We start from the raw sequence: 43,025 nt of genomic DNA, 5'->3' as shown, positions 1-43,025 counted from the left end.
GGCTGCAGATCAGCTATGCACAGCGCACCATCGAAGCCCTGCCGCGCAGCAAGGACGACCAGGCGCATCTGGATCTCGATGGGCAAAGCCATGTGATCGTGGTGAGTAACCAGACGTTTTTGCAGGACGGGAGGCAGTTCGAGTACACCGAGTCGCGGCATACGCTGGATAAGTTTTACTTTTCGGATATTGCGCGGCGGTGAATTCTACGCGCGGGCTTGGGGTTAGCAGCTGGAGAACCGCTCCCCTTAGTCGATGGCATAGCCCCGTCGCTGATCAAACTCGAGAGATTTTCGGGTGATCGCAGGATCATCTGAGCGCCCCTCGACAGTGTCCGTCGTCACCAAGCCATTCAGGCCCCGGACGCAATGAATAGCGGCTTCCCATGCGTCGGGCTCCACGGGCGGCTCAATAAAGTCTTTTAAGTACGCATCCAGAATGCCCTTATCAGGCGTCTCGATTTCTTGACTCAAGGCAGACAGATAGGCCGACTTATCCGTGCGGCCCCAATTAATCGAGAACCCTGCGCGATGACAGAGGACTGAATGAACCACCAGCATTGTTCTTCCATTGCCATCAAGGAATGGATGCCCGTAAGCGAAAAAACCCATCACCAGGCCGGGTGACTTTTAAGCACAACCTTGTTCTGCCCCAAACGAAGCCCTTCTTCAACGGCTCTTTTGGCTTCGTACGGAAGACAAAAACAGGTGCCCGCTTTGGAGATCGCCAAGTCTGGAGAAGTCGCCATCCTGTCACTGCCTGCCCACGGATAAAGATCACCAAACAGAAGCGCGTGGACCTTTAAAAAATCGCGGTACGTGATCGTGCTTTTCTTCGCCAAATAGGCCATCGCGTCAGCAAGGTTCGCCGTAAACAGGTCATGTTCAAGCTGCTTGACGATGTTCAGGTCTTTTTCACCGACAACGTTTCTGAGATAGCCCTTCGCGTCAAAGTCCTTGAATGGGTCAAACACGCTGCTTTTCCCTCAAGTAGTTGGTAAGCAGATGAACCGCTTCCAGACCAGTGACTTTTCTCTCTTTCTTCAGCGCGATGACCAAGTTCTCTATGACGTCAGTCTGAACATCGTCTCCCGCCAACCGAGAAACATTTTCTGCCCACTCATCGGCGTAAGTCCGGATGTAAGCGACCTGACATGCGTCCGCCAGATCCATCACGTAACGCCGTAGTCCAGACTCAGGAATGATCAACGCACCCGTTTTCGGATGACGCCGGACCGAACTTTTCGGTTTACGGGGAGAGGCGAGTTCATTGACATAAACCACTGACCGTCCACCAAGCGATAACTTGCGTCGAATTCGGCGGCTACCCTTTATGCAAATCCTTGCATCCTTTGACACGACCAAACGCCCGGCGCCGGACTTGGCGACCTGCACAGAAGCACTAACGCCAAGCCGCTGAAATACCTCAACGGCGAGCGCTTCAAGGTCAGCCACAGGAGTCACAATGCCAGTATCAGGGCGACGAGAAGCTTTGGCGTAGATGCCAATGCCCATGCGCACAATCACGCCTTTGCGCATTAACTCGTCCAATGCGACAGAAACCTGTGAATGCCCGCCAAGCGCAGCAACATCCATGCGCAGGATCACGTTTCCCAGCACGCCCTCAATGGCAGTCTGCATACGCTCTTCCAGCTTCAAGTTCAGACCTCCGGCAATAGCTTCTCAGAATCACTTCAAAGGGGTGCCAATCGATGCAGTTCGATTATGGGCAAGCGTAGGCTATTCTCCAACCCCCTTTTCAGGACACACTAAAAACACAAACCCCGGCCATCAGGCCGGGGTTTTGTTATTCAGCACTCACCTGCTATTGCAGGATCATTCCCACTCTATTGTCAATAGGGTCGAAAACCGCTTATAAACCTGGAAAGCAACGATATCCTTATTAAAAATACCATGAAAAATACCAATACAAGAACAGCCTTAGCGATTCGTACGAACCTAGTGCCACCATTCAGCTTCGGTCATCCGAGGAGCTTCTGAAACGCTCAACTTCAGGTGTGGGTGGACCACGCCAACATCAGCAGCACCCGCCCTATAATCGACGGCGCTGCCAGTCGGGCAAGAGGCCGAGTTCGGTTTGACTATGCGAGCACGTATCGGATGTTTGAATTGTCTAAGGTGTAGCGGAGCGGCTTGGAAAGGGGTGATACGGGCTCTCTGTAAGGATTTGACACGAGGCGGCATGATTCTAAAAAAGTCGATGGGAGGTTCTTTGCGAAGCCTGTAATCAGTGCTGCCGCAGGGCTCACGGAAAACGGCAATTCATTTGTCTCTGAATTAGAACTACCACCAAGCGTTACTCTCGCGCAGATAAAAAAACTCAAATTAAACGAGATCACATTTCAACTCCAAGCAAACTAACCATATAAAAAATCACACAGACACTAAAAATTACCACAAACCGCCGGATAAATTTCTACCAGACTTAGAGACTCCGATTGGAAATCCGGAACTCACTCTTACAACGAAAATCAAAATACCTCATAACCATATAGCTCAATCACAACAACATCTATTTTTTGAAGCTATTAATTCACCTCACGGCAGAAAAAAATTCAGCAAAAGTCTAGCTCTCGCACCATTAACTTGCAAAAAAAACACAACCATGATAAAAGCATGCGAGTCAGTTAATATCAAAAGGAATTGCCGTGATAACAAATTTTTCAGGAAGCAACTACAAAGCCTTCAAAGAGTTCGAGCTGGAACTTCGCCCAATCACAATACTACTTGGTGCAAACAGTAGCGGCAAAAGTGCTCTAATCAACTCACTGCTGATGCTATCCCAGTCTGCTGACTCATCCATAATTTCAGAGTCGCCGCTTAGACTTAACGGCAGCAAAACTGGAATGGGAGAAACTTTAAACATAATAAAAGATAAAAACCCCTCCAACAGACTAACTTTTTCTTTTACCTTTTCTCAAAAAGATAATCTTCGAAAGAAAATATCTGATGCAAAATCGGCGATACTTCAGAATCACGACTCCGTCATTAGATTTATGGGGCATTTCGCGAACGCAGCTTCGTCGTCTAAGCCAACCCAATCCAAAACATCAGCGCTAACAGCATTCAACAAACTCGTACCGAAACTCGAAAATATAACTTTCAGATCCAAGGAAGCGTCAATCAGTGTAGCAAAAATAAAGCAATTTAAAACAATCTATATAAAACTAATAAAGAATTATAGAAAAATAATGGCTGGAGTTAGTGTAAACCCTCACTTCCCAGAAGAGTTTTATACGGTGAGCCAGCATGCATCACTGAGGAAAATCGAGGACTGCTTCTCTGACTACTTAGAACTCCCCTCTAGCAAAATAACCCCTACAAAAGTTTCGTACTCTTTTGCGTACAACAAAAGACTTGAATGCCTCCAGATAGTTGAGTACGTGCAATACAACAAGTCTAACAACGTTGTATTCGGATTCAAAAGAGACGGTAACAACTCCAAGATCTATTCTGACGTTATCGGGGATGCCGCACTAAGCCGATCAAGAGCTGAATTACTTAAACTTATTTCGCCAGATTCACTCGTATTTATGAAGCACCAAGAGGAGCTCAGCTTACAGTTCGGCAGCTTTGCGTCTTTCAAAGGTAGTTCCAGCCCTTTTGCAGCAATATTATCACGCGTTATAAATATCACCTCAAAACATCTCCTTTCCAATCTGACAGGACTTCAGATCAATCACGTTAGCCCTCTTAGAGCTTTCCCACAGCGGTACTACCTACTCGACAAATCAGTCCACCATCGCAAACTGAATGCTCTTGATGGCACAGAACTCGCCGAAGTACTGAAAAACAACCCAACCATTAAAGACAGCATTAACATACTATTTGCGCCTTTTAATATCGGCATAGACATCGAAAAGGTTAACGACATAATCTATAAAATCGTCGTTAATCAAGACGATGTCAACCTGGAGTTGACCGACGTAGGTTTCGGCATATCTCAAGTATTACCTATTTTAGTGCAGGCATACCTATCTCCACCTGGCTCCCTGACAATCATTGAGCAACCTGAGATTCACCTGCATCCAAATATGCAAGCATGGCTGACTGACGCAATCATCACGATTGCATTGAAAGAACGAAAGCGTTTTTTGATTGAGACTCACAGTGATGCTCTGATACGGCGCGTGCGCCTTAGAATAGTTGATGACAGCTCTCAACTCGTCGAGGACGACGTAAAAATTTATCACTTGCACAGAGACAAAATCAATAGACACACCCTGCTTGACGACATCCAAATCAATGACAACGGCGATATAAAATGGCCAAAAGACTTTATGGATGTCGAGATTAGAGACACGATTCAAATTCAGCAACTTAAGTTTGAAAGACTTAACAAGGAAAGCGAGGTAAAAGCACAATGAGAAACTCTCACTGCATTTGCCCCACCTTCCTTTCAAAAAATATTGGCAACGATACTATCTTCTTAAATTTTTTCTTAGGAAGTCTACTTAAGTCTAATGATCAAATAGTTTTCGACAAAGAAGAAAGACTAAATACTTCTTATGTCTTATCACTTCAAGAAGATGTTAACGGCTTTACAAACTATAAAATGTGGCAGCGACTTCTCGACAACTGTGAATCGGGGAAAACCCTTATATCTTCGTCTTCCGGGGCATCTTCCTCTGGCGAAGTCGTATACAACACGATATCAAGAGCGGTTACTAGCTTTTGCAAGTCAATAGTTACCGATGACAATAACCATTACGCTAAATTTATTGCAGAAATAAACAGACAGAGAATAAACTTGTTAAACCTTCAAAATTTTAGCGAGATAAATGCAGAGGGTAGATTTAAGCCTATGCCGACATATATGGAACTTGAAGCCGATATCGAATGGGTTCTTCAACGCCTCGGGCGAAGATCAAAAAAATCGGACTCCGAGGATTACAACAATGATTACCTTCGTGACATGATAATGTCCAAAGGATATGAGGTGAAAGATCAGACTCGCGAAGGTCAATCAACCTCCGGGGTAAGCTCTGGTGAGCTTGATATAATTATCGAGCACCAAATGGACCTTTTTGCGATTGTAGAGGCCATGAAGCTTGAGTCTGTAGATAGCGCTTATATCAACGGGCATTATACCAAACTGATATCCAATTATAACCCTATAGATATCAAGAGAACTTTTTTAATAACCTATTTTAATGGACAAAATTTCGAGGACTGGTGGTCGCGATATTGCAACCATGTAACTTCGCTAGACATGGCAAAAATAGGTAAAAACCCACATATCACCACAGTAAAGCTAGAGGAAATCTCCACACCATTCGGTGCACTTAAAAAGCTTCACCACCATTTTAGTGCTGGCGGAGAACACTCAATGTGTGTACACCTGGCTATTAAAATAGGCAGCATTTGATCACATGCACTGACAATGAGCACTTCATTTTTTGAAGTGCTCATTATCAAATCTCCTCAACAAACCTCTTCCCTCCTCATCCAAGTTAACCCCCCAACCGACAAACACAAACACTGTCAGCTCCCCCACTAACAAATCAGAAAACTAAATAAGCCTGTTTAGCCAACTTAATCACCACAACAAACTCAAAATATTACATTGCTCTCTTTAAATCCTGGAGTAAACACCTATAGTTAATACTTCAGAAAAACCCATCAACCCTCCAATAAACAGATCAACAGTCAAAATATGAAATGCATAGAACTCTTTACATTACCGATCCCATTGTGAACTCCTGCCCCCTCAATCTACATCGAAACCTGGTAGCTGAAACGAGCGCCCACAGCCTTGGTTATGAGCAACTCCAAAGTTTCTTTCGCTATTAAGTCGCGGAAGTGACGGTGGGCCTCGCAGAGCAAAATCACCCATTGAGCCGAGGGCGAATAAGGGTAGGTGGTGGGGAGTAACAAGCGGAGCTTGTGGGCCCACAACACACATCTTGCCGTCCCGCTGTAAGCGATTCAATGCGATTCAAAACAAAAAGCCCCTCAATCAAATTAAATTTCTATAAATCGCATACAGTCGCATTGAATTGCTTAGATCCGACTCAAATTTCCTTGAACCGCATATAATCGCGTTATATTTCATTAATTTTCTCTACCTAGTTATTCTGTGTTTTCCTATGCTTTTATCCATGCTAGAACTAACAGCATCAACAGGAGGAAAGCCGATGCAAAACAATAATCTAAAGCCTATAAAAAGAAGAGCTGGCCGCTCTGAGTTCTTCTCCATCAAAAAGGAGTTAGAAACTAAAATACTACTCGGCTACCCTCTTGCATGGATCTATGCGGAATACGTTGATCGATTTAGCTTTGGATATGTGCAGTTCACACGTTACGTCTCTCGTTACTGCAAGCAACCACGTTAATTCATTATGATATATAAGCACTGGATACAAAAAATGATAAAAGGATGGAGATTATTATTAACAGCTTTTACGTTAATTTTCACCGAACAGAACGCCTTTGCTATCTACTGCACAAATTGCTCTACATTCTATCAACAGATGTTCGAGTATGCTGAAGCAGTCAACACGGCGCTGAACACGGCAGAGCAGCTTTCGACGCAAGTCCAGCAATACAACAACATGGTCACGCAGGGCGTTTCGTTGCCGAACAGCATGTTTGGCAGGATCACCCAAGACATGCAGCGCGTGGCCAGCATCTATAACCGGGCTCAGTCATTGGGTCGCAACGTGGCGAATCTAGACTCGCAATTCAACACGCAGTTTCCCGGCTATAAGACGTATTTGCAGAAGTTCATCCAGTCGAGCGGCAAGGCAACGGACGTGATGCCGGATCGCTATGAAAAATGGTCAGCGCAAGGCTTCGATAACGCCAAGACGGCGATGCAAGCAGCGGGCATGAACATCAGCACGTTTGAGACAGAAGATGCGCACCTTGAACAACTGGTGAACCGTTCGCAGTCATCGGCTGGTCGCATGCAGGCCATCCAAGCCGGGAACGAGATTGCAGCTTCAAACGTGCAGCAGCTCCAAAAACTACGTGACTTGGTAGCGACCCAAATAACCCTGCAAGGCAACTACATTGCTCAAGAAACCGAGCGCCAAGCAACAAATAATGCTGCTGTTGAACAATTCCAATCACGCCCAAACACTCGCGGCCCATCTCAGGGGTTCTAAACATGATGATTCAAAAATGGTTTCTGGCTGTACTGATCACTGTATCGGGAATTGGTGGCGCGGCCTTGAACAACATTATTTCTGCCGGGAGTGACTGCGCAACAGTTGCTGAAAAAATTAAACAATCTGATGCAGCCATTCGAAAATTCCAAGAGCGCCCGAATACTCGCGGCCCATCTCAGGGATTCTAAATATGAGACGCACAACTATTTTCACAGTAGTTCTAGCATCACTGTTGCTGCCCTTTGGAAACGCAATGGCTGCGGGTCTTGATTTGGCGCAAAGCAACACGTCAATGACAGGACTTTTAGTATTAATACAAAATGCCTCTAATGACTGGGGGCCTCGTCTTCATGGCTATGCCGTAACTGTATTTTGGAGTTTGGCCCTTATCCAATTTATATGGACGTTTGTCCCATTGGTGTTCAAGCAGGCGGATTTCAGCGAGCTAATCGGCGAATTGATCCGCTTCCTTATGATCATCGGTTTTTTCAATATCCTGCTTGACCACTCAACGGAGTGGGCAGGTGCCATTATTGATAGCTTCAGGCAAGCAGGTGCACACGCAGCGAGCTTGCCAACTTCTGAGCTAATGCCAGGTGACATGTTTGCCATGGCGGTCGAGTTTTCTCGGTCGATTCTGAGCGGAATAAGCATCTTTAACGGGTCACTAAATATCGTTGTTGCGCTCGCCGCCCTCATTGTTTTGCTGTCTTTTTCCTTCATTGCGGCGTTCGTCTTTGTGACTTTGGTTGAGGCTTATGTTGTTATTAATGCCTCTGTTTTTTTTATGGCCTTTGGCGCATCCCAATGGACGCGAGAATACACGCTGGCCGTTATTCGCTACACCGTTTCTGTGGGTGCTAAGTTATTCATAGTGACGCTGATAGTTGGCCTGATTTTGTCTGTAGCTGAGAAGTGGCAAGCTGCTTATACCAATGATGAGGCTTCTCTGATGACTTTGGTTGGATTGTCGTTGATGTGCGCTTACCTAACCAAAACCATCCCTGATTTGATAGCGGGCATGATTAACGGCTCGTCTATGGGTGGTGGCAGCTCTCTCGGTGGTATGGCTGCGGCTGGTGCGGCTGGTGCAGCCGCCGCAGTGGCCACTATTGCGACCGCAGGCGCCGCAGCTCCGGCAGCCGCAGGGGCACTCGGCGCTGCCGGTAGTGGTGCTAGTGCTGCAAGTGCGGCATCCGGTAGTGGTGGCCTTGCCGCATCGATCAATTCCAGCTTTGCCGGTGGTAGTAGTGCGGCCGGTGCAGGTGGTGGCGCAGTCAGCACTGGCGCGGGTAGCGCGGGCGTCGGTTCTGGCACTGGCGGCAGTTCTGCCGCTAAATCGGCTGGTGCCAAGGTCGGGGGGAGCGCCTCTGGTGGCCCTAGCGGTAGCGGCCCAGTTCCGCTGTCAAGCCAAGGCGTACAGCAAGCGGCCAAACAGGCCGGGCAAGCGGCGCAAGGCAACGGGAACGATCCCAATGGCGAGGCCGCCGCGACCCCACAAGGGGTTCAAGGCGGCGGTCGTTCATCAACCCCGCAAGCTTCCCAACAATGCACTGGCGACGCGCAGGAGGGTAGCGGCGGCATTAGCGGACATCAGGTGGCCAACGCGCTAACGCGAGGCGCAGGCATCCTTTTTGCTATCTCTGTGCCCGGCATGGAAGGCGCGGCAAGCATGGGTGGCGGGTTTGGTGGTGTTCAAAGCCAGGTCGATAGTGGTTCTGGTAGCTGTAGTGATAACAGCATTGAAGCAAGCGAGACGTCTAACATCATTCGCCCGGCTCAAGAGCCAGCGGCAGTACCTACTCAATCCCAAAACGACACTAACAAAACGGAGCGTCCCTAATGATCGAATTTATCCTTTTTTGTGTGTTTGCCACTGCTTACGCCTTTGGTATGCAGCTCCTCGGCCGCTGGCTACGCTCGCGTGGCCATGGTGCAAAACTGGAAGCTGTCGGGAAGCATTACTATGCATTGCAGTCCCGGATCAGCCCGCTGGCCCTGCCTGTGGCAGTTGGTCTGTTAGGCGCGGCTCAATCCTACAACCGGTTGCCTCTATTCGGCAGTAAACGACAAGCTGCACAGCTCGATCAAGTGCGTGCTGATACGTCGAACAACAGAAAGTAGCCTCAACTCTAACTCTCTTAAACCCAAGCCCTGCACATGCAGGGCTTTTTTGTGGACACCAAAAGGAGAGCAGTGGTCGGCCCCGTCTATTACACACTCAGACGCCCTGAAGGGTCGCGCACTGGACGATAAGCCAAAAGGCCACCCTTTATGTCAACCTCCTGGAAGTGGCTGCACCACGCGGCAAAGACCGGATTTGCGGCTGCTTTACCTGCCGCATGGGGTCGATTGCCCCTACCCTTTCTTTTTTGTTGTAAATCTGAACGCACTGACGACACGATTTTTCAGGTGCGCTGATGGTGTGTATTCGACGGACAGTCTCACTGCTCGCAACGAGGCCAATGCAGAGACCCGGCAAGTGCCCTTCCCTTTTGGTGTTCAACGGCCGTAGGCCGACCAAGAGCAGCAAGCTATGCGCTGCGCCTTCAAGGCGCGGCGCGAAGCGCGCATGTTGGAGATTCTTAGAGAATCTTGGATGGAATTCGCAAACTGCCCGCAAAGACCTACCGCTGCTGGGTTTTCAGAAACTGGCCGGGTGCCGTTAACGTGGGGTTTGGGTACTGAAAACGTGGGAGCCGGGTACTGTTAACGTGGGGCGGGGGCCGTTATCGTGGCCCTTGGGACGCCCGATTTCCCATTTAGCCTTGGCATATTCGTCCAGCTTCCAACCCACAGCGACCAACTCGACCAACGCCTTACGTGCGGTTTTACGGCGCTTTTTGATAGTATTTGGTTTCGTCGTCTCGTCTGGCCAAACATAGCCACAAAGTGTGTCCAGCTCGACCCGCCGCGACTTGCCGAGGTCAATAAAGCCACATAGACGTTGATGGATCAGACGGGCGGGATCGGTCTGCAGCCCCCTCACTTCATCCATGTTTATGCGGATGTGTTGCCCGCCCATGATCGCGCGAGCAATCAGAGGGTTCAATGCCACGTATAGTTTGCCGTCCTGCTCGTCGCTGGCGTACTCGGACAACAGGCGAAAGCCCTGCCGTTTACTTCCGTTTTGAGCAATGATGGAGACTTTCCAGAGCCTCTCGATGCAATCGCGTACTCGTTCGGTATCGTTTTTATTGGCATAGCCCACTTCGCTGGCCAACGACCCATAACTGCCTTTGACCACCATCGCATTCTGCTGGACTGCTTCCCACTTTGGCTCAAGGAATAGCCGTAGCTGCCGACCGGCTTCTGTCTGTGGGTCGGGGGACAGTACAAGGCCATAAGGCCCGGCCATGGCCACAAGTCCTTGCAAAATACGGAGATCGTCGACCCCCAGCGGTTCCGGTCCACTGAACTCGATACGCTTACCATTGCCGTAGTCATATACCACGTCTAGCTTGCTGCGCTTACGCTCTCGTTCTCCTTTTTTGAGGCTACGGAACAGGCCCGGTGCCAGACAATGCACGGGGTCGTGGCGGGCGTGTGTCAAGTCATGCTTGCTCACGGTGCCGCCCCTTTCCACCATCCTGTTTAGCTACCAGCAGGTCCACTGGCAACAACACGCCACTGCCGTGCCTCAAATACCAACGATCAAGCTGCGTAGCAGCGTAGTTCTGTTTGGACACACCGAAGCGTACAAAGCACCCTCGCCGGTCATCCCCGATGGGGTGCCTGTCATAAGCCCGATCACTTAAGCCCTCAGCCTCGTCTTTTGTCATCTTTGCCACGAAACCGCACCAACGGGCATTGTCGATAAGCGCGGACGCACCACGCGCTGCTTGCTGCTGATCGGTCTGGCCTTCGCGGGCGCTTCCCTTGCTGACGTGGTGCAGATATAGGACTGAAGCCCCCGTGCAGGCCGCGACGAGCTCAAGAGTGGCGACAAGTCGCGCCATGTCTCCGTTACTGTTTTCGTCCCGGTCGTGAATCCGACTCAGGGTATCCAGCACAATCAGCCGGGCACCATCGCAGAATTTGATTACGTCAGCACGTTGCTGGTCATCCATCACGTTCATGAGCTTGCCCATGATGGGCTTGATAGTTAGATTCTCCGCGATGGCCTCGCGAGCCTGCTGATTCAGGTGTTGACCTATGGCATGAACGCGGCACACCAACGCGACTTCCGGGTCTTCTCCGGCGAAATAGACCACACGTCCAGTGCGCTTAGGGCCAAGCCCTACAAGGTCGCCACCGGCAACAGAGCACGCAATGGACATTGCGGCTTCCAACGCCCAAAAGCTCTTTCCGGTGGCTCCGGGAGCCACAAGCGCTCCGACCGTTCCCGCGAGAAAACCGGACCATATAAAGTCCAGTACAGGCGGTTCATTCTCGAACGCCGCCCGTAAATCAATAGCCATGATTCAAGCCCCTGTTCCGGGACGAACCGCGTGAATGCCCGACGATTTACGTGCGTCAATCCATTCTTCGATTTCAGTCAGATCCCACGCAACATTCCGACTGGTTAGCGCGATACGGCGCGGGAACTCGCCCCGCTGCTCCATGTTGTAGATCGTGCGCTCAGCAAGCGGGATCATCGCGTGCAATTTCTTGCGGTTGATGAGTGTCTTGCTCTTTGCTTTGTTCTCCATGAGGTCACTTTCCTTCAGAGTTGTCAGATGCTTGACAATGCCCTCTAGCGCCAGAAATAGGGCGCAGAAAAGTTAGAATTTGGTTGTCATTCAGCGCTATCATCAGACGATGAAAAAAAACGAAAAAGCGTCGAGCACCTACGACCCGCTTCTGCAAATGCTGGTTAGAGAAAGCGATACGTCGTCTGATCGCATCCGGTCGAAGTTGAGCAGTCAGTACGATTGGGGCTTCTGCGAACTGTGCTGGCGGTCTACCGAATATGCGATCAGCATGGCGGCGCCAAAAGTGTTCAAGCGTCTGGAGCGCGGAAATCTCAAAGCAGTGCCGCTAACAAACTCTATGCGTATAGATGCTCAGGAAAAAACCGCTAACTTGGTCGCTCGCTACGAACGGGCATTGGAGGGAGAGTTCGGCAAATACGAAGCCTCTCGTATGCTGGGGAGATACTGCGACTGGCAGGAATTACGTGGAGACTTTTCGGTAGAAGCATTCCGTGAGCACGTCGAGCGTCGAATGCTCGTTTCTACCTGGACGTGCCAGGGCGAGTTAATGTGGCCTGCGGCTTTACCGAGCCATTCCGAAGGCGCATCGAGACCGAGCAAACTTTACTGTGAGGCTCATAACCCGCGACGTAGCAATGAAGCTCGGCGCGCTTATCAGCGCGACCGGAGGTATGCATTAGAGTATGAGGATTTAATTGCAAAAATCTGGTCCCAAGGAGCTGCTGTTCTCCCGAGGTGGGATATAGAGACATGGGCTGAGGTCAGGAAAACGGCCTATAGCCAGCTCCAGATACTCAAGTCACCAACAAGCTCGGTGGATGACTTGCTGAATCAAGGCATTACCAATCAGGCTGAAATTGCCCGGCAACTTGGCGTATCACGCCAAGCAGTATCTGCGGCCATCAGACGACGAACTCGAAAGCAGCCATCATCATAAGATCGAAAATTCTAACTTCATTCTTTGCCGACGTTGCTTCGACGTGGCCGGTTAAGCGTCCACTCGTCAATCATATCCGCCCAATCCTGCAACATCGCCCGACGCTGATCGCGGTATTCGGCCTTGTTATAGACGGCCCGTACGCCCTTCTGCTCGTGCGCAAGGCACTTCTCAATCCAGTCTGAGTTATAACCCGCTTCATGCAGCAGCGTGCTCGATGTCCGCCTCAAATCATGCGGTCCGAACTTGCTCAACGGCTTCCCCTCTTTCTGCGCGAGCCGATAGGTCAGCGTCAGCACCTGATTGATCGTCGCGGTGCTCATTGGCAAATCGGAATCGTACCGAGAGGGAAAGACGTAATCCGAACCACCGGCAAACGTCTTCAGAGCAATGAAAAAATCCAGCGCCTGCTGAGATAAGAACACCAAATGGGGATTGCGCCGCTTCATCCGCTCTTTCGGAATAGTCCACAGGGCTTCGCTGAAATTGATTTCGTTCCAGGTAGCGTTGGTCAATTCACTTTTGCGAACCATGGTCAGCAACAGCAGCTTAGCGGCGACTCTCACGGATGAGGCAGTGCCGATGCGGCCCAGGTACTGATACATCAACGCGATTTCGTCAGGCCCTAGAGCGCGATCACGTGGCTCGAATTTAGCGATGCTTGCAGGACGCACCAGATCAGCCGGATTCTCAACCTTCTGGCCACGCTCTATCGCCCATCGGAACACCTGCATCACAATCTCGCGGGAGTGCACGGCCGTGGCTGGAGCTCCACGCTCCACAATTGCATCTGTCAGCGTTCGCAGATCCTCATGATTGATTTCCACCAGTTTCTGATTACCGAAGTGCGGCTTTAGCTCGCGCTCGTAAACCGATCGGCGCATGTCCCGGGTTGAGTCAGCCATCTGATACCCACGTAGCCATTTCTCAGCCCAAGCATCAAACGTCTCTGCCCCTTTAGTGCGTGCCTTGGCACGGGCTTTCTCTTTGGCAGGTGACTTACCCGCCGAAACCATCTTTTTAGCCTCGCCCAGGCGCTCTCTGGCTTCCGCAAGTGTGATGCCACCCACGCCATAACGACCGAACGTGATGGTCTCCTGACGGCCATTGATTGAGTAGTTGTAACGAAATGAGATGGAACCGGCAGCAGTGACGGCCACGTACAGCCCGTCGCGGTCGTTCACCTTGTAGAGTTTTTCTTGCGGTTTGAGGTTACGCAGCTTGGTATCGGTCAGCATGGCAGTTACGGATTCCATGGAAAAAATACCATGCTCAGAAAAGCACTCATACACCGCGATAAAACCCAATAAAACCGGGCTGATGATGAGATTTGATACCATGCCCTTCCCTACTAGGGCGACATGGTATCGAGCACCGAACATGGCATTTGGCTCAGTCAATGCCCCGTACCATGCCATACAAACACGGTGCTTGGCGATGCACAAAGCTGCCAGAATTTGCCAGACCAAAAAAGCCAAAAGCCCGCAATTACGCGGGCTCCAGGGCATTTCTTGCTAGATCGTGCCGGACAATGCCGGACGTCCGATCATTCCCACTCAATCGTCGCCGGCGGCTTGCTCGACACGTCATACGTCACGCGCGAAATGCCTTCGATTTCATTGATGATACGGCCGCTGACAGTTTCCAGCAGTTCGTACGGCAGGTGTGCCCAACGCGCTGTCATGAAGTCGATCGTCTCTACGGCACGCAACGCAACAACCCATGCGTAACGACGACCATCGCCTACAACGCCAACCGATTTCACCGGCTGGAACACCACGAACGCCTGGCTGACCTTGTGGTACCAGTCGGCCTTGCGCAGTTCTTCAATGAAGATGTGGTCGGCGCGACGCAGCAGGTCGGCGTATTCCTTTTTCACTTCACCGAGGATACGCACGCCCAGGCCCGGGCCTGGGAATGGGTGGCGGTAGACCATGTCGTACGGCAGGCCCAGTTCCAGGCCCAGACGGCGGACTTCGTCCTTGAACAGCTCGCGCAGCGGTTCTACCAGCTTGAGGTTCATTTCCTCAGGCAGGCCACCCACGTTGTGGTGGGACTTGATCACGTGGGCCTTGCCGCTCTTGGCGCCGGCCGACTCGATCACGTCTGGGTAGATGGTGCCCTGGGCGAGGTACTTGATGTTGTCCAGTTTGTTGGACTGGGCATCGAAGACGTCGATGAAGGTACGACCGATGATCTTGCGCTTCTTCTCCGGGTCGGACTCGCCGGCCAAGTTGTTGAGGAACTGTTCCTCGGCGTTGGCGCGGATCACCTTGACGCCCATGTTCTCGGCGAACATGGCCATCACTTGCTCGCCTTCGTGCAGGCGCAGCAGGCCGTTGTCGACGAATACGCAGGTCAGCTGGTCGCCGATGGCCTTGTGCAGCAAGGCAGCAACTACCGAGGAGTCCACGCCGCCGGACAGGCCGAGCAACACGTTGTCGGTACCGACCTGGGCGCGCACCTGAGCGATGGCGTCTTCAGCGATTTTCGACGGGGTCCACAGGGCTTCACACTCGCAGATGTCGAGAATGAAGCGCGACAGGATGCGCCCGCCTTGCTTGGTGTGGGTCACTTCCGGGTGGAACTGCACGCCGTAGTAACGACGCTCGTCGCTGAACATGCCAGCGATCGGGCAGCTCGGGGTGCTGGCCAGGATGTGGAAGTCTTCCGGCATCTTGGTGACCTTGTCACCGTGGCTCATCCAGACGTCGAGGCCGAACAGGCCGTCGGCGTCGATGTGGTCTTCGATGCCGTCCAGCAGGCGGCTCTTGCCGACCACGTCCACACGGGCATAACCGAATTCACGCAGCTCGGAGCCTTCCACCTTGCCGCCCAGTTGTTCGGCCATGGTTTGCATGCCGTAGCAGATACCGAACACCGGTACGCCCAGGTCGAATACCGCTTGCGGGCAACGCGGGCTGTTGGCTTCGTGCACGGACTCGGGGCCACCGGCGAGGATGACGCCTTTAGGGGCGAATTCGCGGATCGCTGCGTCATCCATGTCGAACGGGTGCAGTTCGCAGTACACGCCGATTTCACGCACGCGGCGGGCGATCAGCTGGGTGTACTGGGAACCGAAATCGAGGATCAGGATGCGATGGGCGTGAATGTCGAGGGCCATGAAGTCAGTCTCGTCTAATGAATCAGAAACAACTCGGGGCTGAAAGAACAGCCCCGGTTACTTAACATTTTGCTGGAAGGTTCAACCTACACGGTAGTTTGGCGCTTCCTTGGTGATCTGCACGTCGTGGACATGGGATTCAGCCATGCCTGCGCCGGTGATCCGTACGAACTCTGGCTTGGTGCGCATTTCTTCGATGTCGGCGCTGCCGGTGTAGCCCATCGAGGAACGCAGGCCGCCCATCAGTTGATGGATGATCGCGCTCAGGGTGCCTTTGTACGGCACACGGCCTTCGATACCTTCCGGTACGAGCTTCTCGGCGCCTGCCGAGGAGTCCTGGAAGTAACGATCGGAAGAACCTTGCGCCTGGGACATGGCGCCCAGCGAACCCATGCCACGGTAAGCCTTGTACGAACGGCCCTGGAACAGTTCGATCTCGCCAGGCGCTTCTTCGGTACCGGCGAACATCGAGCCCATCATCACGCAGGAAGCACCGGCCACGATGGCCTTGGACAGGTCACCGGAGAAACGGATGCCGCCGTCGGCGATCAACGGCACGCCTGTGCCTTCAAGGGCGGCGGCGACGTTGGCGATGGCGCTGATCTGCGGCACGCCCACACCGGCGACGATGCGCGTGGTGCAGATCGAGCCAGGGCCGATACCGACCTTGACCGCATCGGCGCCGGCTTCGGCCAGGGCCTTGGCGGCAGCGCCGGTGGCGATGTTGCCGCCGATCACCTGCACTTCAGGGAAGTTCTGCTTGACCCAGCGTACGCGGTCGATCACGCCTTTGGAGTGGCCGTGGGCGGTGTCGACCACCACCACGTCAACACCGGCAGCAACCAGCGCCGAAACGCGGTCGCCAGTGTCTTTACCGGTGCCGACTGCAGCACCGACACGCAGACGACCTTGGTCATCCTTGCTGGCCAGCGGGTAAGCCTTGGCTTTTTCGATATCGTTGACGGTCATCATGCCCTTGAGGGCGAATTTGTCGTCGACAATCAGCACGCGCTCGATGCGGTGCTTGTGCAGCAGTTCGCGCACATCGTTCTTGTCGGCGCCTTCCTTGACAGTAACGAGGCGCTCTTTAGGCGTCATCACTTCACGGACGGTGACTTCAAGGCGGTTCTCGAAACGCACGTCACGGGAAGTGACGATGCCGACCAGGTCGCCATCGTGCAGCACCGGGACGCCGGAGATGTTGTGCATGCGAGTGAGTTCGAACAGGTCACGCACGGTGGCGTCGGCTTCGATGGTGATTGGATCTTTCACCACACCGGCTTCGTAACGCTTGACCTTGCGCACTTCGGCAGCTTGCTGCTCGATAGTCATGTTCTTGTGGATGATGCCGATGCCGCCTTCCTGAGCCATGGCAATGGCCAGACGGGCTTCGGTGACGGTGTCCATGGCAGCGGAAACCAGGGGAATATTCAGCTCGATGCCACGGGTTAGGCGGGTCTTGAGACTGACTTCGTTAGGAAGCACCTCGGAATAACCGGGCACTAGGAGAATGTCGTCGAATGTCAGAGCTTCTTGGCTGATACGCAGCATCGCGGGGGCTCCCGAGCGGGAAAATGGAAGCGCGCCATTATATACATGCACCCTGCCCGGCTCAATGTAAAACTCTGACAAACTTGGTAATACTGATAGAAGGATTAAAGCTCGACTTTGACCCAGCTCATTTTCTGGTCCAACCAATCGGCAAATTCGTCGATAAAGCTCTGCTTGAACCCCGCCTCCGCCCAGTTGTTGAAGATGAACCCCAGGTTGGAAAACCCGCATTCCTGCAGGAACAGAAAGCCGTTGATGTCATCTTCATGCCCACACAGCGGGCAGGTGAAGTTGTCGGTGTGACCAGGCATCCAGTCTTCCAGGCTTTCGAACAGCGCCTCGCCAACTTCCTTCAGGCATTCCGGGCAGCCGGCTTCTTCAAGGAACCCCTTGGCCGGCGTGTAGATGCAACGCTTGTAGATGATCTCCAGGCCATTGACCGGCTCGTTGAACGGCAGCGCTTCAGGGTGCAGCACCACGGCGCGGGCGCCATCGGCCAGGGCGTAGCCCATGCGGTTGCCGGTACGCCCGCAAGTGGTGAGCTCTTCCTTGATGATGTTCTTGCGCACCAGCCAGCGCACAATCGCCCGGGCGCGGGGTTCGTGGACGGGCAAGGTGGAGATTTTCGGGACAAGGATGCTTTGGGAGTTCATGGGAGTCCTGCGGTGTGGCTATTGGCGCCATCGCGGGCAAGCCCGGCTCCCACAGTTGATCGCATTCCAATGTGGGAGCCGGGCTTGCCCGCGATGACGCCCGGGAGGACGGCAGCTTAATCCCTGAAAAAATCAGGTCAAGTACTCACATACCGCCCGATCAACGCAATACCACTGGCCAATACCAACCATGTCACCAACCGCACGAACGCCTCACGGGACAGCCGCATCGTCAGCCTGCGTCCACACCACAGCCCCAGGGCCATCGCCGGCAACAGGCAAACCGCCAACATCAATAACGGCAAATCTGCATACACGCCGGCAATCAGGAACAGACTCAAACGCACGACCGTGCTGCAACTGATCAGCGCGCTTTGCGTGGCCCGCGCCGCGTCCTTGGATAATCGGCTATTGAGATAGATGGCATATAAAAAGCCGCCACTGCCAAACAACGCGCCAAACAGGCCGCCGACGGTGCCCGTAGGGATCGCCCACCCCGCTGCCAGCTGCGTCGGCCGGGCTTTCACCGCCAGGCTATAAAGGGCATAGGCGCTGATAAACAACCCCATCAACAACAGCAACAGGTCCGAATGCAGGTTGAGCAAAAACACTACGCCCAGGCTGCAGCCGACGGCCATGCACGGCAGCAGTCGCAGCAATTCTGGTTTGTTCACATCGCGCCGCGTTTGCAGCAAGCCGCCAAACGCCGCGACAAAGTCGAGAAGCACCAGCAACGGGATGATCTTCGACAGCGGCATAAACACAATCAGGATCGGCCCGGCGACCAAGGCCGTCCCGAACCCGGCAATGCCAAACACCACATAGGCCAGCACCACACCCAGGCCGATCACCAGCCAATCCACAGCCCCGAACGACCACTGACTCATCAACTCAACCAGGCTCATGGGTTATCCCTTGTTGGACATGGCCTTCACTTTAGCCATTGGCGACTGTTGCGACTAATATCTTCAAAGCTAGCCACTCATCTCAAAAAGGCATGACTCGTGATCTCCACGCGGCAACTGCGTTACTTCGTCGAAATCGCCGAGAGCGGCAGCTTCAGTGCCGCGGCCGAACGCCTGTTTGTGGCGCAGTCGGCCTTGAGCCGGCAGATCAAGGAACTGGAAAATCAACTGCAAACCCCATTGTTCGAACGCACCGCACGCCAACCGCGGCTCACAGCGGCCGGTGAAGCGTTCTACCCACGGGCGCGCAATTTGCTGAGTGAGTTGCTCAAGGCCAGCGAAGTGGCGACCCTAGTAGGCAATGGCCAGCTTGGCACGCTGTGCCTGAGTCACTCGAGCACAGTGCCGATGAGCGGCGCGTTATTGCACGGCATCAGCACCTGGCTAGAGCGCTGCCCTGGAGTATCGGTGGATATCGCCAAGCTCTCCTCCGAAGCCCAGTTGGAGGACATCGCCGAGGGTCGCCTGGACGTCGGCCTGCTGCGCTTGCCCGTACTGCGCCAGCGCGACGGCGTGCGTGTGCTGCCGTTGTACACGGAGCCGTTGGTGCTGGCGGTGCCGCCGAATCATCCGTTGGCGCGCAGCGACGCGCCGGTGGAGTTGGCGCAGCTAAAGGACCAAGCGTTTATCTCGATCCCCCATCCCCAACGCGGCGGGCTGAGTTATCTGTCGGCCGAACTGTGCATGCGTGCAGGATTTTTCCCCAGGGCCGCACGGGTGATGTCGCGCAAGACCACGCAGTTGCAATTGATCCAGGCCGGTTTCGGCATTGCCTTGTTACCAAAATCCATGCAGGACATCGCCCCCGCCAACCTGCACTTTTTACCCCTGGCCGACCCGGACTGCCATAGCACCGTGGCCCTCGCCTGCGCGCAGGCGCCGAACGCGCTGGTAGAGCAGTTCTGTCAAACCCTGCACGAATGCCTATAAACTGCCGCCCATGATTAAAGATCCTTTTGCCCGTCTGGGCCTGGACCGCGAAGTCCTGACTGTCAGCCAGCTCAACGGCCGCGCGCGGGTGTTGCTGGAAGACGTGTTCACCAATATCTGGGTGGAAGGCGAGATCTCCAACCTCGCCCGCCCGGCTTCCGGCCATGTGTATTTCACCCTCAAGGACAGCGGGGCCCAGGTGCGTTGCGCGCTGTTTCGCAACAACGCTGCACGCGTGCGCCAGGCGTTGAAGGACGGCCTGGCGGTCAAAGTGCGTGGCAAGGTCTCGTTGTTCGAGGGGCGTGGCGACTATCAACTGATCCTCGATACCGTGGAACCTGCCGGCGATGGCGCGCTGCGCCTGGCCTTCGATGCCTTGAAGGAAAAGCTCAGCGCCGAAGGCCTGTTCAGCGCCGAGCGCAAGGTGCCGCTGCCCGCGCACCCGCGACGTATCGGCATCATCAGTTCGCCGACCGGCGCGGTGATTCGCGACATCATCAGTGTGTTCCGCCGCCGGGCGCCGAACATTGAACTGACACTGATCCCGACCGCTGTGCAGGGCCGCGAGGCGATCCCGCAGATCGTGCGGGCGCTCAAACTCGCCGATGCCCGCGGCTTCGACGCGCTGATCCTGGCCCGTGGCGGCGGCTCACTGGAAGATCTCTGGTGCTTCAACGAAGAAGCCGTGGCCCGAGCGGTGGACGCCTGCGTCACGCCCATCGTCAGCGCCGTCGGGCATGAAACCGATGTGTCGATCAGCGACTTCGTGGCGGACGTGCGCGCTCCGACGCCCTCCGCCGCCGCCGAGCTGCTGGCACCGGACGCCAGCCATCTGGTGCGCCAGGTAGACAACCTGCATCGGCGCCTGGTGATGCTGATGCGCAACCGCCTGAGCCACAGCCGCCTGCGCCTGGAAGGCATGGCCCGGCGCCTGCGTCACCCGGGCGAGCGCTTGCGCCAGCAGGCACAACGTCTGGATGACCTGGACATGCGTATGCGCCGCGCCTTCGAGCGCGGCCTCAATACCCGTCGCGAGCGCTTGATTCGCCTGGAGACCCGCCTCGCCGGCCAGCATCCGGGCCGCCAATTGGCGCTGTTGCGCCAGCGCCTGGACAGCCTCGCCGAACGCCTGCCCCGAGCCATGCGCGAAGGTCTCAAGGCCCGACGCCTGCAACTGCAAAGCCAGGTGCAGACGTTGCAGGTGGTCAGCCCGCTGGCGACCCTGGGCCGTGGCTACAGCATCCTGCTGGATGAACGCGGCCAGGCGATTCGCAATGCCGCACAAACCCACACCGGCCAGCGCCTGACCGCGCGCCTGGGTGAAGGTCAACTGCAAGTGCGGGTGGAAGACAATCACCTGACACCCGTCACCCTTTCGCTACTGGATTGATTGATGCCACGTCTACTGAGTTTGTTGCTGCTGTGCCTGTCCATGAATACCTACGCGGACAGCTATATCACCCGCACCTTGAACAAACCGGTGCCCGGTGGTGTGGCCGTGGTCGAACTTGGACCTGCCGCCACGGCGCCCAAAGCCACATACCAAGGCAAACCGGTGCTGGTGGTCAAAGAACAGGACAACTGGCTAGCCATCGTCGGTATCCCGTTGACGGTCAAGCCTGGTAACGAGCGCATCAGCAGCGGCGGACGCAACTTGCCGTTTATCGTCGGTTACAAGAAGTACCCGGAACAGCGCATCACGCTGAAGAATAAAAGCCAGGTCAACCCTGACCCAGCCCAGCTCAAGCGCATCGAAGGCGAGTTGGCGGTACAGCTCAAGGCTTACCGCAGTTTCAGCCCCACCCTGCCGAGCAACCTGGTGCTGGACAAACCGGTGAACGGCCCGTTGTCGAGCAAGTTCGGGGTGCGGCGCTTCTTCAACGGTGAAGAGCGCAACCCGCATTCGGGCCTCGACTTCGCCGTGCCGGCCGGTACGCCGATCAAGACGCCCGCGAACGGCAAGGTGATTCTGGTTGGCAATTACTTCTTCAATGGCAACACGGTATTCGTCGACCATGGCCAGGGCTTTATCAGCATGTTCTGCCATATGTCGAAGATCGACGTGAAGGTGGGCCAGCAACTGGTGCGCGGTGCGGTCGTGGGCAAGGTGGGTTCGACCGGACGGGCGACGGGGCCGCACATGCACTGGAACGTCAGCCTGAACGATGCACGGGTTGACCCGGCTATCTTTATCGGCGCATTCCAACCCTGAAACACGCGATTGCGCGCCCCATCACCGGCGCGCAATTAAAACCAGATATCAACTTCAAAACCAGCATAAAATCTCGTTTATTCTGCACAGAGCAGAACTTATCTCAATTTTTATCGACTGCTTGCCATCTTTCACCCCTGCGGTTAGGGTTGAGCTTATGAAAACCTCTCACACCCTCATTCAGCTTCGCCAGCACCGCAGCCTGTGCCTCGTCAGCGCACGACTGCCAGGCTGAATCGATCTGCCTCGTCCCAAGCTTTCTCCCCAAAAACAGTTTCACGGCAGGCCGCCTTTTCTCGGCCCCTACAACAAAGGATTTCCCGATGAGCATGCTCAAAGACCCGTCGTCGAAGTACCGCGCGTTCCCGACCATTGATATTCCGGACCGCACCTGGCCATCGAAGACCATCACCACCGCGCCGATCTGGTGCAGTTCTGACCTGCGGGATGGCAACCAGTCGCTGATCGAGCCGATGGACGCCGCGAAAAAGCTGCGTTTCTGGAAGACCCTGGTATCTGTAGGCGTGAAGGAAATCGAAGCCTCGTTCCCGGCCGCCTCGCAAACCGACTTCGACTTCGTGCGCACCCTGATCGAAGACAACCACATCCCCGAGGACACCACCATCCAGGTGCTGACCCAGGGCCGTGAAGACTTGATCGCACGCACCTTCGAATCCCTGCGCGGCGCCAAGAAGGCCATCGTGCACTTGTACAACGCCACGTCGCCGTCGTTCCGCCGCATCGTGTTCAACCAGGACAAGGATGGCATCAAGGCTATCGCCGTCAACGCGGCCAAACTGTTCGTCAAATACGCCGCCCAACAGCCTGAAACCCAGTGGACCTTCGAATACTCCCCGGAAACGTTCAGCGCCACTGAGTTGGAGTTCGCCAAGGAAGTCTGCGACGCAGTGATCGAGGTGTGGAACCCGACGCCCCAGCACAAGATGATCCTCAACCTGCCGGCCACCGTTGAATGCGCCACACCGAACATCTATGCCGACCAGATCGAGTGGTTCGGTCGCCATATCAACCGTCGTGACAGTGTGATCATCAGCCTGCACACCCATAACGATCGCGGCACCGGCGTCGCCGCCACCGAACTGGGCCTGATGGCCGGCGCCGACCGCGTCGAAGGCTGCCTGTTCGGCAACGGCGAGCGTACCGGCAACGTCGACCTGGTGACCGTGGCCCTGAACATGTACACCCAGGGCCTGGACCCGCAACTGGACTTCTCCGATATCGACGGTGTGCGCAAAGTCGTTGAAGAGTGCAACCAGATCCAGGTGCACCCGCGTCATCCTTATGTGGGCGACCTGGTACACACCGCGTTTTCCGGCTCCCACCAGGACGCGATCCGCAAAGGCTTCTCCCAGCAGAAAGACGATGCGCTGTGGGAAGTGCCGTACTTGCCGATCGACCCGGCGGACATTGGCCGCAGCTACGAAGCGGTGATTCGTGTAAACAGCCAGTCGGGCAAAGGTGGCATCGCCTACCTGCTGGAACAGGAATACGACATCAGCTTGCCGCGTCGTATGCAGATCGAGTTCAGCCAGGTTGTGCAGGCCGAAACCGACCGCGTGGGCCTTGAGATGACTGCGCCGCAGATCTACGCCTTGCTGCAGCGTGAATACCTGCAAGCCAACACCCCGTACGCGCTGGTCAGCCATCGCCTGCAGGAAGAGAACGGCAACAGCTTTGTCGAGGTGGAAGTTTCCGGCAAGGGCCAGGGCGAAACCAACCTGCACTGGAAAGGCAAAGGCAACGGCGCGCTGGAAGCCTTGGTGGCCGGCCTGCCGATTGGCGTGGAGATCATGGACTACAACGAACATGCCATCGGTGCGGGCACCAATGCCAAGGCGGCCGCCTACATTGAACTGCGCGTGAACGGCGAACGTCCGGTGCATGGTGTGGGCATTGATGAAAACATCACCACCGCCAGCTTCAAGGCGCTGTTCAGTGCGCTGAACCGCTCGCTGAGCCAGTTGGAAGCCAAAGCGGCGTAATCGGCTGCTGAAATGTGAAAGGCCCCTGGGTGTGAATCCAGGGGCCTTTTTGCTTTGGGGTTATGGTGGCGCTGATGGCCCTATCGGGAGCAAGCCCCCTCCCACATTTGAATGTATTCGCAAATCAAAGTGGGAGGGGGCTTGCTCCCGATAGCGGTTTATCAGACAAACTGAAAGCTATCGGCATCCAGGTTCGCTGGAAACCTGGTGCGATAAGCAGCCAGCTCCGCTGCATCCAGAATCACCTGGAACACCCCGTCCGCCTCCCCTGCACTCAGCAAGGTTTCACCCTGGAAATCCAGCACCTGGCTGTCGCCTGTATAGGCAAATCCTTTGCCATCCGTGCCTACCCGATTCACGGCAGCCACATAGCACAGGTTTTCAATCGCCCGCGCCGGCAACAAGCGGTTCCAATGCTGACGACGTGCACCGGGCCAATTAGCGGTGTACAGCAGCAAGTCGGTGTCCTGGGCATCGCGACTCCATACCGGGAAGCGCAGGTCGTAGCAAATCAGTGGGCGAATGCGCCAGCCCTTTAACTCAAACTGCACCTGGCGTTCGCCGGGGGTGTAGTGATCGTGCTCACCGGCCATGCGGAACAGGTGACGCTTGTCGTAATGCAGCACCTCGCCATCCGGCCTTGCCCACAACAGGCGGTTGCGGTGGCTACCGTCGGCGGCCTGGATAATCACGCTGCCAGTGATCACCGCGTTGTATTTGGTTGCCTGCGCCTGGAGCCAGTGATGGGTCGGCCCCTTTTCCGGCTCGGCGAGGGTGGCTGACTCCATGGAGAAACCGGTGGTGAACATCTCCGGCAGTATGATCAGGTCCGCACCATTGGCCTGCTCCAGCAGCAGCTCAAAATGCTCAAGGTTAGCCTGACGGTCATGCCACACCAGGCTGGTCTGAATCAGGGCGATGTTCAGATTGGGCAGTGCACTCAGATCACGCATAGCTTTTCGGCTGCTTGTTGCAGCGTCTCCTCGCGTTTGGCAAAGCACAGACGCACCAGGCGCTGGCCTTGGGGTGGGTGCTGGTAGAACACCGAGACCGGTATGGTCGCCACGCCGTGTTCGCGGGTCATCCACAAGGACATGGCAATGTCATCCAGGTCTGGGCGAATCTGTGAGTAATCCACCAGTTGGAAATAAGTGCCGCTCACCCGGGTAAAACTGAAGCGGGATGGCCCCAGCAGGTCGCAAAACATGTCGCGCTTGGCCTGGTAAAAGGCCGGCAGTTCTTCGACATGCTCCGGGTGATCAGCCATGAAGTCAGCCAAAGCGTACTGCAAAGGGGTCACGCCGCAAAAGTTGACATATTGATGCACCTTGCGCAGTTCGGCAGTCAGAGCCGGCGGCGCGACCACGTAACCGGTTTTCCAGCCGGTCACGTGATAGGTCTTGCCGAAGGAGCTGACCACGAAGGCGCGCTGATACAGCTCCTGATGGGCCAATATGCTGACGTGAGGCACACCGTCGAACACCAGGTGTTCGTAGACCTCATCGCTGACCAGGTAGATATCGCGGTCGCGGATCAGTTCGGCCAACTGGTCCAGCTCGGCGCGGCTGATCAGCGCACCAGTGGGGTTATGTGGCGAGTTGATGATGATCATGCGGGTGCGCGGCGACAGCGCCGCCTTGATCTGCTCGAAGTCGAGGGCAAAACCGTCCAGACTCAGTTGCACATGAACGCAACGACCACCGGCCAGCTCCACCGAGGGCTCATAGCTGTCGTAGCTGGGGTCGAACACGATGACTTCATCGCCACTGCGAATCACCGCCTGGATCGCGCAGAAGATCGCCTCGGTGGCGCCAGGAGTGATGGTCACCTCGCTGTCGGCATCGACTGCGGCGCCATAACTGCGAGCAATCTTGGCGGCCACCTGCTGACGCAACACGGGCAAGCCGGTCATGGGCGCGTACTGGTTGTGACCCAGAGCGATATGCTTGCCCACTGCATCGAGTAAACCTTGCGGGCCATTGAAATCCGGGAAACCCTGGGACAGGTTGAGCGCGCCGGTTTCAGCCGCAAGTTGCGACATGGTGGTGAAAATGGTCGTGCCGACATTCGGCAGCTTGCTGGTGATCATCGGAGGCCCCTGCAGGTGAGCCCCAAGTTTTAAGCTGCCAATTGCACCGGGTCAAGGCACAAACGGCCGCGCACAAAAAAGGGCTCCAAAGGAGCCCTCTCTTGCAGCGTATCGCTTACAACGCAAAGCTGCCGTTATTTCTTGTCACGGCGCTTCTTGTCGGCCTTCTTGTGGTGAGTCATCAAACGACGCTTCTTGTTCACCTGACGGTCGGTCAGTGTGTTCTTGTTGCCTTCGTATGGGTTCTCGCCACCCTTGAACTCGATACGGATCGGCGTACCGACCAGTTTCAAGACTCGGCGGTAAGTGTTTTCCAAGTAACGCACGTAGGACTTGGGCACCTTCTCGATCTGGTTACCGTGGATCACGATAATCGGCGGGTTGGCACCACCCAAGTGGGCGTAACGCAGTTTGATCCGACGGTTGTTGACCATCGGCGGTGCGTGCTCGCCCACGGCGTCTTCGAGGATCTGGGTCAGACGGTTGGTCGGCCAGCGGGTGACCGCGGACTTGAACGAGTTCTGTACCGAGGCGTAGAGGTTACCCACGCCAGTACCGTGCAGTGCCGAGATAAAGTGGATATCGGCGAACTCGACGAAGAACAACCGACGCTGCAGTTCGATCTTGACGAAATCGCGCTCGCTCGGCGTCATGCCGTCCCACTTGTTGATCGCGATCACCAGGGCCCGACCGGCTTCCAGGGCAAAGCCCAGCAAGTTGAGGTCGTGGTCCACCACGCCTTCGCGGGCGTCTATCACGAAGATCACCACGTTGGCGTCTTTGATCGCTTGCAGGGTTTTGACCACGGAGAACTTTTCAACTTCTTCGTGGATCTTGCCGCGCTTGCGCACACCGGCGGTGTCGATCAGCGTGTACTTCTCGTCGTTACGCTCGAACGGGATGTAGATACTGTCGCGAGTGGTGCCGGGCTGGTCGTAGACGATAACGCGGTCTTCACCGAGCATACGGTTGACCAGGGTCGACTTGCCGACGTTCGGGCGGCCGATGATAGCGATCTTGATACCGTCTTTTTCGCTCGGGCCAGGAATGCGCTTGGCTTCCTCGCCTTCAGCGACGATCTCTTCCTCGCCCTCTTCTTCCTCGACATCATCCTTGGGGAAGTCGCGCAGGGCGATTTCCAGCATCTGGGTGATGCCACGGCCGTGGGCACCCGCGACCGGGATCGCATCACCCAGGCCCATCGGGCTGAATTCGGCACGGGCCGCCTCAGGATCGATGTTGTCGATCTTGTTGGCGACCAGATAGGAACGCTTGTTGCGCTTGCGCAGGTGCTCGCCAATCATCTGGTCAGCGGCGGTATAGCCCGCGCGGGCGTCCACCAGGAACAACACGACATCGGCTTCTTCAATGGCCAGCAGCGACTGCTCGGCCATTTTTTCGTCCATGCCATGCTCGTCACCGGAGATACCACCGGTGTCGACAATAATGTAGGAGCGCCCTTGCCACTTTGCCTCACCGTATTGGCGATCACGGGTCAGACCGGACAAGTCGCCGACAATGGCGTCGCGAGTCCTGGTCAGGCGGTTGAACAAGGTGGACTTGCCGACGTTAGGTCGGCCCACCAGGGCGATTACGGGAACCATGCGGCTCTCCACTTCGTTATTTCAGAAAATACAAAAGCCGCTGCAGGGCAGCGGCTGGTGCTCGGGGCAGCATCGTCAGATGCCGCATGCCCCGCAAAAGCAGGGCCGCCTGGGTGTTACCCCAAGCATGGTTCTTACTTGATGGTCAGGGCTTCCAGCTTGCCGCCGTTGCCATACACATAAAGCATGTTACCTACCACCAGCGGACGCGCACGCAGGCCGTCGCTGTCGATACGTTGGCGACCGACAAAGCGACCATCCACCTGGCTCAGCAGGTGCAGGTAACCTTCAAAGTCACCGACTGCTACGTAGCTGGAGAAGACTTCCGGTGCCGACAGTTGGCGGCGAGCCAGCGAGTCGTTGCTCCACAGTGCAGTGGTGGAACGCTCATCGACACTTTCAACGGTGCCGGAGGCCAGGCTCACGTAGACGCTGCCAAACCCTTGGGCGACACCCGCATAGCTGGAAGCATCACGCTGCCAGTTGATGCGGCCGCTTTGCAGGTCCAGCGCGGCAACACGGCCCTGATAGGTGGCCACGTAGAGAGTTTCACCCGACAGCAGCAGGCCACCGTCGATGTCCACGACGCGGTCCAGCTCGGAACGGCCTTGCGGGATAGCCACACGGGTTTCCCACGCCGGCACGCCGTTCTGGGTATCCAGGGCGACTACTTTACCGGTCGACAGGCCAGCCACAGCGAGATTGTTGGTCACAATCGGACCACTGGTACCACGCAGGGTCAACACCGCCGGGGTGCTGTCGTACAACCAGCGTTGGTCGCCAGTGGAGGCATCCAGACCGATTACGCGGTCATCCTGGGTCTGCACCACGACGATATCGCCGTTGGTCGCTGGCGCCGAGAGCACTTCACTGGTCACGCGAGCGCGCCATTTCTCTTCGCCGGTGCTGGAGTCGAGTGCGACCACATCACCTTTGAGCGTACCGATCAGCACCATGCCGTAGCCGACACCCACACCACCGGAAACCGGCAGTTCGAGGTCTTTCTTCCACTTGACGTCGCCGTTCATGCGATCCATGGCAACCACGACGCCAGTGGAATCAGTGGCCACGATGTTGTCGCCGTCGATCGCCGGCTGCAACAGGTTGTAGAGGTCGCCCTGCCCGTCACCAATGGATTGGCTCCATTGTTTTTGCAGGACCACTTCTTCCTTGAAGCTGGTCAGCTCGGCAGGCGGCAGTTCTTTTTTGCTGTTGCTGCTGCAACCCGCGGCCAAAACGGCCAGAGCCAGCAATGCTGCATGTTTCCAACGGATCACGTCACGCATCCCCTTTGGCCAAGTCGTCGAGCTTGATTTGTAAGCCACCGACCGCCGCTTCATCAGACAGCGCCGCCTTGGCTTTTTGGTACGCAGCATGGGCTTCGTCGGTACGACCCAATTGGACCAACAGGTCGCCCTTGAGCTCTTCGCGAGTGGCCACGAATGCCTTGTCAGCATCGCCGTCGAGCAGTTTGAGTGCTTCGTCAGCCTTGTTCTGTGCCGCCAATACCTGTGCCAGGCGCTGACGTGCGATTTCACCCAGGGTCGGGTTGGTCGGCTTGTCGGCAATGGCCTTCAGCTCGGTGGCTGCGTCATCCAGCTTGCCGGTATCGACCGCGACTTTCGCGACGAACAGGCTGCCGTACTGGGCGTAGGTGCTACCGCCGAATTCGTTTTTCAGCTTGCCGGCCAGGTCTGCCACCTGTGCAGGGTCAGGCTTGCCGTCCGGCGTCAGGGTAGTTTCCAGCAATTGCTGGTAAACGATCGAGGCGCCCTGGGATTGGTTGGCCTGATACTTGGTCCAGGCTTGCCAGCCGAACACCACCACTAACGCCAGCAGGCCGCCAGTGACCAGGGGCTTGCCGTTACGCTGCCACCAGTCCTTGAACTCGGCCAGTTGCTCATCATCAGTACTCGACACCCCAATACTCCTTAATCGCTAAATTCGGCTGTTCGACAGCTTCAACCCTGCACGACGCAGGTGGCCAAGTGCGCAGCGAGCGCATCAAAGGCAACGTTCTGTTGTTCACCCTGGCCACGCAGGGGTTTGAAACCTATCACTTGCTGGGCCAATTCGTCATCGCCAAGGATCAGTGCGTACAGCGCACCGCTCTTGTCAGCCTTCTTGAACTGGCTCTTGAAGCTGCCGGCGCCGGCATTGATCTGCAGGCGCAGGTTCGGCAGTTGGTCGCGCACCTTCTCGCTCAAGGCCAGGGCGGCCAGTTCGGCAGCCTCGCCAAAAGCGCACAGGTACACGTCCACCTGACGGGAAATTTCTTCGGGAACCTGTTCAAGGGTTTCCAGCAACAGGATCAGTCGCTCGATACCCATGGCAAAGCCCACGCCCGTAGTCGGCTTGCCGCCCATTTGCTCGACCAGGCCGTCGTAGCGACCACCGGCACACACAGTGCCCTGGGCGCCGAGCTTGTCGGTGACCCACTCGAATACGGTCTTGCTGTAATAGTCGAGGCCACGCACCAGCTTGGGGTTGATCACGTAGGGAATCCCCGCGGCATCCAGGCGAGCCTTGAGGCCCTCGAAGTGCACGCGGGATTCGTCGTCCAGGTAATCGGCCATTTTCGGTGCATTGACCAATACCGCCTGGGTGTCGGCGTTCTTGGTATCCAGAACGCGCAACGGGTTGGTTTTCAGACGGCGCTGGCTGTCTTCGTCCAATTTATCCAGGTGAGCCGACAGGTATTCGACCAGGGCTTCGCGATAGCGGCCCCGGGACTCGCTGGTACCCAGGCTGTTGAGTTCGAGCTTGACCGCATCGCGGATGCCCAGTTGGCCCCACAGGCGCCAGGTCAGCACAATCAGCTCGGCATCGATGTCCGGGCCGTCAAGGTTGAAGACTTCGCAACCGATCTGGTGGAACTGGCGATAGCGGCCTTTCTGCGGGCGCTCGTGGCGGAACATCGGGCCGATGTACCAGAGCTTCTGGGTTTGGCCACCACCGGTGATGCCATGTTCCAGTACGGCGCGCACGCACGCGGCAGTGCCTTCCGGACGCAGGGTCAGGGAGTCGCCGTTGCGGTCTTCGAAGGTGTACATCTCTTTTTCGACGATGTCGGTCACTTCACCGATGGAGCGTTTGAACAGCTCGGTGAACTCGACGATCGGCATGCGGATCTGCTTGTAACCGTAGTTATCCAGCAGGCGCGCGACAGTGCTTTCGAAGTAGCGCCACAGTGGCGTCTGCTCCGGCAGGATGTCGTTCATGCCACGAATGGCTTGCAGAGACTTGCTCACATCAAATCCTTAAATTCGTTCAATCAGCCGCGAGCGATCAGCGCTGCGTCAGCGGCGACCTTCTCGGCCGCTTTCTCGCGGATCAGCTTTTCCAGCTCATCCACCAGATTGTCATTCGTTAGCTTCTGCGACGGCTTGCCGTCGATGTAAATCAAATTCGGCGTACCACCGGTCAGGCCCACATGAGCCTCTTTGGCCTCACCCGGCCCGTTGACCACACAACCGATGACTGCGACATCCAGCGGCACCAGCAGGTCTTCGAGGCGCAGCTCCAGGTCGTTCATGGTTTTCACCACGTCGAAGTTCTGCCGCGAGCAGCTCGGGCAGGCAATGAAGTTGATACCACGGGAACGCAAACGCAGGGATTTGAGAATGTCGTAGCCGACCTTCACTTCCTCTACGGGGTCAGCCGCCAGGGAGATGCGGATAGTATCGCCAATCCCTTCGGCGAGCAGCATACCGAGACCCACCGCAGATTTCACTGTGCCTGAGCGCAAACCGCCAGCTTCAGTGATACCCAAGTGCAGTGGTTGCACGATTTCCTTGGCCAGCAGGCGGTAGGCTTCTACCGCCATGAACACATCGGAGGCCTTTACGCTGACCTTGAAGTCCTGGAAATTCAGGCGCTCCAGGTGCTCAACGTGGCGCAGTGCCGACTCGACCAGCGCCGCCGGGGTAGGCTCGCCGTATTTTTTTTGCAGGTCTTTTTCCAGGGAGCCAGCGTTCACGCCAATGCGGATCGGAATCCCACGATCACGGGCAGCGTCCACCACGGCGCGCACGCGGTCTTCGCGACCGATGTTGCCCGGGTTGATACGCAGGCAGTCCACACCCAGCTCGGCCACGCGCAGTGCAATCTTGTAGTCGAAGTGAATATCGGCAACCAGCGGCACCTTGACCAACTGCTTGATGCGGCCGAAAGCCTCGGCGGCATCCATGTCCGGTACGGAAACCCGCACGATGTCTACGCCGGCCGCTTCCAGGCGATTGATCTGGGCGACGGTGGCGGCCACATCGTTAGTGTCGCTGTTGGTCATGCTTTGCACTGCAATGGGGGCATCGCCCCCCACCGGCACCGAGCCGACCCAGATCTTGCGCGATACGCGACGTTTGATTGGAGATTCGCCGTGCATGACTATTGTCCCAACTTGAGGCGAGCGGTCTCGCCACTGGTGAACGGCGCCACGTCTACAGGCTGGCCGTTGTAGGCCACTTTCGCGCCACGGGCAAAGCCCAGACGCAGCGTCAAAGGAGGCTTGCCGCCCTGGTCAAGCGTATCTCCCTTACGCTTCAAACCGCTGAACAGCACTTTGCCGTTGCCATCGGTGACCTGCGTCCAGCAGTCAGCGATGAAGGTGATCTGTACGCGCCCGTCACCGGCGATCAACGCAGGGGTGGTCGGAGGCGACATTGCTGGCGCTGCCGGTGCGGCTGGCGCAGGCGTCGCGGGTGCCGCAGGAGCTTGAACCACGGGTGCTGCCGGGGTCACCGGGGCCTGTACCACCGCAGTGTCTGCAGGCGTGGTGCCCACTTGCGACGCCGGCTGCTCAGCCGTAGCCGGCACTTGCGGTGCGGCCTGCCCTTCGGCAACTGCCTGGTCTTCCGGCTCGTCCAGCGGATGAATCTGGGTGGTGCCATCGGCGCTTTCGACTTCGACGTGCTCCATGGCGTTGCTGGTCAGGTCTTTGTTGCGCTGGGAGGCCTGGTCTTGCCACCAGACGAAACCGCCGCCGACCACGGCAACCAGCAGCAACAGGCTGACAATCCGCAAAATCGTGTGGGAAACCCGCGTTGGCTCTTCGATGCGCCCAAGGCCATGGACATTGCTGCCTTGGGCATCGGTACCGGTGAACTGGTCGAATTCCTGCACCAGCACCGCCTGGTCAATACCCAGCAATTTGGCGTAGGCGCGAATATAGCCACGGGCAAAGGTGTGCCCAGGCAGCTTGTCGAACGCGCCGGCTTCCAGATTGGCCAGGGACGTGCTGGTCAAATTGAGCTTGAGGGCCACTTCCGCCAGCGACCAACCATTGCTTTCGCGGGCCTGACGCAGGGTTTCGCCTGGGTTTACGCGATTAGCTGCTACATCTTCCGGGTGCGCGGCTTTCATCATTGCTCCGACAGGTATTGCTGATATTCCGGCGTACCGGGATAGAGTCGTTCGAGTTGCTGGCCAAAACGTGCGGCCGTGTCGTGTTCTTCATGAACCGTCGCCAGGCGCACACCGAGCAATAGACTACGTGCATTTTGCCCGCTGAGCAGGCTAAAACGCTCGTAATAGTCTCGTGCCGGCACATAATGCCTGTCTTCGTAAGACAACTCAGCCATTTCGAGCAAAGCCCGTGGCTGGCGACTGTTCAGATGCAGGGCTTTTTCCAGCTGCTGACGCGCGCTGTCGCGCTGACCCAGGCGCATCGAGGTCACCCCGAGGTTCTCGAACACCCGCGAACGCTCAGGATAAAGAGTATCGGCGCTGGCTTGCTGGAAATAAGCGGCGGCTTGGTCATACCGTTTCTGCTCGAACAGGAAACTGCCATAGTTGTTCAGCAACCTGGGATCGGCAGGACGGGAAGCCAGGGCCTTGCTGAAATAGCGGTCGGCCAGCTCAGGCTCTGCCTGGGCCTGAAACACCAGAGCCAGTGCGGCGTTGGCATCGGCATCCGCGCTGTCCAGTTCAAGGGCCTTTTTCAGCGGCACCTTGGCTTGCTCGCTCATACCTTGACGCAAATACCCCAAGCCCAATTGCACATAGGCAACCCGCGCCTCATCACGGCCTTTAGTGGTGTGCAAAGGGCTGTCATGGCCCGATGAAACACAACCGGCAACGAGGCCGGTAAGCAGTAAAAGCAGCGCAAGGCGCAAGGGCATAGAGATCCTCTCTCAGATTCGATTCACAGCAATTTGCGGCAAATCTTCGGCGGCGTTAAGTTCGCGCACGGCGATATAACGTTCGCTGCGGCGGGTGCGGTCCATCACCTGCCCTACCAATTGGCCACAGGCGGCGTCGATGTCTTCACCACGGGTGGTGCGTACGGTGACGTTGTAGCCGGCCTGGTGCAGTTGATCCTGGAAACGGCGGATGGCGTTGTTGCTCGGCCGCTCGTAGCCAGAATGTGGAAACGGGTTGAACGGGATCAGGTTGATCTTGCACGGCGTGTTCTTGAGCAACTCGATCATCTCGACCGCGTGCTCGACCTTGTCGTTGATGTCCTTGAGCATGGTGTACTCAATGGTCAGCACACGCTTCTCACCCAAGGTCGCCATGTAACGCTGGCAAGATTCGAGCAGCATCTTAAGCGGATACTTCTTGTTGATCGGCACCAATTGGTTACGCAATGCGTCATTCGGTGCGTGCAACGACAACGCCAGGGAGACGTCGATGTGCTTGGCCAGCTCATCGATCATCGGCACCACGCCGGAGGTCGACAGGGTCACACGGCGCTTGGAGATGCCGTAGCCCAGGTCGTCCATCATCAGGTGCATGGCCGCAATCACGTTGTCGAAGTTCAGCAGCGGCTCACCCATGCCCATCATCACCACGTTGGTGATGGCACGGTCGACGGTCGCCGGGACGCTGCCAAAGGATTTGTTGGCAATCCACACCTGGCCGATGACTTCGGCGGCGGTGAGGTTGCTATTGAAGCCTTGCTTGCCGGTGGAGCAGAAACTGCAATCCAGGGCACAGCCTGCCTGGGACGAAACGCACAAGGTGCCGCGTTTGCCCTGGGGAATGTACACGGTCTCGACGCAGCTGCCGGACGCCACGCGCACCACCCATTTACGGGTGCCGTCGCTGGAGATGTCCTCGCTGACAACCTCGGGACCACGCACCTCGGCAATGGCCTTGAGCTTGTCGCGCAGGGCCTTGCTGACGTTCGTCATGGCGTCGAAATCGTCGACTCCAAAGTGGTGAATCCACTTCATTACCTGACCGGCACGGAAACGCTTCTCCCCGATTGAGTCGAAGAATTTCTCCATTTCCGGCTGAGTCAGACCCAGCAGGTTGGTTTTAACAGTCGATGTAGTCATGGATTCACCCTCACTCTTTAAGCCGATGCTTAGCGAGCGGTTACTTCAGTAGCAGCGAAAAAGTACGAGATTTCGCGAGCAGCAGCGGCTTCGGAGTCCGAACCGTGAACAGCGTTGGCATCGATGGACTCAGCGAAGTCAGCACGAATGGTGCCGGCAGCCGCTTCTTTAGGGTTGGTAGCGCCCATCAGCTCACGGTTCAGAGCGATAGCGTTTTCGCCTTCCAGAACCTGAACAACAACAGGACCGGAGATCATGAAGGCAACCAGGTCGCCGAAGAAGCCACGAGCGCTGTGCTCAGCGTAGAAGCCTTCAGCTTCAGCCTTGGACAGTTGCTTGAGTTTCGAAGCTACAACCTTCAGGCCGGCTTTTTCGAAACGAGTGGTGATCTCGCCGATGACGTTTTTTGCAACAGCGTCAGGCTTGATGATGGAGAAAGTACGTTGAACAGCCATGGTGTAACTCCAGAAACGGTAATTTACGAAAAATTAAACCCGCGAATTATACGCGGGTTATTGGGTATTGCCTAACTGCGTAAAAAGGCGGCTCAGTCTGCTTCTTCGATCCACAGGCCTTGAATCGCCTCCAGGACCTTTTCGCCACCCCGGTCAGGGATGTCGTCAAAATCCGGCAGCGCCATTACGAGGTTGCGCAGCTTGACGAAGTTCACGGTAAGAGGATTGACCTCAGGGTGAGCTTCGGCAAGTTGTATAGCGATTTCTTGTACATCAACCCATTTCAGGCTCATGACAGTTCCTTGAATCAATGCGGCGCTTCGGCGGCATGGTTGAGCGAATATTTCGGAATTTCAACGGTGAGGTCTTCAGTCCCCACTTTCGCCTGGCAACTCAGACGCGACGTCGGCTCCAGCCCCCACGCCCTATCAAGATAGTCTTCTTCCAGGTCGTCAGCCTCATTAAGGCTGTCGAAACCTTTACGAATGATGCAGTGGCAAGTGGTGCAGGCATTGACGCCACCACACGCACTTTCAATCTCGATATGGTTGTCGTGCGCGACGTCAAGCAGGGACTTGCCGGTCTCTGCCTCCACGACCATGCCATCCGGGCAGTGTTCGGCGTGCGGTAGAAAAGTGACCTGCGGCATCAGTTATTCCTCGATTTCATTCAGGTTGCGGCCCGCCAGTGCGGCTTTCACCGTCTGATCCATACGACGGGCGGCAAAGGCATCAGTCACTTGCGACAGGCGCTTGGTCTGTTGCTCGATGGCGTAACCATCGTTGCCTTTCATCAGTTCGGCCAATTCCTGCATCTGCAGGTCGATGACCATGCGCTCTTCGGCATCCAGCAGGCGCTCGCCGTCGGCTTCAAGGGCGCCCTGCACCGCTTCGAGCAGGCGCTGGGCATCCACTTGCTGCTCACGCAGTACGCGGGCAACCTTGTCGTCACCGGCATACTGGAACGAGTCCTTGAGCATTTTGGCGATTTCGCCGTCGGTCAGGCCGTAGGACGGTTTGACCTGGATGCTGGCCTCAACGCCCGAGGCCAGTTCACGCGCAGCCACGCTGAGCAGGCCATCGGCGTCGACCTGATAGGTGACGCGAATCTTCGCTGCACCAGCCACCATCGCCGGGATGCCGCGCAATTCAAAACGCGCCAGGGAGCGGCAGTCGCTGATCAGCTCGCGCTCGCCTTGCAGCACATGAATCATCATGGCCGTCTGGCCGTCTTTGTAGGTGGTGAAATCCTGGGCGCGCGCGACGGGGATGGTGGTGTTGCGTGGAATCACCTTCTCCATCAGGCCGCCCATGGTTTCCAGGCCCAGGGACAAAGGAATCACGTCGAGCAGCAGCAGTTCGCCACCATCGCGCTTGTTACCAGCCAGGGTATCGGCCTGGATTGCGGCGCCAATGGCCACCACTTGATCCGGATCGATTTCAGTCAACGGCTGGCGACCAAAGGCTTCGGCAACCGCCTCACGCACACGGGGCACGCGAGTGGAGCCACCGACCATGACCACAGCGCCGACATCTTCCAGTTCAATACCGGAGTCACGCACAGCACGACGGCAAGCCTTCAGGCTGCGGGCGACCATCGGCTCGATCAGCGCGTCAAACGCTTCGCGGGTCAGCTGTGCCGACCAATCACCATACTTGACTTCAACAGATGCAGCATCAGTCAGCGCTTCCTTGGCCGCACAGGCAGTTTGCAGCAAGTTACGCTGCGCGCCCGGGTCCAGGTCGGCAGACAAACCGGCGCTGGTGATGATCCAGCCGGCGATGGCGTGGTCGAAGTCATCGCCGCCCAGGGCACTGTCGCCACCGGTGGCCAGCACTTCGAAAACACCGCCGGTCAGGCGCAGGATCGAAATATCGAAGGTGCCGCCGCCCAGATCATAAATGGCAACCAGGCCTTCAGCGTGCTGATCGAGGCCGTAGGCCACAGCCGCAGCGGTCGGCTCGTTGAGCAGGCGCAGTACATTCAGGCCCGCCAGTTTCGCCGCGTCCTTGGTGGCTTGGCGCTGGGCGTCATCGAAATACGCCGGAACGGTGATCACCGCCCCGACCAGCTCGCCGCCCAAGGTTTTTTCCGCACGCTGGCGCAGCACCTTGAGGATATCAGCCGACACTTCGACCGGGCTTTTCGGGCCCTGGACGGTGTCGATAAACGGCATATGGGACTCACCGCCGACAAAGCGGTACGGCAACTGGTCGCCCAACTGCTTGACGTCGGACAGCCCACGACCCATCAAGCGCTTGACCGACAGCACAGTGTTCAGGGGGTCCGAGGACGCGGCCAACTTGGCCGACTCACCCACTTCGGTACGATCAGGGTGGTAACGCACGGCGGACGGCAGGATCACCTGCCCATCGGCATCGGGCAGAGGCTCGGACAGGCCACTGCGCAAGGCAGCAACCAGGGAATTGGTGGTGCCCAGGTCAATCCCGACCGCCAGGCGACGCTGGTGCGGTTGAGGGCTTTGGCCGGGTTCGGCGATTTGCAGTAGGGCCATGGTAATCAGGTCTTATCTGTCTATCAGGCGTGCATCACGGGCAGCACTGGGTTAATCGTCGAGGCGCTCTTCTAGCTGGCGCACTTCGTAGGTGAGCTTGTCGAGGAACTGCATACGCCGCATCAGGCGCTCGGCCTGTTCACGTTGCGCAGCATCATCCCAACAGGCCGCAAAGCTTTCGTTGAGCTCGTCCTGGGCAGTTTTCAGACGACGTTTGAAGACCGCGACACCCGCCACATCGGCTTCGTCCTGCAGATCTTCGAGCTCCTCACGCCATTGCATCTGCTGCATCAGGAAGTCCGGGTCATGCACGGTGACTTCCATCGGCAACTCACCACCCTTCATCGCCAGCAAATAGCGCGCGCGTTTGGGGGGGCTTTTGAGCGTCTGATAGGCTTCGTTGAGGCTGGCCGATTGCTCCAGGGCCAGGCGTTGCTCACGCTCGGAAGCGTCGGCAAAGCGGTCCGGATGCACCCCACGCGCCAGTTCTCGATAGCGCGTGGCAAGCTGCTCGAGGTCCAGCCGAAAGCTCGGCTGCAGCTCGAATAAAGCGAAATGACAAGGAGTACCCACGAGTAGCCTCAGATGTTGAAGCTTTCGCCGCAGCCACATTCACCGCGCACGTTGGGGTTGTTGAACTTGAAGCCTTCGTTCAACCCTTCCTTGACGAAATCGAGCTCGGTGCCGTCCAGGTAGGTCAGGCTCTTGGGGTCGATGATCACTTTCTCGCCGTGACTTTCGAACACCTGGTCCTCTTCAACCACCTCGTCGACAAACTCCAGCACGTAGGCAAGGCCGGAACAGCCCGTGGTGCGTACACCCAGACGAATCCCCTCACCTTTACCGCGCCCATTCAGGGAGCGGCGAATGTGCTGCGCTGCCGCTTCTGTCATGCTGATAGCCATCGTTGACTCCTTACTCGTCGCCAAATGCTTAGATCAAGCCTTTCTTCTGCTTGTAGTCGCGAACCGCCGCCTTGATGGCGTCTTCAGCGAGTACCGAGCAGTGGATTTTCACTGGCGGCAGTGCCAGTTCTTCGGCCAGCTGGGTGTTGCTGATGGTGACAGCCTCATCCAGGGTCTTGCCTTTCATCCATTCGGTCGCAAGGGAACTGGAGGCAATTGCCGAACCGCAGCCATAAGTCTTGAATTTGGCGTCTTCGATAACGCCAGCATCGTTGACCTTGATCTGCAGGCGCATCACATCGCCGCACGCCGGAGCGCCGACCATGCCGGTGCCGACATCAGGATCTTCCGCGTTCATCTTGCCGACGTTGCGCGGGTTTTCGTAGTGGTCGATGACCTTTTCGCTGTAAGCCATGGTACTGAATCCTCACTCATCAGGGCCGCTCTGGAACCCTGTAGAAACGCCTGCGTTTACCGCCACGTTCCTACAGAGCTTGGGTGGCGGCTTCTATATTTAGTGTGCCGCCCACTCGATCTTGGAAATATCGACACCGTCTTTGTACATGTCCCACAGCGGCGACAGAACGCGCAGCTTGTTGACGGCTTCGCAGACCTTCTGCGCGGCATAGTCGACTTGCTCTTCAGTGGTGAAGCGGCCGAACGTAAAGCGGATCGAGCTGTGTGCCAGTTCGTCGTTGCGGCCCAGGGCGCGCAATACATACGAAGGCTCAAGGGATGCCGAGGTACAGGCCGAACCGGACGAGACCGCCAGGTCCTTGAGCGCCATGATCAGCGACTCGCCTTCGACATAGTTGAAGCTCAAATTCAGGTTGTGCGGTACACGGGCAGTCATGCTGCCGTTGATGTACAGCTCTTCAAGGTTCTCGACCTGCTTGTAGAAGCGATCACTCAGGGCCTTGATACGTACGTTTTCGGCAGCCATGTCTTCCTTGGCTACGCGGAAGGCTTCACCCATGCCGACGATCTGGTGGGTCGCCAGGGTGCCCGAACGCATGCCGCGTTCGTGGCCGCCACCGTGCATGGTCGCTTCGATGCGCACGCGTGGCTTGCGGCTGACGTAGAGAGCGCCGATGCCTTTAGGGCCGTAAGTCTTGTGGGCCGAGAACGACATCAGGTCGACTTTCAGCTTGGACAGGTCGATATCGACCTTGCCGGTAGACTGAGCAGCGTCGACGTGTAGCAACACACCCTTGGAGCGCGTCAGCTCGCCGATGGCGGCGATGTCGTTGATGGTACCGATTTCGTTGTTCACGTGGATCACGGAAACCAGGATGGTGTCTTCACGCATCGCGGCTTCGATCATCGCAGGGGTGACGATACCGTCGGTGGTGGGCTCAAGGTAAGTCACCTCGAAACCTTCACGCTCCAGTTGGCGCATGGTGTCGAGGACAGCCTTGTGCTCAATCTTGGTGGTGATCAGGTGCTTGCCCTTGGTTGCGTAGAAATGCGCCGCACCCTTGATAGCCAGGTTGTCGGACTCGGTAGCACCGGACGTCCAGACGATTTCACGCGGGTCGGCGTCGACCAGATCAGCGACCTGGCGACGCGCGTTCTCGACCGCTTCCTCGGCCTTCCAGCCGAATACGTGGGAACGGGAGGCCGGGTTGCCGAAGTTTCCGTCAACCAGCAGGCATTCGCTCATTTTTTGCGCAACACGCGGATCAACCGGGGTGGTCGCTGAGTAATCAAGGTAAATCGGCAATTTCATGGACTTTCTCCTAAATCAGGCTGGCTGGCACGCCGTTAGCTCTTCGGCTGTCACTCGACGGCGGACGCTTCGATCTTGTCCAGACGCGGCGCCTTGGTATTGCAACGGCGCTGGTCCTGACGCTGGGCTACTTCTTGCACCTCACGGCGAGTCACAAGATCAGCCAAGCTGATACCACTCAAAAACTCATGGATCTGCAGGCTCAAGTCACACCACAAGTGGTGTGTCAGGCAGGTGTCGCCGGCGTGGCAATCACCCAAACCCTGGCATTTGGTGGCATCGACGGATTCGTTGACCGCGTCGATCACCTGGGCCACCTGAATGCCCTGCATGTCGCGGGACAATTGATAGCCACCACCTGGACCACGAACGCTGGAAACCAGATTGCTGCGGCGCAATTTGGCGAACAGCTGCTCGAGGTAGGACAGGGAAATGCCTTGGCGCTCGGAGATATCGGCCAGGGACACCGGCCCAGTTTGCGCGTGCAGGGCCAGGTCAAGCATGGCGGTCACCGCGTATCGGCCTTTTGTAGTCAGTCTCATGGACAAGTACCAAGGTGTTTCAGAATGGGAGCAAGTATGCGATTCCCGAGTATTTAAGTCAACTATAAGACCTAGTACTTTAGTCAGGAATACCCGTAAAAAGGGCGCGCGAATCATAGCAGGATGGGGTGGGATGGACCAGCGGGAACAGGGCCTGGCAGAGATCTCGAGACCAATGGAGATCAGAATGTGGGAGGGGGGCTTGCTCCCGATGACTGAATGTCAGTCACTTATCAGTTAGCTGACCCACCGTTATCGGGAGCAAGCCCCCTCCCACAGGGATCTCTGGCGGCCTTGGGACTTCAGCTTGCCTTGGTGGCGGCCTCGTCCTTGATCTCGGCGAAGTCCTCTTCGCGCAACTCAGGCAGATCCTTCGCACAGTATGGGCTGCCCAGATCCTTCAGCGCACCACACATACCGTCCAGCTTGCCGTCCACTGCTTGCAGATGATCAAGCAGCTGACCAATGGCGCGAGCCACCGGATCGGGCATGTCTTCGCTGACGCCATAGGCGTCAAAACCGATCTTCTCGGCCATGGCCTTGCGCTTGGCCTCCTGCTCGTCGCCGACCTCTGGTTTGACGATGATGCGACCCGGAATACCCACCACGGTGGCGCCAGCAGGTACAGCCTTGGTCACCACGGCGTTGGAACCTACCTTGGCACCGGCACCCACGGTAAAGGGCCCCAGCACCTTGGCGCCCGCCCCCACCACCACACCATTTTCCAGGGTCGGGTGACGCTTGCCTTTATTCCATGTAGTACCGCCCAGGGTCACACCTTGGTAAAGCGTCACGTCATCACCGATCTCGGCGGTCTCGCCTATGACAATACCCATGCCATGGTCGATAAAGAAGCGACGGCCCACCTTGGCGCCCGGATGAATCTCGATGCCGGTCAACCAGCGACCGAAGTTCGACACCAGCCGGGCCAGCCATTTCCAGCCCATGCCCCACAAGGCGCCGGACAGACGGTGAATCCAGATCGCATGCAGGCCCGGATAGCAGGTCAGCACTTCAAAGGCGTTGCGCGCCGCCGGGTCACGATGGAAAACACTCTGGATATCTTCTCGCAAACGCTCGAACATTTTTAATCCTTCCGCTTAAGAAGCTCACCACGGGCCGCTTTCTGGGTTTCCGTGAGGATGCCACGCAATATATTCATCTCCGCCCGGCTCACCGAGCTGCGACCGTACAAACGACGCAGGCGCGCCATCAAGTGCCGTGGCTTTTCAGGATCGAGGAATTCGATGGCCACCAGAGTTTGCTCCAGGTGCTCATAGAACCGCTCCAGCTCGTCCATGGTGGCCAGCTCACCACTTTTGGTCGACGCCACTTCGTCCTTTTCCACTTTGCTCGGCTGGCCGGCAGCAGCCAGCCAGGCCATGCGCACTTCGTACGTCAACACTTGCACCGCCGCCCCGAGGTTCAGCGAGCTGAACTCAGGGTCTGAGGGGATATGCACGTGATAATGACATCGCTGCAGCTCTTCGTTGGTGAGGCCGGAATCTTCACGGCCAAATACCAAGGCAATTTCGGCACCGCCGATGGCCTCTTCCACCACTTTGGTGCCGCACTCACGCGGATCCAGCAGCGGCCAGGGGATACGCCGATCGCGAGCGCTGGTGCCGAGCACCAGGTTGCAGCCGACCAGAGCCTCTTCCAGGGTGGCGACGATCTGGGCGTTTGCCAGCAGGTCATTGGCGCCGGATGCACGGGCATCGGCCTCGTGGTGCGGGAACACCCG

General features: G+C 56.6%; 44 protein-coding genes. 12 read left to right on the top strand and 32 right to left on the bottom strand.

Annotated elements, in window-relative coordinates; genetic code table 11:
- Positions 1 to 203: UTRA domain-containing protein (locus E4P00_RS18445; protein ID WP_248132440.1), on the top strand; the 203-nt coding region annotated here is incomplete at its 5' end.
- A gap of 45 nt (positions 204 to 248) precedes the next feature.
- On the opposite strand, the gene E4P00_RS18440 is transcribed toward E4P00_RS18445, so the two are convergent.
- From E4P00_RS18440 to E4P00_RS18425, 3 genes are read right to left on the bottom strand one after another with little or no spacing between them, the layout of a single operon-like run.
- Positions 249 to 560 (bottom strand): hypothetical protein, encoded by a 312-nt coding sequence (locus tag E4P00_RS18440; RefSeq protein WP_248132475.1) that lies wholly within the window; start codon positions 558 to 560, stop codon positions 249 to 251.
- A gap of 50 nt (positions 561 to 610) precedes the next feature.
- Positions 611 to 973 (bottom strand): hypothetical protein, encoded by a 363-nt coding sequence (locus E4P00_RS18430; RefSeq protein ID WP_248132438.1) that lies wholly within the window; start codon positions 971 to 973, stop codon positions 611 to 613.
- Positions 966 to 1,658, bottom strand: a complete 693-nt coding sequence (locus E4P00_RS18425; RefSeq protein ID WP_248132436.1) for a hypothetical protein — start codon at positions 1,656 to 1,658, stop codon at positions 966 to 968. Before E4P00_RS18425 ends, E4P00_RS18430 begins: the two co-directional genes overlap by 8 nt.
- Positions 1,659 to 2,668: 1,010 nt before the next feature.
- Here E4P00_RS18425 and E4P00_RS29030 point away from each other — a divergent pair.
- From E4P00_RS29030 to E4P00_RS18395, 6 genes are all read left to right on the top strand, one after another.
- Positions 2,669 to 4,387, top strand: a complete 1,719-nt coding sequence (locus E4P00_RS29030; protein WP_248132433.1) for an AAA family ATPase — start codon at positions 2,669 to 2,671, stop codon at positions 4,385 to 4,387.
- Complete coding sequence (locus E4P00_RS18415; protein ID WP_248132431.1) at positions 4,384 to 5,388, top strand: hypothetical protein; 1,005 nt, start codon at positions 4,384 to 4,386, stop codon at positions 5,386 to 5,388. The genes E4P00_RS29030 and E4P00_RS18415 overlap by 4 nt, the downstream gene beginning before the upstream one ends.
- 1,000 nt (positions 5,389 to 6,388) lie before the next feature.
- Positions 6,389 to 7,129 carry a P-type conjugative transfer protein TrbJ gene (gene trbJ, locus E4P00_RS18410; protein WP_248132429.1) on the top strand — a complete coding sequence of 247 codons (741 nt, stop codon included), beginning with the start codon at positions 6,389 to 6,391 and terminating at the stop codon, positions 7,127 to 7,129.
- A 2-nt stretch (positions 7,130 to 7,131) separates the two neighbouring features.
- Entirely contained in the window at positions 7,132 to 7,320 is a 189-nt protein-coding gene (locus E4P00_RS18405; protein WP_248132426.1) for a hypothetical protein, read from the top strand.
- Positions 7,321 to 7,322: 2 nt separating this feature from the next.
- On the top strand, positions 7,323 to 8,975 hold the full coding sequence (gene trbL / locus E4P00_RS18400) for a P-type conjugative transfer protein TrbL (protein WP_348984613.1): 1,653 nt from the start codon (positions 7,323 to 7,325) through the stop codon (positions 8,973 to 8,975).
- Positions 8,975 to 9,256: a hypothetical protein gene (locus tag E4P00_RS18395; RefSeq protein WP_248132422.1), complete on the top strand. Its 282-nt coding sequence runs from the start codon at positions 8,975 to 8,977 to the stop codon at positions 9,254 to 9,256. The genes trbL and E4P00_RS18395 overlap by 1 nt, the downstream gene beginning before the upstream one ends.
- Positions 9,257 to 9,797: 541 nt before the next feature.
- Here E4P00_RS18395 and repC read toward each other — a convergent pair.
- From repC to E4P00_RS18380, 3 genes are read right to left on the bottom strand one after another with little or no spacing between them, the layout of a single operon-like run.
- Entirely contained in the window at positions 9,798 to 10,721 is a 924-nt protein-coding gene (gene repC / locus E4P00_RS18390) for a replication protein C, IncQ-type (RefSeq protein WP_248132420.1), read from the bottom strand.
- On the bottom strand, positions 10,687 to 11,553 hold the full coding sequence (locus E4P00_RS18385) for a helicase RepA family protein (protein ID WP_248132418.1): 867 nt from the start codon (positions 11,551 to 11,553) through the stop codon (positions 10,687 to 10,689). The genes repC and E4P00_RS18385 overlap by 35 nt, the downstream gene beginning before the upstream one ends.
- 3 nt (positions 11,554 to 11,556) lie before the next feature.
- On the bottom strand, positions 11,557 to 11,784 hold the full coding sequence (locus tag E4P00_RS18380) for an AlpA family phage regulatory protein (RefSeq protein ID WP_122763839.1): 228 nt from the start codon (positions 11,782 to 11,784) through the stop codon (positions 11,557 to 11,559).
- Positions 11,785 to 11,863: 79 nt separating this feature from the next.
- On the opposite strand from E4P00_RS18380, the gene E4P00_RS18375 reads away from it, so the two are divergent.
- A complete protein-coding gene (locus tag E4P00_RS18375; protein ID WP_248132416.1) occupies positions 11,864 to 12,724 on the top strand; it encodes a hypothetical protein in 861 nt (286 codons plus the stop codon).
- Between the two features lie 17 nt (positions 12,725 to 12,741).
- Here the strand turns inward: E4P00_RS18375 and E4P00_RS18370 are convergent, their stop codons facing one another.
- From E4P00_RS18370 to E4P00_RS18350, 5 genes are all read right to left on the bottom strand, one after another.
- The gene (locus E4P00_RS18370; protein WP_248132468.1) at positions 12,742 to 13,962 is read right to left on the bottom strand and encodes a site-specific integrase; all 1,221 of its coding nucleotides are present in this window, start codon (positions 13,960 to 13,962) and stop codon (positions 12,742 to 12,744) included.
- Between the two features lie 308 nt (positions 13,963 to 14,270).
- Complete coding sequence (gene guaA, locus E4P00_RS18365) at positions 14,271 to 15,848, bottom strand: glutamine-hydrolyzing GMP synthase (protein WP_005791155.1); 1,578 nt, start codon at positions 15,846 to 15,848, stop codon at positions 14,271 to 14,273.
- 81 nt (positions 15,849 to 15,929) lie between these two features.
- Positions 15,930 to 17,399, bottom strand: coding sequence for an IMP dehydrogenase (gene guaB / locus E4P00_RS18360; protein WP_248132414.1), 1,470 nt, complete (start codon positions 17,397 to 17,399; stop codon positions 15,930 to 15,932).
- A gap of 104 nt (positions 17,400 to 17,503) precedes the next feature.
- Positions 17,504 to 18,052, bottom strand: coding sequence for a hypothetical protein (locus tag E4P00_RS18355; protein ID WP_005791157.1), 549 nt, complete (start codon positions 18,050 to 18,052; stop codon positions 17,504 to 17,506).
- Between the two features lie 137 nt (positions 18,053 to 18,189).
- Complete coding sequence (locus tag E4P00_RS18350) at positions 18,190 to 18,957, bottom strand: sulfite exporter TauE/SafE family protein (protein ID WP_248132412.1); 768 nt, start codon at positions 18,955 to 18,957, stop codon at positions 18,190 to 18,192.
- Between the two features lie 99 nt (positions 18,958 to 19,056).
- Between E4P00_RS18350 and E4P00_RS18345 the strand changes: the two genes are divergently transcribed.
- The 4 genes from E4P00_RS18345 (at position 19,057) to leuA (ending at position 24,162) form a co-directional block, all read left to right on the top strand.
- Positions 19,057 to 19,947, top strand: a complete 891-nt coding sequence (locus tag E4P00_RS18345) for a LysR family transcriptional regulator (RefSeq protein ID WP_248132410.1) — start codon at positions 19,057 to 19,059, stop codon at positions 19,945 to 19,947.
- Positions 19,948 to 19,957: 10 nt separating this feature from the next.
- The gene (xseA, locus tag E4P00_RS18340; protein WP_032879613.1) at positions 19,958 to 21,337 is read left to right on the top strand and encodes an exodeoxyribonuclease VII large subunit; all 1,380 of its coding nucleotides are present in this window, start codon (positions 19,958 to 19,960) and stop codon (positions 21,335 to 21,337) included.
- 3 nt (positions 21,338 to 21,340) lie between these two features.
- Entirely contained in the window at positions 21,341 to 22,159 is an 819-nt protein-coding gene (locus E4P00_RS18335; RefSeq protein WP_032879612.1) for a M23 family metallopeptidase, read from the top strand.
- A 323-nt stretch (positions 22,160 to 22,482) separates the two neighbouring features.
- Entirely contained in the window at positions 22,483 to 24,162 is a 1,680-nt protein-coding gene (gene leuA / locus E4P00_RS18330) for a 2-isopropylmalate synthase (protein WP_078822255.1), read from the top strand.
- Positions 24,163 to 24,323: 161 nt separating this feature from the next.
- On the opposite strand, the gene E4P00_RS18325 is transcribed toward leuA, so the two are convergent.
- The 21 genes from E4P00_RS18325 to E4P00_RS18225 all read right to left on the bottom strand — a co-directional run.
- A complete protein-coding gene (locus E4P00_RS18325) occupies positions 24,324 to 25,115 on the bottom strand; it encodes an amidohydrolase (RefSeq protein WP_032879610.1) in 792 nt (263 codons plus the stop codon).
- Positions 25,103 to 26,251 carry a pyridoxal phosphate-dependent aminotransferase gene (locus tag E4P00_RS18320; protein ID WP_248132408.1) on the bottom strand — a complete coding sequence of 383 codons (1,149 nt, stop codon included), beginning with the start codon at positions 26,249 to 26,251 and terminating at the stop codon, positions 25,103 to 25,105. The genes E4P00_RS18325 and E4P00_RS18320 overlap by 13 nt, the downstream gene beginning before the upstream one ends.
- Before the next feature lie 134 nt (positions 26,252 to 26,385).
- Entirely contained in the window at positions 26,386 to 27,855 is a 1,470-nt protein-coding gene (gene der, locus E4P00_RS18315; protein WP_248132406.1) for a ribosome biogenesis GTPase Der, read from the bottom strand.
- Between the two features lie 134 nt (positions 27,856 to 27,989).
- Complete coding sequence (gene bamB / locus E4P00_RS18310) at positions 27,990 to 29,141, bottom strand: outer membrane protein assembly factor BamB (protein ID WP_005791169.1); 1,152 nt, start codon at positions 29,139 to 29,141, stop codon at positions 27,990 to 27,992.
- Complete coding sequence (locus tag E4P00_RS18305) at positions 29,134 to 29,775, bottom strand: YfgM family protein (protein ID WP_003194010.1); 642 nt, start codon at positions 29,773 to 29,775, stop codon at positions 29,134 to 29,136. Before E4P00_RS18305 ends, bamB begins: the two co-directional genes overlap by 8 nt.
- Before the next feature lie 41 nt (positions 29,776 to 29,816).
- The gene (gene hisS / locus E4P00_RS18300; protein ID WP_032879608.1) at positions 29,817 to 31,106 is read right to left on the bottom strand and encodes a histidine--tRNA ligase; all 1,290 of its coding nucleotides are present in this window, start codon (positions 31,104 to 31,106) and stop codon (positions 29,817 to 29,819) included.
- 23 nt (positions 31,107 to 31,129) lie between these two features.
- Positions 31,130 to 32,239 (bottom strand): flavodoxin-dependent (E)-4-hydroxy-3-methylbut-2-enyl-diphosphate synthase, encoded by a 1,110-nt coding sequence (gene ispG / locus E4P00_RS18295; RefSeq protein WP_003175952.1) that lies wholly within the window; start codon positions 32,237 to 32,239, stop codon positions 31,130 to 31,132.
- A gap of 2 nt (positions 32,240 to 32,241) precedes the next feature.
- Entirely contained in the window at positions 32,242 to 33,216 is a 975-nt protein-coding gene (locus tag E4P00_RS18290; protein WP_248132404.1) for a RodZ family helix-turn-helix domain-containing protein, read from the bottom strand.
- Positions 33,216 to 33,974 carry a type IV pilus biogenesis/stability protein PilW gene (pilW, locus tag E4P00_RS18285; protein WP_032879606.1) on the bottom strand — a complete coding sequence of 253 codons (759 nt, stop codon included), beginning with the start codon at positions 33,972 to 33,974 and terminating at the stop codon, positions 33,216 to 33,218. The genes E4P00_RS18290 and pilW overlap by 1 nt, the downstream gene beginning before the upstream one ends.
- A 12-nt stretch (positions 33,975 to 33,986) precedes the next feature.
- Positions 33,987 to 35,135 carry a 23S rRNA (adenine(2503)-C(2))-methyltransferase RlmN gene (gene rlmN, locus E4P00_RS18280; protein ID WP_005791178.1) on the bottom strand — a complete coding sequence of 383 codons (1,149 nt, stop codon included), beginning with the start codon at positions 35,133 to 35,135 and terminating at the stop codon, positions 33,987 to 33,989.
- A gap of 29 nt (positions 35,136 to 35,164) precedes the next feature.
- Positions 35,165 to 35,590 carry a nucleoside-diphosphate kinase gene (gene ndk / locus E4P00_RS18275; RefSeq protein ID WP_003175956.1) on the bottom strand — a complete coding sequence of 142 codons (426 nt, stop codon included), beginning with the start codon at positions 35,588 to 35,590 and terminating at the stop codon, positions 35,165 to 35,167.
- Positions 35,591 to 35,682: 92 nt separating this feature from the next.
- Positions 35,683 to 35,883: a Fe-S cluster assembly protein IscX gene (iscX, locus tag E4P00_RS18270; RefSeq protein ID WP_032879605.1), complete on the bottom strand. Its 201-nt coding sequence runs from the start codon at positions 35,881 to 35,883 to the stop codon at positions 35,683 to 35,685.
- Positions 35,884 to 35,897: 14 nt separating this feature from the next.
- Positions 35,898 to 36,239, bottom strand: a complete 342-nt coding sequence (gene fdx, locus E4P00_RS18265) for an ISC system 2Fe-2S type ferredoxin (protein ID WP_005791182.1) — start codon at positions 36,237 to 36,239, stop codon at positions 35,898 to 35,900.
- Between the two features lie 3 nt (positions 36,240 to 36,242).
- Positions 36,243 to 38,105, bottom strand: coding sequence for a Fe-S protein assembly chaperone HscA (gene hscA / locus E4P00_RS18260; RefSeq protein ID WP_248132402.1), 1,863 nt, complete (start codon positions 38,103 to 38,105; stop codon positions 36,243 to 36,245).
- Between the two features lie 51 nt (positions 38,106 to 38,156).
- Positions 38,157 to 38,678, bottom strand: coding sequence for a co-chaperone HscB (gene hscB, locus E4P00_RS18255; RefSeq protein WP_005791186.1), 522 nt, complete (start codon positions 38,676 to 38,678; stop codon positions 38,157 to 38,159).
- An 8-nt stretch (positions 38,679 to 38,686) separates the two neighbouring features.
- Positions 38,687 to 39,010, bottom strand: coding sequence for an iron-sulfur cluster assembly protein IscA (gene iscA, locus E4P00_RS18250; RefSeq protein WP_003209680.1), 324 nt, complete (start codon positions 39,008 to 39,010; stop codon positions 38,687 to 38,689).
- 28 nt (positions 39,011 to 39,038) lie between these two features.
- On the bottom strand, positions 39,039 to 39,425 hold the full coding sequence (gene iscU, locus E4P00_RS18245; RefSeq protein ID WP_003175965.1) for a Fe-S cluster assembly scaffold IscU: 387 nt from the start codon (positions 39,423 to 39,425) through the stop codon (positions 39,039 to 39,041).
- Between the two features lie 99 nt (positions 39,426 to 39,524).
- Positions 39,525 to 40,739 (bottom strand): IscS subfamily cysteine desulfurase, encoded by a 1,215-nt coding sequence (locus E4P00_RS18240; RefSeq protein WP_248132399.1) that lies wholly within the window; start codon positions 40,737 to 40,739, stop codon positions 39,525 to 39,527.
- 50 nt (positions 40,740 to 40,789) lie between these two features.
- Positions 40,790 to 41,281: a Fe-S cluster assembly transcriptional regulator IscR gene (iscR, locus tag E4P00_RS18235; RefSeq protein ID WP_003194020.1), complete on the bottom strand. Its 492-nt coding sequence runs from the start codon at positions 41,279 to 41,281 to the stop codon at positions 40,790 to 40,792.
- Between the two features lie 302 nt (positions 41,282 to 41,583).
- Complete coding sequence (cysE, locus tag E4P00_RS18230; protein WP_032879602.1) at positions 41,584 to 42,366, bottom strand: serine O-acetyltransferase; 783 nt, start codon at positions 42,364 to 42,366, stop codon at positions 41,584 to 41,586.
- A 2-nt stretch (positions 42,367 to 42,368) separates the two neighbouring features.
- Positions 42,369 to 43,025, bottom strand: a 657-nt coding sequence (locus E4P00_RS18225; protein ID WP_248132397.1) for an RNA methyltransferase, incomplete at its 5' end; no start/stop codon positions are given.

This window comes from Pseudomonas sp. B329, assembly GCF_023127835.1.
In the GTDB taxonomy this organism is placed as follows: Bacteria; Pseudomonadota; Gammaproteobacteria; order Pseudomonadales; family Pseudomonadaceae; genus Aquipseudomonas; species Aquipseudomonas synxantha_A.
The sequence above is the reverse complement of the archived record's forward strand: the minus strand, read 5'-3'. Positions and strand labels throughout refer to the sequence as shown.

What these genes read in the sequence shown, in the direction of transcription:
- E4P00_RS18440 (WP_248132475.1), bottom strand. Translation starts at nt 560, where the DNA reads ATGCTGGTGGTTCATTCAGTCCTCTGTCATCGCGCAGGGTTCTCGATT.
- E4P00_RS18415 (WP_248132431.1), top strand. Translation starts at nt 4,384, where the DNA reads ATGAGAAACTCTCACTGCATTTGCCCCACCTTCCTTTCAAAAAATATT.
- trbJ (WP_248132429.1), top strand. Translation starts at nt 6,389, where the DNA reads ATGATAAAAGGATGGAGATTATTATTAACAGCTTTTACGTTAATTTTC.
- E4P00_RS18405 (WP_248132426.1), top strand. Translation starts at nt 7,132, where the DNA reads ATGATGATTCAAAAATGGTTTCTGGCTGTACTGATCACTGTATCGGGA.
- trbL (WP_348984613.1), top strand. Translation starts at nt 7,323, where the DNA reads ATGAGACGCACAACTATTTTCACAGTAGTTCTAGCATCACTGTTGCTG.
- E4P00_RS18395 (WP_248132422.1), top strand. Translation starts at nt 8,975, where the DNA reads ATGATCGAATTTATCCTTTTTTGTGTGTTTGCCACTGCTTACGCCTTT.
- repC (WP_248132420.1), bottom strand. Translation starts at nt 10,721, where the DNA reads ATGGTGGAAAGGGGCGGCACCGTGAGCAAGCATGACTTGACACACGCC.
- E4P00_RS18385 (WP_248132418.1), bottom strand. Translation starts at nt 11,553, where the DNA reads ATGGCTATTGATTTACGGGCGGCGTTCGAGAATGAACCGCCTGTACTG.
- E4P00_RS18380 (WP_122763839.1), bottom strand. Translation starts at nt 11,784, where the DNA reads ATGGAGAACAAAGCAAAGAGCAAGACACTCATCAACCGCAAGAAATTG.
- E4P00_RS18370 (WP_248132468.1), bottom strand. Translation starts at nt 13,962, where the DNA reads ATGCTGACCGATACCAAGCTGCGTAACCTCAAACCGCAAGAAAAACTC.
- guaA (WP_005791155.1), bottom strand. Translation starts at nt 15,848, where the DNA reads ATGGCCCTCGACATTCACGCCCATCGCATCCTGATCCTCGATTTCGGT.
- guaB (WP_248132414.1), bottom strand. Translation starts at nt 17,399, where the DNA reads ATGCTGCGTATCAGCCAAGAAGCTCTGACATTCGACGACATTCTCCTA.
- E4P00_RS18355 (WP_005791157.1), bottom strand. Translation starts at nt 18,052, where the DNA reads ATGAACTCCCAAAGCATCCTTGTCCCGAAAATCTCCACCTTGCCCGTC.
- E4P00_RS18350 (WP_248132412.1), bottom strand. Translation starts at nt 18,957, where the DNA reads ATGAGCCTGGTTGAGTTGATGAGTCAGTGGTCGTTCGGGGCTGTGGAT.
- xseA (WP_032879613.1), top strand. Translation starts at nt 19,958, where the DNA reads ATGATTAAAGATCCTTTTGCCCGTCTGGGCCTGGACCGCGAAGTCCTG.
- E4P00_RS18335 (WP_032879612.1), top strand. Translation starts at nt 21,341, where the DNA reads ATGCCACGTCTACTGAGTTTGTTGCTGCTGTGCCTGTCCATGAATACC.
- leuA (WP_078822255.1), top strand. Translation starts at nt 22,483, where the DNA reads ATGAGCATGCTCAAAGACCCGTCGTCGAAGTACCGCGCGTTCCCGACC.
- E4P00_RS18325 (WP_032879610.1), bottom strand. Translation starts at nt 25,115, where the DNA reads ATGCGTGATCTGAGTGCACTGCCCAATCTGAACATCGCCCTGATTCAG.
- E4P00_RS18320 (WP_248132408.1), bottom strand. Translation starts at nt 26,251, where the DNA reads ATGATCACCAGCAAGCTGCCGAATGTCGGCACGACCATTTTCACCACC.
- der (WP_248132406.1), bottom strand. Translation starts at nt 27,855, where the DNA reads ATGGTTCCCGTAATCGCCCTGGTGGGCCGACCTAACGTCGGCAAGTCC.
- bamB (WP_005791169.1), bottom strand. Translation starts at nt 29,141, where the DNA reads ATGCGTGACGTGATCCGTTGGAAACATGCAGCATTGCTGGCTCTGGCC.
- ispG (WP_003175952.1), bottom strand. Translation starts at nt 32,239, where the DNA reads ATGCACGGCGAATCTCCAATCAAACGTCGCGTATCGCGCAAGATCTGG.
- E4P00_RS18290 (WP_248132404.1), bottom strand. Translation starts at nt 33,216, where the DNA reads ATGAAAGCCGCGCACCCGGAAGATGTAGCAGCTAATCGCGTAAACCCA.
- pilW (WP_032879606.1), bottom strand. Translation starts at nt 33,974, where the DNA reads ATGCCCTTGCGCCTTGCGCTGCTTTTACTGCTTACCGGCCTCGTTGCC.
- rlmN (WP_005791178.1), bottom strand. Translation starts at nt 35,135, where the DNA reads ATGACTACATCGACTGTTAAAACCAACCTGCTGGGTCTGACTCAGCCG.
- ndk (WP_003175956.1), bottom strand. Translation starts at nt 35,590, where the DNA reads ATGGCTGTTCAACGTACTTTCTCCATCATCAAGCCTGACGCTGTTGCA.
- iscX (WP_032879605.1), bottom strand. Translation starts at nt 35,883, where the DNA reads ATGAGCCTGAAATGGGTTGATGTACAAGAAATCGCTATACAACTTGCC.
- fdx (WP_005791182.1), bottom strand. Translation starts at nt 36,239, where the DNA reads ATGCCGCAGGTCACTTTTCTACCGCACGCCGAACACTGCCCGGATGGC.
- hscA (WP_248132402.1), bottom strand. Translation starts at nt 38,105, where the DNA reads ATGGCCCTACTGCAAATCGCCGAACCCGGCCAAAGCCCTCAACCGCAC.
- iscA (WP_003209680.1), bottom strand. Translation starts at nt 39,010, where the DNA reads ATGGCTATCAGCATGACAGAAGCGGCAGCGCAGCACATTCGCCGCTCC.
- iscU (WP_003175965.1), bottom strand. Translation starts at nt 39,425, where the DNA reads ATGGCTTACAGCGAAAAGGTCATCGACCACTACGAAAACCCGCGCAAC.
- E4P00_RS18240 (WP_248132399.1), bottom strand. Translation starts at nt 40,739, where the DNA reads ATGAAATTGCCGATTTACCTTGATTACTCAGCGACCACCCCGGTTGAT.
- iscR (WP_003194020.1), bottom strand. Translation starts at nt 41,281, where the DNA reads ATGAGACTGACTACAAAAGGCCGATACGCGGTGACCGCCATGCTTGAC.
- cysE (WP_032879602.1), bottom strand. Translation starts at nt 42,366, where the DNA reads ATGTTCGAGCGTTTGCGAGAAGATATCCAGAGTGTTTTCCATCGTGAC.